This window comes from Pseudoalteromonas sp. J010 (assembly GCF_003934235.1).
Classification (GTDB): domain Bacteria; phylum Pseudomonadota; class Gammaproteobacteria; order Enterobacterales; family Alteromonadaceae; genus Pseudoalteromonas; species Pseudoalteromonas peptidolytica.
In genome coordinates this window covers 1-57,671 of the sequence record NZ_RDBW01000030.1, presented here as the reverse complement: position 1 = coordinate 57,671, position 57,671 = coordinate 1, and the positions used below count along the sequence as shown (strand labels likewise).

The window sequence follows — 57,671 nt, the reverse complement described above, 5'->3', positions numbered from 1 at the left end:
GCACTACAAACACGCGGGTGATAACACATAAATTGCACTCGACAGGCTATTGTTGAGTGCTGTTTTCAAAGCATTGGGTTCCTTATGTCTTTAATCAATTTTAGTGCCGTTGATCTTGGCCAACTACCGGCATCTGATTTACTTGCGCCGGTCCAATTTGACACTTTATACAATGAGCTCAAGCAAGCACTAGCGGCGGCTTGCCCTGATCTTGGCGAGCCCTTGCCAAGCGACCCATTAGCGAAGTTGATGGAGGTGTTTGCTTATCGAGAGTTGCTCTTACGTCAGCAAATTAATGAGGGCGCGCAGCAAGTGTTGTTGGCAAAAGCAACGAGCAGTGAACTTGATTATCTAGGCAATCGCTTTTTAGTCACTCGCGAAGTCGATGAAAGTGATGCTCGTTTTCGTCAGCGGATCCGGCTGGCACTTGAAGGATTTAGCACCGCAGGGCCAATTGGCGCATATTGTTTTCATGCGTTTAAAGCACTGCCTCAAGTAAAAGATGTTTTTGTGGAGTCCCCCGAATTTGCGCTGCTGCAAGTCGAACCGCCATTATCAGAGCTCGTTCCAGCGCAAACGAAATTGCTGCACTGTACCCATGCCGCTCGACTTCAAGATGCAGCGCCAGGGGATGTGGCGATAACGGTGCTCACAGATAGCGGTAATGGCATACCCAGCCAAGACGAAATAACAGCGATAACAGACTATTTATTCCAAGAAGAAATTAGGCCATTGACCGATAGACCAAGGATACTCGCCGCTGAGGTAAAGGAATTTACGCTTCATGCCAAATTGTATTTATATCCCGGCCCTGATGAGCAAAAAGTCAAAACGTTGGTCGAGCAGAGCGTGAAGCAGTGGTTGCAGGCGCATCATAAGCTTAATCACGATATTCGTATGTCTGGACTGTATGGCGCATTACATCAAACGGGCGTGCAACGTGTTGAGCTGGTCTCGCCAACCGAAGATATTATCAATGCGCCTTGGCAGGCAGCGTATTGTACGAAAGTGGAGGTAGAAATTGCAGGACGAGATATTTAATACCTTACTACCACATACGAGCACACCACTTGAGCACGGGCTGGCAAAAGCGTTACGCAAAGTCTCTAAAATTCCAGTACCGCTCGGTAGTTTATGGGATCCTTGGCGGTGTCCTGAGCACTTTTTACCTTGGCTTGCCGATGCGCTCAGTGTGGATTTTTGGGACAGTACTTGGCCTGCTGAAGTCAAACGTAAAATCATCGCCAATAGCGTACCAGATCACCGTATCAAAGGGACGGTCAGTGCAATCAAAAGCGCACTTTCCACGTTAGCGGCAAAAGTTGAGCTAAAAGAGTGGTGGCAACAAGACAATCCCAGTGACTTTGCGCCGCATTCGGCGCAGATAATCGCATTGGCAGCGCAAAACTTAGACCCAGCAGGCAATACACTGCTCACACCAAAATTACAGGCGCAGCTATGGCAAGCGGTGGTGATGACCAAACCATGTCGCAGCCAAATCAGCCTGAGCGTCGGGGTACAGCAAAGTGCCAGCTTGCTCGTTACTTCAGCAAGTCAATCGCTAAGCCTACAACGTAGCTGGATGCCCCAACATGCAGATAATGTTGAGAATATGACTGCGCTTGTGGTTGCCACGACAGCGGCTTCACACAGTATGGTCAAAGTATCAGGTAAGGTAAGTTCAGATCTTACCTCCGTGTCGAATATTTTTATTCAAGCGGCACCTTTTGCCATCCAAATGCAGCGCCAACAATTTTATTGTTACTAAGGCCTTTGCTACTTGCGTTTTGTTTTCCTGAGTGTGTTTTGGTCGCGGTGCTCGACCTGCCGCCAAGTGATCTAAGCAAAGGTTTAGCAACAATAAACCAAGCTTGCTCAGATGAACAAAAGCAAATTTGAGAGATAAGTAAACCCTAATCTTTAAGGAATGATTTATGGAACACTTTACGCCGCTCATCACGCAGGCGGGATTAAATGCGGCCGTTAATGCCAAGGCCAATGGCTTTACCATTGATATAAGTGCCATTGCGGTGGGGACGGCTGGCTATACACCTTCACGCAGCCAAACTCAGTTGCAACAAGAAAAAAACCGCGTTGTGATTGCTGGTGGGCAGGTTGTGGGAGATGGTCAATTTCATCTTACCGGTCATTTTCAGGACGATGAAGAGTATGCGGTGCGAGAGGTCGGGTTTTACCTTGCCGATGGCACCTTGTTCGCAGTGTGGTCTCACCCCCAAAACGTACTATTTTATCAAACACCTATCGCACAAATTATTCAAGGGTTTGACTTATTGCTCAGCGCCGTGCCAGCAGAGGCGATCACGATTAACACGACCGGCGACTTAAGGCTTTTTTATGCGGCAGAATTTCTCGACATGCTAGTGGCACAAACCCAGCAAATTAATGCACATATTCAAGCCAACCACAGGCAAATTCAATTTAACGACAGATTACTACAGCTAGGAGTGTAAAATGGCCGACTATCAGCCAATGACATTAGAGCAGCGCATCGGCGCACTGCAAGCCGAAAACGGCAAACTAATAGATTCAAATAATACCTTGACCCAAACCGTGGTGGGCAAAATGGGGGAGATTAACCATGCGCTGAGTGATGCGCAGCAAGATGTTAATGAAGCGATTGCTCGCGTAGAGTCCAAAACCGATCAAGCGATCCTTAATTTTGCAGATAGCCATTCGGATATAAAAATCAGTTATTACGATCAAATCGCTCATTCAAAGGCTTCACTAGAAATAACACCGGATCCAGAAGATGAATCGCGCTCTGAGTGGATGTTAGTGCCAACGACGAGTATTGGTTACCATATTTATCCAACCGTCGGTGCACTTACTAAAATTCATCTAGCTCATGGGTACTCATATTCGCCTGGGTACAGTGAAACGCCACAGTATGAGCGGGACTGGAGCGTAACCTATATGCAATTTGTTTTTGCGAACTCAGCGGCGACGAGTGTAGAGATCAATGCGCAATTGGATGCAAATAGCGTGAGTGTTAGAACTTTTGGAGGCTGGTGGAATGGTGCATCTACAGGCTCAATTCCTGTATTAAAGCTCTCTCAACATCATCCATACTCGAGGTTATTTGTACGATTTATTAACCGAACTTTTGTCCCTGCTAATACTTCAAATCCACCACAAAACATCGTTGAATTTGGCGGTAATGCAACATTTGCCGTAGACCGTGTAATTAACTATCCAAGAATTAAGGTGTAATGATGCAAGAGCAAATTCCTTCACAACAAGACCATTTAGCGACGCTCGCATATTTAGACAAGCAAGTAAAACGGGGGCAAATTGCCAGAGAAGTCGCAGACGCAGACTCTATTGTTGGTACTACATCAGACACCAGCCACCTTTTATTGGTTGAGCTTATTACATTGATTGATGGCTTGAGTAAAGCAACCACATTGGCAGAGATGCGCGCGGTGGCATCACAAGGGCAAACGCGTCTGGGCACGTTGGCGAATAAAGTACTAAACCGTGAAATTCAATTTCCCTATCAAGGTAAAGACATTGAGCGTGTGTATCAAGAGATAGCAGCGCGCGCAACGGGCGTAACCACCATACTCACTTCTTCAGAATAAGGCTTTTTATGGCAAATCAAACCATTGATCTTACGACTTTGCCTGCGCCTAACATCCTCGAACCACTTGACTTTGAAAGCCTATTTCAAGCGCGTAAACAGCGCTTTATTGAGCTTGCTCCTGAGTATAGCGATGCGTTAACACTAGAAAGCTCGCCGCTGGCGATATGTTTGCAAGTGGAAAGCTATCGTGAGTTATTGCTAAGACAGCGTGTTAATGAGGCCGCAGCGGCAAATTTACTGGCCACCAGCAAAGGGGCAGATCTTGAGCATCTTGGGGCATTTTATGGGGTATCGCGGTTGCCTAATGAGCAAGACGAAACACTTAGAGTGCGTATTCGCAATAGCACCATCGCGTCAAGTACCGCAGGCAGCGCAGCGCATTATCGTCATCAAGCCATTGAAGCGGCACCGGGGTTAATCAAGGACGTATCGGTACAAAGCCCAGGGGATGGGCTGGTGGTTGTCACGGTACTGGCAAAGTTGGACGCTGACGCCGAGCAGGTGTTAGCGCAAGTTAAAAACCGCTTGTTTGATGACTCAGTAAAAATGTTAACCGATACCTTAGAGGTCAACTTGGCAGAGCCGGTGTTGGTTGAGGTGAACGCAGAGCTATACCTAAACACCCATGCCTCGGAGCTGATTGTCGATAAGTTAAAGCACACGCTACAAGAAAAATGGCTGCAAGCCACGACGCTTGGTTGGGACTTAACGCCAAGCTGGTTACATGCTCAGCTTCATGGCACAGGGGTGCGACATATCGAGCTATTAACACCCACACAGTTAATTGATGTGGCCGCACACCAATATGTGATCCCAAGTGCTATCTCGCTTGTGCTAAAGCGGGGGTAATATGACCTTATTACCCCCTAATCACACCGAGCTACAGCAACGTTTACAGCAAAGTGTGACGGTGAGCGACGACATTGACCCGGGTATTTCATCTCTTTCTGGGTTTAAGGCAGAGCCACACATTAATTTGTTAATGTGGCTCGTATGGGAATATGGCTTAGAAGCAATTTTGCCATACTCCCAAGACCTACGAGAAACCCTCAAGCAAGGTTTGGTATGGCAGCGCCTGCGTGGCACTCCTAAAAGCCTAGACATGGCGCTGAACTGGCTTAATTTTGAAGATGCTGAGTTAGAGCTCACGCCTCCTGGTCGTCACTTTTATCGCTATCAACTCAGCGCTGGAAAAATTCCCGGTGACAAAGCCTTTAAAGATATTCATCAGTTGCTTGGGTTATCTGCGCCCGTCAGAGCCAAGCTCTCGCGTGTCTATCATGATTATGATGTGCGAGAGCTGCGATTATCCACGGGCGCATTTGGCCAACTGTTGTCGGATGTCTCTGGAGTGGCATTTTATGATGGTGAGCAAGTCTTGTGTAAAGCCAGTTTTGGTCGGCGTCATCAGCACGGTGTCGCACCCGGGCAGATCAACGCTGCAACACAGTTGAGCCGTACCCATAGCCAGCGCAACCACTACTTTAGCGCCAAGCGTTTGAGTGCATATAAGCTTAGCGACAAAGACCCGTCACGCCTGCCTGTCAGCACGGCAAGAGTGCGGCTTTTATCATCGCATCGGGTGTGGTCAACACGCTCGTGGCAGGGTAAATGGCAACAGCGCTGGGTAAAAGCAGATAATCTCTCAGGCAGGCCACTTAGCGCCACTATCAAACACTGGCAACATCGGCAGATGATGCCGTTATCCACTTCCATCGCTACCACAGGGCGGCTCAATGTTCACTGTAGTCATTTTGAGGTAGTACTTCCCGAATAAACGGAATAAACAATGCAATCTTCACACTTTGCCCCTGTTGTATGGACTACACAGGGGCTTGCTAAGTTGACTGAAGCCATAGAGCAAGGACAGCCTTTTACACTCACACACCTGTCAGCAGGTAGTGGCGGCTACCGTCCTTCTGAGGGGCAGACGCAACTGCAACGACAACAGCAAAAAGTACCTATTTTACAAGCCGAGCAGTTAACCACCACGCAAGTCCGCTTTAGTGCCGTATTTGAAGGAGAGGCCGAATACCCAGTAAAAGAGCTGGGGGTGTGGTCTGATAACACACTTGTTGCGGTGCATAGCGCCAGTGGTGAGGTGCTCAATCACAAAAGCAAAGACGTAGCCTGGCTAGAGATTATTTCGCTTAACCTCGCAGCGCTGCCTTCACAGCAAGTTAGTTTTGCAACAGGGGTGCTCAACACCAATATTTTTATGGCAAAAGAGCTGGCGACGTCTGTTTATGCACATCTGAGGCAGGGTAAAAGCCTAATTCAACAAGCCAACCAAACTTTGCAACTGGCGATGCGCCTAAGAAAAGCAAACATAGGATAATACATGACCATAGAAGCACAACTTGCTCAGTTGCAACAGGCCGCAACGGAGCAAACCGAAGCAAGTGTTCAACTTGCCAATAATATCACCGAAGGCCTACAAGAAATCGATCAGGTTAAGCAAGATATTGCCAAGGCGTATGATACGGTAAGTCAGAACAACCAAGCGCTGAATGATTGGCAAACTCAGTCAGGAAGCGTCAACCTTAAAGACCTAAACGGCAACAGCCACACACTGCCAACCCTAAAATCACTAGTTGCTGATGCACAAAGCGTTAACCCAAATCCCCATGTCATGACCAAAGCCCAACTTGACGCACTTCGCGATATACGTAAACAACAATATGCAGGCAGTGGGTTTGTGGAGTGGGGGTTTGGACATGCTGCGAGTGTTGCAGTAAATTTTGGTATGTGGACATATCGAAACCAATTGAACTTGGGACGTTCAGGTATACAAAGCGGCTGGTTTGGTTCTGATAAATCGTCCACTCCTTTTCCGAGAGTATTGGTTGATGGTGTATTAATTGACTTGCAAACTGTAGATTATCCGGATGGGATTGTGATTTGTAAATTTCCTCCTGCTCCCGACGGCACCAAAACCTATGATTCAGCTTCTGGCACCGTCACCCAGCATAGTAATGCTGAAGCCGCATTTGCAGCAGAAACCGAGACCAATAAGGTGATCACCTCTCGTAAAGACTTAGTATTTCTGGAGGCTTGGCATGAGAAAGTCGCTGAAAAAGACGTCGTGTATCCGCTTGGCAATGTGCAATATGGCGCAAATAACTATAAGGGCATTGCCCTTCTCAATAATCTTGTAGTACAAGGGTACTCAGCCTTTGGTGAATGGGATAGCGCAACCAAAGGGTATGGCATCAAGTGGTCATCGCTAACGGAGGCGCAAAAGGCTACTTTCCTAGGCGAGCCGGAACATAATATTTATTACGATCCAGAAGCCAAAGCGTATATTCAGGTTAGGTATCGAGTTAGGGTTGTTGAGGGGCTTGGGAATGATTGGAGGGCGGTAGAAGCTAATACTGCAGGCGTCCTATGCTACGACTTACACTATCGTGTCGGCAAGCAAGGCGTTAAAGTGGAAACGAGTTCATATGTCCCTCATAATTCCTCAAATGGTTACTTTTCATCAATAAGCCCTTACTCCCTTTTAAAAAGCGACCTTGGTGTATTTCATGCCGTTGAAGGTATAAATAGCAATAAATTTGGTCACAAAGGACTGTGTTATGCCTTACCGATCGCCCTCGTACAGCGTTTAAACCAAGGGGCTTATCATCCGACTTATAACCCTATGGGGACTGGTAGGCGACGTATTAGTGGAGGATATTATTATAGGTGGTATGAACGGCATGTACAATTAACTCCAATCAATTCAATTTATGACTGCTTTAGTCGACTGGCAAATAATGGAGGTGGAAACATGGGAGAGCATGGCTTAGCTGTGATCTCCGGTGGCCTAGAATATTGTGGTCGTCCTGATCAATACAAATATCATGACGCAATCTACGCAGGCCAAGTTGAAGATTTGCGCCTAAGTGCGAAAAAGCTAGATGTTAACGCGTTACGTGAAGAAACTATGCGTAAAGCGGTTGCGGGGACATTACGCGGGAAGAGCAAAGTACCTTTTACTCACATTAAAAAGGCCGGCTCTTTTACAAAGCAAAGTGATACGGCTTATGAGACTCATAGCAGTTTTAACCCCTCACAATGGCGTTTGTCTTTTGAAGTTTCCAACTCAACGTTCGGTAATAGTGGTAGTAGTTTCAATGGTTATAAAACAGGTGCAGATAAGCCTAGCGGTGATTGGGTATACTATGTCGGCAGTAATGGTCAGTCGTTTTTGTCAGCAAGTATTGTGCACTTCTCTTATGGAGAAAATCAGCATTATTTCTTGCCTTGGATTGAGGATGATATTAACGGGAAAACACTTACTTCAGTACGAGAGTCAATTAGGCAGCAGGTTGATGAGTTTTTCCCAATAGGAACGGATATTGATGTATATGTGATTAAAGCAGATGAAATCGATGCTGAATTCGACTCACTCCCTTGGGTCGATATCATCGGCCACCCTGAAAACATCGCTGCAACCTTCCCAGACGGTGTGGTTGGACAGTGGATACCCACTATCCCAGATGGCACAAGTAAAAGTTATCAATTAAATAAAAAAGCAGTGTCAACGTCGCCAACTCTCTATGTAACTGAAGATAATGGCAGTACATGGATCAAAACGGATTCAACAATTCATCCTTATGCAAATATTCGCAATGTAGCTCCTTCTGCTGGAAAAGTTGAACTATGGTGTTACGAGGCAAAAGCCAAGTTCACAGAAGCAGCATCACTTTCAAAGCTGTTAAATATATCATCAGATGTTTGGAGTGGTAACTATTCTCAGCCATCTTTAGGTAATCGGTTAAAAGAAAGCTTGATAGATAAAAGTGGGGGAGCGGACAGGGATAACCCAAGAGGTTATTACAAACTGGAGTACAAAAATATGGATGATACTCATATCAGTACTCGAGTGGAGCACCAACCCAGACATACTCCAATTACTGATTTGTCACCGAATACCGAGGCTGTTAAAGCAATATACTCGATAGTGGAGAAAAATGGATTGATGTACTTCCAGCTTAATGGTACTGAACTTAAATACCAATATAAAGAGGTGCTACCAGTTAACTCGAGCATTTTACAGGCTTACAGTAAAGGCAAGCTATATCATTTTGTGGTTGGTGCATTCAAAGGACTGGTGGTGCAATTGCTAATGGATGTTACCTGCATAATGGAAGAAAAGTGTTACTTAAACAGCGAAGGAGAAATTGTCAGTTTTACAACAGGCAACGTAATCGGTATTGCATCAGGTGCAAAAGGCTCTTGGGGCGACGACCAAACCATCCCTATCATCAACGGGGAAAACACCAAAACCGACCTTAACGGCAACACCGTCAAAGTGTTCTGCCATCACACCCTATTCCCAATAGGTATTGCACACAATGGATAAGGAGCATGCGATGAATACTGAAATGGATAACTTCAGCACAGATGCAGTCGAGGCCTCGGCGGTGGGCTATGCAGACGTGCAAACAAAAATAATGCTGCGTCACCCTCAAGAGCAGATTGACGAAGTGCTACGACTTGCCATTGAGCAAGAAGAAGCAGCATATCGTGAGGCACATGCCGCGTGGCAGAGTGCAATGACAGAAGTGCAAGCACAAATAGCAGAGGCGCAAGCGCACAATGCTGCTAACCCAAATGAGCTAATGCCAGTGCCGCCGCTACCAGCGGAGCCGATGCTAGACTTGCAAGCGAGAAGAGCCTGCTATCGTGCTGCGCATGTGGAGGTGGATTTAGCACTAAGCACTGAAACCAAAGATGCACACATTGAGTACGACGACGACGCGCTTGTGGCTTATCACCACCCAGCCACGGTGTCGCACACCGCACAGCAACTAGCAGATACCAAGCGCGAGCGTTTTAAAAGCCAGCGCGCTGCCAAAGTGTCGTCAATTACGGTTGAAGTTGACGGCTTAACCTTTGACGGTGATGAGCAAAGCCAGCAGCGCATGGTTCGAGCCATCCTCTTGATGACAGAAAACGACACGCAGCGCTGGGTGCTTGCCAATAACGCTGTAGCTGATGTCACCAAAGCACAGCTTACGCAGGCTTGCTTACTTGCGGCCGCACAACAATCCGACCTGTGGATTGAATCTCACTAACCCTTTATACAAGCATGTATTTTCTCGCCGAGCCATATCCTTTGGCTCGGTTTCATTTCTGTAAGGAGTATTCCTTGGCCACTTTAACACAACAAGGCCGCAAGGCGCTTGCGCGGCTTTTGAGCCAGCAAGCTATTTATTTGGCATGGGGTAAAGGCGACCCAAGCTGGGACGACACCCTGTCGCCAACCCCAACCAATACCACTCAACTCACCAGTCTTATTGGTTATCGCAAGGCAAAGCAAATTCGCTATTGTGAACCTGATGAGCAAGGGGAGATCCAAGTGCCGAGCGGCAAGTTCAGCTTGACCGACACGCCCAGCCAGCATCTGTATTGCCAGTTTACCTATGACTTTGAAGATGGCTTAGGTGAGCATATTCGAGAGCTGGGCTTAATGCTGGGCACAACAGCAAAAGCCAACGTGCCCGCAGGCAAGTATTACCTCGCACCCGACGAAGTGGCGCAGCCCGGCGAGCWCATTTTATTAGAGCATCGCACGGCGTTATTTCGCGACCAAGGGGTACGCGAGACCTTTGAGTTTGTGATCAGWTTTTAAGAAGAAGGCAATGATAAAAGATTATTACCAACAATTTGATCCCGCCAAACAATATAGTCAGCTGTTGTTTCGGGCAAGCAAGGGCTTACAAAGCCGTGAGCTAAACGATTTACAGCTACAGTCTCAGCACCATGTAAAAGGCATTGCTGATGTCTTGATGAAAGATGGCGATGTAGTAAAAGGTGGTGATGTCGTCGTCGATAACACCCAGCAGCGTGCGACCATAGGGGCATCGTCGGTGTATTTACAAGGTGCGGTACATGATGTGCCAACGGCGCAGCTTGCCATTAGACTCGATAAATTAGAAGTTGTCGGGGTGTGGCTGGCAAAGTCTGTTGTTACTGAGCTTCACGACCCCGCGCTTAGAGATCCTGCCATTGGCGCCCATAACTTTGATGAGGCCGGTGCAGCACGGTTAAAAATATCGGGAGTATGGGGACTAAGTGATAGCCTTGACTACCCTGACAGTGACTTTTTCCCTGTTTATCAGATAGATCACGGCACGCTCATTGTTAAGCAGCCGCCACCGCAGCTCGACTCCATCACCAGTGCCCTTGCCCGTTACGACCGCGAGTCGAACGGTGGCAGTTATGTAGTCAGCGGTTTAAATGTCAGCTATCGTCAGACAAGTGCAACCCACCAGCATTTTAATGTGCAAGAAGGTAAAGCCCATATTAATGGCTATGAAATCGCATTTAATACCGCATTACCAGTTGCACTGGCCAATGATCCTGATGTGCGAGAGGTGATCAATGAACCGAGCCGGTTTATTGCCAATGACCAAGGGAAAATGCGTATCGACCTGGACTTTGCGCCGGTTCAGCGTATTGATCAAGTAACCGCAGAGGTGAAAAAGCGCACTGAACTTACCCGAGGACATGCACAGACTGGACAAAACACCGACCCATTTGATGATGACTCGGTGATTGAGATTATGGCGATTTCACAAAATGGTGTGGAATACCGCCAAGGTATCGACTTTATTTTCGTCCGTAATCACATTAGCTGGCGTGAAGGCGGAGATAAACCCGCCTCAGGCACAACGTACGATGTGATTTACACATACCGCCGCGCGGTGGAGGTCAATGCAGATGAAACTGGATTTTGGCTTGAACAGCATTTAAATGATGCAGAAGAAGTGCTGGAAAATGGCTTGATCGTGGTGGATTACCACTGGTATATGCCACGGATTGATTTATTGGTGTTAACACCAAGTGGCAGCGTTGAGCGGATCAAAGGCGCACCAGATAGAATTAACCCACAAGCGCCTTTGGTGCCTCATCAGCATTTGGGTCTTGCACAAGTGCGTCAGCATTGGGGTAGCGCACCACCGCAAATTCAAAATATTGCAATTGAAGCCGTACAAATGACCGATTTGGCACTGATGCAGCAGCAAATATCCGATTTGTATCAGTTATTGGCTATTGAGCGGCTTCGTAACGACACTACGGCACAAACACCTGCCAGCAAATATGGGGTGTTTGTTGATCCGTTTTTAGATGATGACATGCGTGATGTGGGGCTAAGCCAAAGTGGCTCTATAGTGGATGGTGAATTGATGTTACCGATGAGCGCTGATGTCACCCAGCTGGCGCAAACACAGACCCTGTCGTTACCATTTGATCTTGAAGATGTGTTGGTACAAGAAAGCCGTACAGGGGAGATGAAAATCAACCCTTACATGGCATTTGAGCCTATTCCTGCGGACGTCACCTTAACCCCCAGTGTTGACCACTGGACACAAACTCAAACGCAATGGACAAGTCCTATTACACGCCGCTTAACTCAAGGTGGGGGGCGCGTGCGCCGTGTTGTTGAACATACCACAACCGAGCGAGTGGGAGTGAGACGTCAGCAAGCTGAGTTTTTGCGTTCTCGTTGGGTCGATTTTGCTATCTCAGGGTTTGACTCTGGTGAGCAACTTGACTCTTTACTGTTTGATGGGATTGAAATTATTTCAGAGGTACAAGCATGATCCAAGCAAATACGCGCGGTGAGTTAACTGGTCGATTTAAAGTACCAAATAACGTGCCCGCAGGTACTAAGTTGGTGCGTTTTATTGGCAAGCAAGGCTCCGCAGGCAGCGCCAGCTATACCGGTAGCGGCATCATAGAAGTCGAAACGCTACGCCGCGTCAATAACATTATTACTCAGCGCTTTGACCCACTTGCACAAACCTTTATTTTGGAGCAGTCACGCTTTATTGCGGGGGTTGAACTGTGGTTTACCGCCAAAGGGCCAGAAGCCGTTGAAGTGCAAATTCGTGAAGTAGTACAAGGTATTCCTACCCAAACTGTGCTGGCCAGCAGCAAGATAAATAGCGATGAGATAAAGCTAAATGATCAGCCAACGCCATTTACTTTTACGCCAACTTTTTTAAATGCAGATCAAGAATATGCTTTGGTTGTGCTCACCGATGGTGCTGATCATAGTGTGGCGATTGCGGAGCTGGGCAAGCTTGACCAAGGGCATAATTGGGTTACGTCACAGCCTTATCAGGTTGGAGTGCTGTTGTCTTCAAGTAACGCAAGTACGTGGACGCCACACCAAGATAAAGATCTCACCTTTAGGTTAAAAGCCGCTAAGTTTACTGCGCCAAGCCTACGTGTGGAGTTAGGCTCTGTGGACGTTGAACAAGTAACCGATTTAATGTTGCTTGCAGTCGTGCAGCGCCCAAGTGCTGAAACTCAAGTTGCTTTTGAGCTTACCTACCCATCTGGCAATAAAGAAAAAGTGCTCAATGTACAAGAGTGGCAACCGAGCTCATTGGGCGAGACTATCACTGGCAAAGTGAAAGTCAGTGCTTTACTGACTGGTACGCAAACGCTAACCCCACTGCTATTTGCAGGAACCCAATGTGTACATGGGCAGGTTGCTGACGCTGGTGACTATATCTCTCGTGAATTACCGTGCCGACTCGGTGGCGATGTAATGGTGACATTTGAAGCCAATATTCAAAGCCACTCTGAAGTGCAGGTACTACTGCAAAAAGAAGCGCAGTGGTTAGCACTTGAGCTTGATAGTAGCAGTGTATTAACCGACGGCTGGCAGCAGTTTACATATCGCTTTAACGGTGTTGATACTGCCACAACAAGAGTCAAACTGGTTTTAAAAGGCACGCCTTCACAGCGCCCAAGGGTGCGTAATTTACGTGCATTTACCTTGTAGGAGGCGCATTGGACATTAATCAATTTACGCCTTATCAGCACTATCCACTCCCTCACCCAGAAAACTTACTTGAGCAAGATGTCCAGCGCTTGATTAACGCACTGCATGCGATTGACGGTGATATTCACCAACAACAACTTGCCAGTGCACAAGCGCAGCACGACATCAATAAACGCTTTAACAGGCTTCGACTTAATCAAGTATTGGGTGAATCTGTACTACCAATTTAAAGGACTTTAAGAGGAAATCATGGCAACAATTCAACAAGCCGTTCAAGTAATGGTCGACAAACTTGTCGCAGATATGAACGGTACAACCCCCCTAAGCGCAGAAGAGCAAACCTTAGTCAGCAATGCAATAACCCGCCTTACCGATAACGCCAAACTAGAGCAAGCCGTCGTTGCGGTTGCACAGGAGCATTTAGATGAGTCAACTCAACTTTTACAGCAAGTGGCAACCTCAGCACTGCACAATATCGACACCGCAAAAGCAGAGCTAGGCGGTGCAACTGCGGAGTTGGTAACAAGGGCAGCAAAGCTCGCTTTACTGGATCAAATAGCGCCGCTGGCACAACAAATTAGCACCGCGGTTAACCAAGCCAATACCGCAGCGCCAAAAACGCTGTTTGCATTAAACAACATTGAATTACCAAATAGCCACGCCAACTTTCGACGTTCAACAGCGGTTTTAGCCATTTATTGCAGTGATGGTAAGTCTTATCTAACCCGGCCAAGTATTACTGCAAATTCACAGATTGAAGCATGTCGTCTTGACCACATTGCAATAAACGAAACTGGAGACTCGACCTCAATATTGAAGTCGAGTTTTGTTTATAACAATGCTTTTGAGCAAAACCCAGAAACTAAGGTTTTTCAATATGGTTCTAGTGCTGCTGTGCCATTAGGGCTAAAAGCACAACCAAATGACGTCGAGTTTGAGGTGGTATACAGTACGCAAAAAACACAGGCGACAACTGTAGCAGAATATGGTGGCATATTTGTAGCTGGGCAGGGCTTTACTTCTCGTACATTGCCAAAGCAAAACCTCAACGTGCAAGATAAATATGGCATTGCTACTCGTACTAGTTATGCTCATGATGATGTTGCTGTGTTATATAACAACCAAAAACATTGCCTGGTGGTTATTGATGCAGGAACAAACTTGGTAGTGGAAAAATATCGTGATGGTAATCACATTACCAACGTTGCAATAATGAATGAGAGTCAATATCAGGACTACGTCAATAATGGCGACTTTACTACCTTAATTTTTATTGCCAATACATTGGCACAGCCCCATGGCATAAATCGCTACACTCACGTTGAGGATGCGTTGTCGAGCTATGCCCAAAATTACTTTGGTTATTTTGGCGCCATAGGTGGCGAAGTAAAAATGGCGGGTAATAAATATAATGCGCATTACTTATTTACCGCAGAGCAAAAGCTAGAGCCAGTTAATTATTGCTTTACAAGTAACAGTGAACCCTATCATACGGCCTATGGACCTTCTGAAGGCGAAGTGAATGTGGCACTGGAGCGACTTGATGGTGAATTATTAGGGTCATATTATTTTTGCTCTAGGGCAGATAACTGGGGGTATGATGGCGGCATTATCGCCACATCTATTCAAGCAATGAATCCCTATTCCAATATTGGCATCATCAATGAGCAATATCTTTATAATCGATATGGCCTTGCTAGAACATGCCGCGCAATTTAAGGAGTGAAAATGAAAACATATTATGATGAACAACAGGGCATGCGTATTAACGGTAACTTTTGGCAGGTGCACCCAGAAACAGGTAAGCCATGGGATACAGACTCAATAGCCGCCTTTATGGATAAAGTACAGGCACAAACTGACACCATTGATGGTGTTGACTCGTTAAGACAGCAGGTGATTGTGCGTATTAAGCAGCTTGCCTATAAACAATTGCAAGGGCAGCAGTGGCGAGTGGAGCGGGCTAAGGAGCGGGAGCTTCAAGCGACACTAAGTGGCAATGACGCAGAGGCGACTCAGCAACGCGACAATTTAAAAATCATTTTGGCGCAGCGAGAAGCACTGCGAGTAAAAAGCGATGAGCTAGAGGCTGAGGTACAGCGTTTGACCACTAAAGCTGAATTACTAGCGTATGTAATTGAGTTTTAAATACCAAGCAGGTCAGGATTGACCTGTTTTACTTCCTAAAAATCAGTAAGATACACCTATGCTTGAGAAAGTTAACAAGCACAGGTTTCCAATCTCCAAGGCCCACAAGCAAGTGTTTGCTGTGGGTTTTTTTATTTTTATATTTCATTTGAGGACGTTATGGCATCATCTAAGTTGATTGATTTATCTGCGCTTCCTCTGCCACAGTTGCTAGACAATCTAGAATATGAACATCTGGTGGAGCAGCTTAAAAGCACGCTCAGCGAGCAAAACCCAGATGTTAGCGCGGTACTCAAACTTGAGTCGGAGCCACTTACACAATTGCTCAATACTTTTGCCTATCACAGCATGTTATTGCAAGGGCGGATCAACGATGCGGTTAAAGGTAATTTATTGGCAACGGCGACGAGCACGGACCTTGACCATATCGCTGTACGATATGGGGTAAGTCGTTTGCCACAAGAGCCGGATGATAGATTTAGAAGTCGTATTCAACAGTCTTTTCATAGTTTAAATACCGCAGGAACCGCAGAAAGTTATCGCTATCATGCACTCTCTGCTGATAGTCGTGTCAAAGATGTGCATGTTGCGAGTCCTTCACCTTGTCATGTTGTGCTGACAATTTTAAGCCATGAATCGCCTAATGGCTTACCTTCAGATGGATTGCTAAACAAGCTTAAAGCAACGTTTGGACTGAAAGCGGATACAGTTGATACTGTATCTGATGTGCTTGCATTACAAAAAGTGCGGCCAATAGGTGACAGAGTTGAAATTATACCAGTGACATTGAAGCCCTATACTCTTCATGCTCAAGTGCAATTAGCCCCAGGACCCGGCAAAGCACAAGTTAAGGCACAAGTGCTGGCCAAGTTGAGAGATTTTTTTGCACAAACGGGTGTAATGGGCAAAGCGATAAAACGATCAGCACTGTTTGCCACTTTATATAGTAGTGGTGTGGAAGATGTTGTACTCGCTGCACCGAGTGAGAATGTCACAGTAGAAGGTCATGAGGTCCCTTGGTGTGAAAATGGCATCGCAGGTGTGATATTTGAAGGTGACGTGTGAGTGAGAGTCAACTTTTGCACCGAGGTGTTGAGCTACTTGAGCACATACAAGCCGCTCAATCCCCAATTTTTGAAGTACTGAATGACGCGGCAAGCTGCCTCGAGGCATTATGGCAACCTGATACTTGTCCAATTGAATTATTACCTTGGTTGTCGTGGAGTCAAAGTGTTACGCAGTGGAATGAACAGTGGCCAGAGCCTATAAAACGCCAGATCATTGCGCAAAGCTATGAGCAACACAAACACCTTGGGACGCGTTTTGCCATTATTAACGCATTAGCGCCTTTTGGCTATGACACTCGTATCACAGAGTGGTTTGAACAAGTACCGAAAGGTCCAGCAGGAACTATCGCGATAGATGTTGCGGTATCTGATAGAGGGCTTGATGAGTCGTTATATCAGCAGATTTTTCAAACTATTTCCGCGAATAAGCGCCATAGTATTCAGTTTGATTTATCGCTCAGTTTATTATCCACAGCAAAAATTCAGCTAGCGTCAGCCACGCTATTTGGTTCTTCTGTCACGGTGTACCCTTATTATGCCAGCGAAATTGTAAGCGATGCCCAAGTACGTCTTGTCGCAGCCAGTCAGTCTTGCAGTTATACCCATATTTACCCTCGGAGTAGTTATGCCCCAACCACAATACTGGACCATGCTGACACCAGCGGGTCGCGCTAAAATAGCCAATGCCATTGGCACAGGCGTTAAAATCAACTTAGTCAAATTTGCTGTGGGCGATGGCAATATTTTACCTGATTCAGAACATCTCACGAGTGAGCGATTTAGAGGACTGATCAATAGCTCCAAAACGTTAGATAACAATCCCGCGATGCTTGAGATTGTCGGTATTGTGCCTGCTACAGAGGGTGGGTTTTATGTTCGTGAAGCGGCTTTTTACACCGAAGACGACCAGGCATTTGCCATTGTTAAATACCCTGAAACATATAAGCCAAATATTGAAGATAATGCCAGTGCCGAGCTTGGCATAAAAGCGGTAATTGATGTGGTGCAGTCAGAGATGGTGAATTTAAAAGTTGATCCCTCTATGGTGTATGCCACACAAAACTATGTAAATAGTGAAATTAATAAATTTGTAGGCTTGCTATCGCTTGATGGTGGCGCGTTTTCCGATTCATACCCTAACGTTCCCTCGTTAGACGGAGGCAGTATTTAATGTCGAACAAAATTCAATTTAGGCGCGGGCCTGCGGCAAACCGCACCAATGTTACGCCGAGTAATGGTGAACCAATATGGTTGACCGACAGCAAAAAGTTATTTATTGGTGATGGCACCACCCCAGGCGGCGTAGATATTTTTACCACTCTTGGCAGTGCCATTCATCGTGATGCAGGTAGTGGTGCCAACCATGTTCTGTTGCTAGACAGTGCCGGTAAAATTCCTGAAAATGTGCTTCCGAGTCTTGCCATTGGTGAGCCATTTGAGGTCGCTAGCCAATCTGCTATGTTGGCGCTGCATGCGCAGCCCGGCGACTTGGCAATTCGTACTGATGAGAACAAGTCTTATATTCTCAAGTCGACACCTGCAAATGTCTTGGCAAATTGGGTGCTGCTACGCACACCAACAGATAATGTATTGTCTGTAAATGGTAAAACAGGCGCTGTAACGGTTAACAAAGCAGATGTTGGCCTAAACCAAGTTGATAATTTATCGAAATCGCAGCTGTTTACCTCGCCGATGTTCACCGGTACGCCAAAATCCCCCACACGAGCACGCTCAGATAATAGCACCAATATTGCCACCACCGCGTGGGTGCGAGACTGGGTTAATTCATTAGGTCTTGCGGTTGAAGGCGGTGATATTGACGGGGGAGTATTTTAATGGGGCGACGGATCCAATTTAGAAGAGGCCCAGAAGCAACACGATTACAGACTGTACTTGGTAACGGCGAACCGGGGTTTTCAACAGATATAAAGCAGCTTTATGTCGGTGATGGCGAAACACTGGGCGGTGTACCAGTGTTGATGTCTAAGTTTATTAAGATAGCCGCCCCAAGTGTTGCCGCTTGTGGTGCTCGTCATTTATTTCAAGCGGTAACTACACTGCAATTACCGGATGAAGCATCAAATGGTACAACCTTAAGCGTCATGTTAAGTCCCCATGCCGGGGCGACTCAAGAGTTACCGGCTCGGGTGTTGGCACCTGTGTCTAAAACGATTTCAGACGATGAAGGAAATGCAGATACTGAATATCACATGACAATATCAGGGATTGAAAGAACATTTCTTTTTATTGATGGAGGATGGCAGATATGGCGTTAACTGATTGGGGTAATACTTTTGGTTTGGATAAGCGCTATGCTGGCATGACTCCTGAAGTAAATGATGCAGAATTTACCACCATAGCGAAAGTAATTGGTAGTAATTTAGCATCTAAGTGCTCAATTAGTTTAAGGGGAACAACCAGCAATACTGTTGTTAACTTTTCAGCGAAGATATTAGTTAATCATTCAGGGGATATTGTTGTTGAGTCTTTGAGCGGGGATTACACACAGCTTGAACTAAAAATACTTAGCAATGCAAATGAAAATTATCTAATCCAAGTTAGGATTATTGGCGGTGCCCCTTTATCATTGAGTTGTTATATTCTATCTCACACCAACGATAACGTGAGTATAGGTAACTACAGCACCGCAAACTATCCCATTGCACATATCCATAAAAGCAAAAAAAGCAGCAAAGCATTAAGCTCCATAAACGAAACCAATATGTTTGTGGCGGGCAATGACGTACTCCATTCAGGTAACGTTGATGAATACCTAGTCGGAGAAAGGAAAAAGCCGCTGGTAAGTGGTGTTATACCCGCGCACAGCAATGTGCACCTAAAAACGAGCGATATATTTACCTTACCACCTGTTGCAGAAACACCAGAAGATGCTGTGATTGTTGTTTCTAAGCGTCTGTCTGCAACTCCGTTACTCAAAACAAATAGCCAAGAGAAAATAATCATGACCCGAAGAGGGCGAACAATAGAAAAAAATGAAGTGCTGTTTGATACAAACTGCACACTAACGTTTATTTTGAATGACGAGGATAACTGGGAGATGCAAATATGAATAGCGCCAAGGTCAGCCAGTTAATGGGTGTGCATCCTTTAGACGCCATATCAGCTGTTGATGGACAAATTCTTGAACCAAATAATAAATATATGTTTGGGTATGACATTACCAGCGTTCGATTACCTCCGTCAGACACGTTAGAGGTTGGCGACTGGATTGAGTTTATTCCACCAATTGGGCAGTCAGTGAGTGTCATTATACAAATCATCGATAACTCACGTCTGTTTTCAGTTATTAATAACAAGGCGTTTGATAAAAACACCTCTTTAATTGTCAGAGGTGGTGCTCTGAATTATTACAATTATGATGTGGATGCAGTGCATCGATACAGGTTCAATGGCAGAGATTGGCAACCCGAACAGGTGTGGACACAATCTCAAAGCGCCATGGCAGAAACATCGGGTGTCAAAGTTATTACGGAGTCCCAAATATTTACAGTACCTATAGGTGTACAGCAAATCACTGTTGATATTGTTGCACCAGGAGGTGGCGCTGGCGGTGGTGCGACGGCTCAAGTTCAAGGGTACTCTAATATTGTTAGCGGCGGCTCTGGTGCAGGCGGAGGTGCCGCTGTTTTAGGCGCACGAATAAACGTTACCTCAGGACAACGAATTAATATCATTATTGGTAGTGCAGGTATTGGTGGTTACACCTACTTACATCGCGATGCTCAAAACACAAATGGTTCTGATGGAACATCAGGGGGGAACACTATTTTTGGTGATTGGATTGAAGTTGAGGGAGGAAAAAACGGTAAAGGCGGTACGTACTTGCTAAACGCAACGTCTACATCATCAATCTCTTCAATAATGGGCGGCCTAGGTGGACGGGTGTTAAAAAACACAACCGATGGAAGAGAAATTGATGGCGGTAAAGGTGGTAACTCTGGAGTAGCCAAGCTCAACAACAGCACTAACGGTGAGCATGGAGAGTCTATTCTCGATAAAATCGGAGGTATAGTACATGAGATTGGCACCAATTCAGATTCCAGTGGCGGCGGAGCTGGAGGGGCATCAGCGCTTGGGGATGGCGGTAATATACATGTGAGTGGATCGAACTTCGGGGGGGGCGGAGGCTCTAGTAGCGGATACGTTTATACACGGAGTGGAAGTTCGCCGCATCGAGCCGGAAATGGTGGGCGTTCAATGGTTAAAATTGCGTGGAGTATTTAATGAGAGCCGCATTAGTAGAAGATGGAATAATAACCAATTTAATTGAAGTATCACAGCTAAGCGACATTGCTGGGGCGCAGTTCATTAGCCCCAAAAGCACGCTTCAAATTGGGGACGAGTACCAATCAGAATTAGCATGTTGTGGTGATGAGCCGCCAGTAATAATACCCAATATTCAGCTCAGTGGCATTAGCGTCAACAGCGCCAACGCGAGACTACTAGGTAAAATATGGTGGGTGCCAAAAGCTGAGGCATTTACCATTACTGCAACCGCAAACGGTTTACCAAATGGTGGGGTGATGGTCGTGGTTGAGCGGGTACTCAATGGGTATCAGCCAATTGACGATACTCGATTTGTTGCCACTATTGAAAATGACCAAGTGACTATTCAGGGCAAATTCGAGCAGTCGGGCAATTACATTATTACAGCTAAACGATTAAATGAAGGACTAGAACGAATAGGTGCGCCGTTTAGACTCGAATTCGAAACGATGGAGTTTGATGCTTATATTCTTGCCGTATAATGTGTAGCTAACCGGTCATAATTGACCTGTTTTACTCCCTAAAAATCAGTAAGATACACCTATGCTTGAGAAAGTTAACAAGCACAGGTTTCCAATCTCCAAGGCCCACAAGCAAGTGTTTGCTGTGGGTTTTTTTATAAAAGGAGTTGACCATGGCATTTGAGCAATTGGACTTATCGCAGTTGCCTGTCCCAAAAGTAATCAAGGAATTAGACTTTGAGCAGCGCTTAAGAGCGYTAAAGCAAGCGTTAGTCGCGCAAGATGAGGCATTGCACCCTGTGCTTGCACTTGAGAGTGAACCACTCACTAAATTGCTTGAACTTATGGCGTATCGTGAGCTAGAGCAGCAGAGCATGCTAAACGACGCGGTTAACGCCAATTTACTTGCCAGTGCGTCAGGGAGTGATTTAGATGCAATCGCTGCAAGGTTTAATGTTGCAAGGCTTGGGAATGAGGATGATGAGCGTTTAAGAGCGAGAACGCAATTAGCGTTTGATGGACTCAATACCGCAGGGAGCGCGGCCTCTTATCGCTTCCATGCTTTGTCAGTGAGTAATGAAATTTGCGATGTGCAAGTTCATAGTCCGCGGCCATGTGAAATAGAGCTAACCGCCTTGAGCCGCGTTGGAAAAGGTACATTAAGCGTGGAGCTGCTAAGTAAATTACACGTCGCCTTTACCCCTGAATCGTCAACTCAGCCTCAAGTTTCTAAAGTGAGACCGCTTGGAGATAGAGTCACTATCAAGCAGCCACAGATATTGACATTTAACATTGCAGCGGAACTTGAAATTTTACCGGGTCCATCGTCTGAGGTGATTGTAGACAGTGCCTCAGCCGCGCTCGAAGCTTACTTAACTGAAAGACGACAGCTTGGTCGGCAGATCACGCGAGCGGGCATTAGCAATGCTTTGTTTTTATCCGGTGTTGAAAACATCAAGCTGGAATCGCCAAGTGAAGACATTATACCTCTAGATAATGAGGTGGCGTATTGTGATCAAATGGATTTGCGGGTAAAGGTGAGGGGGCAGGATGACTAAGCTTTTACCTCATAATGCGTCAACGCTTGAGCAGTGGTTAGCTGCGCTGCAAGCCAAGCCTCGAACTATCCGAGCAGGCTTATTAGCGGCCTTAAAAATTGATCAGCGCAGCGATGATGAGCTAGTGGAAATTGCGCGTTATCTCTCGCTGAGTGAGGTCAGTTGCCTTGATGTACGCAGCGCACTTAAACGCTTATCAAGTAATAAGCTGCTGCCAATTATTTATTCTCAAGTGTTTTTCCCAAGAGATGCACTTGAGCGCCTAGCCACAAGTATTGGATTAATTGGGCTCTCCCTAAAGGGTGATGAAGCACGAACTCAATTGCGTGATGCTTGTGTATTGAACGATACACGACTGCTGTTGACGAGTCTTTGGCAACCCGCACTTTGCCCTGAGGCTTTATTGCCATTTGTGGCGTGGAACTACTCTGTGGATGAGTGGGATGAAAGCTGGCCTTTGCAGGTGAAACGCCAAGTGGTGGCTGACGCATTTACAGTACATCAGTATAAAGGCACACCGTTTGCGCTGCAAAAGGCGCTAGACAGTTTAAACATTGAAACTGAAATCAAAGAGTGGTGGGAAACCCACCGTACACCGGGAACGGTACAGATCTGGGCACTCATTAATCAAAATTTGGACGACCGACAACAGGGACTGTTGACCCCCCAAATGCTTAAACGCATTCGCCGTGTGGTAAATGCAGTCAAGCGCGGCGCTATCCATGTTGATTTACAGCTGGGTATTTCGCTTAAAGAGCAAATAGGAATTTCCGCACTTGGTAATACGCCATTGGGACTGAGCAGTACCAAGGTATTGGGCTTGGGAGTTAAGCCCGCTCAAGGTGTAGCGGGATTGACGGTATGTGGTCATTGTAATCAGTATGGTTATCAAGCATTACAGGTTGCTGGTGGTGGTATTTTACCTGATGAAAGCAAGGCAAGAGTAGCGGTTGCGGCTGGCGCTTTACAGTTGAATGCGTATGAACATGATTGCCGGGGAAAAGGAATAAAGCCTGATCAAATGGCGCAAGGAGTCGCGCTGGGCAGTGCTATGCAGCGACTTCATTATCAACATTATCAATTACAAGGAGCGACATAATGTCAGCACTAACGCTTCAATTTACCCACGCTGGACTGGATGCGCTCTTAAGTGCCCAGGCGCGTGGTTTTAAAGGGCAAATTAGTCACATGGCATTTGGGGATGCGGCGTACACGCCATCGCAAAATCAAACCGAGCTGCGCAGCCTAAAAGAGCGCGTTGCGATTGCCGACAGCGATTATCAAGATGGTGAAAGCACAAGCCTTAAAATTGCAGGCAAATTCGACGCCCCACTGGAATATGCCATTAGAGAAATAGGTGTGTATTTAGATAGCGGTGAAGTGGATGCAAGTGGTGAACCTGAGCTTATTTTGCTTGGGGTTTACTCAAAAGCCAACACCACCCTAGGCTATCGAACACCTGACGTTAAAGTGTTGCAGTGGCTGACACTCAGCCTTGCTCAGTTACCCAGTGAAAGTATCGAAGTTAAATTGGGTGTCGATAACTTAAACCTTATCGTCGACAAAGAGCTGGCTGAGATGACGCTCACCCAGCTCGATACCATGCACCGGCAAATTAAGCAGGAACTACGTTTGCAGCAACAAGCTTGTGAGCTGAGTGAGCTTAGGCAATTACTCTCAAGTGAAATTACACGTTTAGATACAACACACACGACGCGACTAGACGATAGGGTTGAAGCTATTCATGGTGTCTTTAACGGTGAGCTCGCCAATGTAACTCGGGTGCAACTAGATACGATGAACCGCCAAACCAATCAAGAAATCAGATTAACCACTCTTGAGCATCAATAAGGAAACACTATGTCAAATGACAATTTAACCATAACGGAGCGCCTGAGTCAGGTTGCCACACGTGCCAATGCACTGTGTCAAACTGTTGAAGATCAGGTTGGGATTATTCAAAGTACGCTAGAGAATAAAGCTGAGGAGGTAGATCAGCATATTGACTCTTCTACTGCTGAACTCACTGCAGCTACAAATGGAATGAAAGCGCAGGTAAATAGTTTTATTGATAGTCAATTTAGAGCTGAGCTACCTTTCTTCCGCATTACTAAGAATCAAGAGCTGAAAATTAATGGCTCTTTAACTCCTGGAACTAAGGGGATCCCAGATGGTTACAGTTGTAGGAATAGTAATCATTACGAATGTGAAATTGTAGCCTATTCAGAGCATGGGAAGATCAAAGAAGATAAACACCCGGAGATCAGAGCAATGTATGATCAAATTCAAGGTGGTACTCCAAAATATAATCAGCCTGATTTTGCAATCGTACGTGTAAAAGCATTAGAAGTGGATGATTATCCAGCATTTGAAAATGCGTACTCCATTTATCAAGGTGCTTTACCTTACAACAACCCATTGACCTTTGGTGGTTGGATAAAAGCTGAATCAGGAAAGGTTCGATTTACTTACCCGTCCGATGACTTCTTAGTTCCAACAGATGACAAATGGCATGAAATGACTCGACAATCAAATATGCCTAGTAGCGGTGGTGTGAATTACACATTTGGTCCTCACATTTATCTAGAAAAAGGAGCTAGCTGCCTAATTGCTTTACCTTCGGTAGTTGCAGGTAAGGTTCCAGCAAATCGATGGGGATATTTTGAAAAACCAGTATTTGAGAGGCAACTATAATGTTAGAACAAATCGTAATGAGAAAAGATGAGCTAGGTGGAGAGCGCAGCCAATTCGACATTGATTGTGAATTAAGAGCGTACCTTAAAAAAACGGATTGGTATGTGATAAGGGAGCTAGAAACGGGAGTGACCATTCCTACTGATGTGAAAGAACTACGCAAGCTCGCCCGAGAGGCAATAACCACTCCATTTAATTAACCTTCTTTCGGGCGTTTCGTCCATCTTCGGCTGTTCATCTAGCCAATTTATAATTTGAGAGCACAACTATGCATCGACAAACCTTGATAGCTAAGGTGTTGACGTGTCTGAGTGATGGCTTGTCTGAGCTTGCAACAGTAAACTTACTAAAAGCAAGCCAGCCGCAGCCTGACTTAACAGAGCGTGCACAGCTTACCCTTATCCCAATCGCTGAACGACAAGCCAGTGAATTGCAAGCAAAAGGCGCCGATAAAGGCGTCACCTATGGGCCTGCGTCCAATAAAAACCTGAGCCCAAATGCACTCGACAGAAGGGTGTTGACCTTGCAGCTCGAACTGGCGCTAGAAGAGGCTGATCCTATCGCCCTTGTCACGCGATTAGATAATGTGGTCAGTGCCACTGAAGCTGCAATTATAAAGGACGAAGCGCCCACCCCTTGGCAACATTGTATTTTTGAAAACGTCAGTATTGATTACAGTGACCAAGTCAGTTCTATGCTCGCCAAGGCGACGTTGGTTTGGCAATTTTATTATCAAGTTCACTATCCTGAAGAGCCGGGAGTGGAAATCACAGAGGTTTACCTTGGCCCTCGCGGTGGTGAACATCGTTTGATCGCCAAAGTACCAGCAACTGAGGTGGCAACATGATTGTAAATCAACACTTTTCTGACCTAGCAATGTCTGATCTACAGCAACGAGTCAACAAATTAATTAGCTTAGGTACGGTACATGAGGTCGATTATGAAACGGCGACTGCAAAAGTCAAAATGGGTGATTGGATCACCGCTAAGCTACCTTGGTTAACAGCACAGGCTGCTCAAGACATGACATGGCAAGCGCCAGAGGTTGGGGAGCAAGTGGTGGTGCTAGCACCATACGGAGATACTGCACAGGGGGTGATCCTTGGTAGTTTATATTCCAATGCTGCGCCTCATCATCACCAAAAGCATGTACTGGATGGCGGGGAAGCGTATGGGGCAATAGCGGATAAAGAAGCGGTTAGTCGTACTAAATATAAAGATGGTGCGATGGTGGAATATGATCGTGAGCAGCATATTTATCACTTATACGTGCCCAATACTAGCGGCAATGATGTGGCGCAAATTAAGGTGCACTCAGCACGCAATGTACATATTGAATGTGGCAAAGATGCCACTGTTATTGTTGGAAATGACGCCAATATACAAGTTGCAAATAACTTAACCGCCAATGTTGGTAATAACGCGGTAGTAAATGCAGACAACAATATTAATGTGGCCGCAGCCAATGCGCTATCGCTTGAGGGAAGCACCATTAGCATGCGTTCAACCTCGGGCAATATTGAGGTTGCAGCCAGCGCCACGTTAAAACTTAACGGCGCCAATATTAGTGCGCAGGAGTAAGGAGTTATGCCAGTCATCGCAGTGGATGGCGACATCACGAATGTTCACGCGCAATTTGTACCGGGGACGGCCAGTGCGACGCAGTCGAGTTTTACTGCAGCGGGCAAACCGATATTACGTGTTGGCGATCCAATTAGCACCCATGTTTTTGCACCAGACCCACGAGTAAAACATGCAGGTGCGACTATCAGCGCTGGTGCTGGCAGCTTTACTATTGCGGGTAAAGCCGTCGCCAGAATAGGCGATGCCACCAGTTGTGGCGGCAAGCTTGCAACGGCTGGTGTGGCGTCATTTACCGTAGGAGGGTAACTCAACATGATAGGAATGAACGCCAAAACTGGTAAAGCACTCGGTGGCGTTGAGCATCTAAAACAAAGTATCAGGGATATCGTCACCACACCGCTTGGTAGTCGTGTGATGCGACGCGACTACGGCTGCGGTTTGTACGAACTTGTCGATAGACCTTTTTCGCACACTTTGGTGGGAGACATTACCATGACCATAGCCGAAGCACTTGAAAAGTGGGAGCCACGTTTTCAACTTGATGGTGTTGCGGTACATCCAGCAGGAGAGGGCAAACTGTCCATCGAAATTAAAGGACTGTACTTAATCAACGGGGAGCCTGTCACCATTGAGGGTATCCAAATCTAAGTTATTTTTTATCCACCTTATCCGTTAGGGATAAGGTCAACAAACTCTAATTTATATGAAGTTATTAGGGCCATACAAGGCAGCTTGTATGGCCTTTTTTATTCTCTAACTGACATGTCTTTAAAGGAGATAACTATGTCAAAATTTCTACACGGTGTAGAAGTCATTGAGGCGCAATCCGGCACGCGTCCAATCAAAACAGTAAAAAGCTCAGTAATTGGTGTAATTGGTACAGCGCCAAGTGCAGATCCTGATAAGTTTCCGCTTAATACTCCAGTGTTGGTTGCTGGCAAACGTGCTGAAGCAGCACCGCTTGGTAACGAAGGAACACTACCTGCGGCAATGGACGGTATTTTTGACCAAGCTGGTGCAGTCGTGGTTGTAGTGCGTGTTGATGGTGCTGATGAAGCGGCAATCATGTCAAACATGGTTGGCGGTGTGGCAGCAGACGGATCTTATGAGGGTGTGCAAGCTTTCTTAGGTGCGGAGTCAGTACTTGGCGTAACACCACGTATTCTTGTAGCGCCAGGTTATGCACATCAGCGCCCTGAAGGTAATCGCAACCCGGTTGTTACAGAGCTTGTAAATGTGGCTGAGCGCCTTCGTGCGGTGATTATCGCAGATGGCCCAAACACCAATGATGAAGATGCAAAAGCATATCGTGCAGATTTTGGTTCGCGCCGTGTTTATGTTGTTGACCCTCATGTCAAAGTATTCCGCGATGGTAAAGCAGAAGTTGAACCAGCCAGTGCTCGTGTAGCGGGCATGATTGCCAAATCGGACAACGACCGAGGTTTTTGGTGGAGCCCAAGTAACACCAATATGAACGGTATTGTGGCAACTGCACGTCCTATCGACTTCCAGCTGGGCGATGCCAACGCACGTGCGAATATGCTAAACGAAAAAGAAGTGTCGACCATTATTCGTCAAAACGGCTTTAAGCTTTGGGGTAACCGTACTTGTTCTGACGACCCGAAATGGGCATTCCTATCAGTGGTACGTACCGCAGATATGATCAACGACTCACTACTGCGTGCGCACATGTGGGCGGTTGACCGCAATATCACCAAAACTTACATCGAAGATGTTACCCAAAGTGTTCAGTCGTACCTGGATAGCCTAAAAGCACAAGGTGCAATTTTGGGCGGTCAAATTTGGGCTGACGAAGAGCTAAACACTCCAGCAAATATTCAAGCAGGTAAAGTGTACTTTAGCTTTGATTTCACGCCGCCAACACCGGCTGAGCACATCACCTTCAAGAGCATTCTAACTAACAACTACCTAGAGGAAATCGTATAATGGCAATCTCTCCAAAAATTCTTAAAAAATTCAAGCTGTTTGTAGACGGTAAAGGCTATCTAGGTATCGCTGATGAAATTCAGCTACCAAAAGTCACGGTAAAAACTCGCGAAGTGACATCAGGTTTCCAAGCGCCAGTTGAGTTAGATGTAGGCCAACTTGAAAAGCTAGAAGGCACTATTACGCTACTTGAATATAACGCAGACATGATGAAGCTACTTGGCGATTGGAGTGGTGCAACAACACCTCTGACTGCTCGTGGCGCAATCCAAGCACAAGGCGAAGCGCCTGTTCCTGTAGTGGTAACGCTTGAAGGCTTCTTCAAAGAAGTGGATATGGGCAGCTGGAAAGATGGTGAAGAAGCCAAGCTAACTCTGCAATATGCAATTCAGAAGTACAAACTACAAATCGGTCAAGATGTGATTTATGAAATTGACCTATACAACGACGTTCGTACCGTTAACGGTAAGGATCAAATGGCAGCACTTCGCGCAGCAATCGGAGCTTAATCCATGAAAGAAATCATTACCTTAGCATTCCCAATTACGGTCGATGGGCATGAATATGCAGAATTGACAATGAGACGACCAAAAGTACGCGATCGGTTAATGGTTGATAAAGCGGATATTAGCGAGTCTGAAAGCGAAATTCGTTATTTCTCGCACTTGTGCGAAGTTTCTCCWGACATTATCGAAGAGCTTGATTGGAGTGATTTTGTTAAGTTGCGAGAAACGCTACAAGCTTTTCTCGTGTCCCGCCAAAGCGCTTAAAAGCGATGGTCATTGCCCTTGCCAAGTACACCGGCTGGGGCTTGGCCGAGCTGAACGCGCTGACAGAAGATGAACTCATTGAATGGTTCGAAGCAGCGCTTGATCATAAACAAGCGACAGAAGCGGGCTAAACCGATGACCGCAATCGCCCCTTAACCCTTTAAGGGGCGTATTTCCATATTTTTAGACGCTTTAGCTTAGGCTACTTACTCAGCAGCCTAAGCTAAAGCGTTTCACTTTTCTTTATTTTCCTCAGGTAACGCCATGACAAAAAAAGGTAAACAGGCTCGTTCGCGCGAGGCGAACAAAGTCAAAAATAAGTTGCCACAGGTAACTTCTCTTGCAAACCAAGTGGCACAGTTAGGCAGCATAGTTGCCAAACTAAATGCAAATTCAGCCACAGCAACCAGTGAACAAGTTCAACAGTTAATCACGATTATGACCCAGCTAAATGCCAGTGCGGTGTTGCATCCTGAAGCGTCATTTTCCCTCCCTGAATTTCAAATACCTACAAGCCAAACCGGCGCAAGCGCAGGCGAAAGCTCCAAACTGGTAGAGCAAGTCGACCAAGTGATGCTGGCACTGCCTGATTCACTTAAGCATGCAATAGATGGTTTGTCTGACAAAGTGGCAGGGCTTGATTTTAGCCGTGCGGCGCAAACCGTAGATGTTGAGCTAGAGGCGTTGGCGCAGCAGGTGCCATCGATTTTTAATGGTATTTCTGTCGCCTCTGCTGTGGATGTAGTAGAGCAAGCTTCAAAGCAAGTCCACGGAGCCGCCGAGCCACAGCAGCAATTTTGTGTGGATGTTGAGTCATTAAGTCAAGCTTTGCCGGCATTGATGACAAATTTAGATGTTTCCGCATTGCCAACTCAGCTGCTTGAAACCGGCAAGACCTTGAGTGATATACAGTTCACTGAGGTGCTTAAAGGCGACCTTAGCTCACTAACAGCTGCGGCACCAACCCTATTAACTCAGTTTGGTTTCGATGAGGCTGCAAATGTAGTGACCCAGTTTGCCCCGGCGATGGAGCAGCTTGATCTCAAGGGTATCGTACAAGGTGACTTACAAAGTTTACAACAAGCATTACCTAGTTTACTTGATGCGGTTGATTTAGGTGCGCTAAACCAGACATTAGCTCAACAAATCCCAGCCTTGTCACAGCTAGATTTAGCGGGGCTTGCCCAAGGTGAGTTGGGATCGCTTGTTACCACTTTACCTAATTTGCTGGATGCAGCTGGAATGGAAGGTGCTGCGGATACGCTGTCAGCGGCATTACCTGCACTACAACAGCTGGATTTGGGGGCGATAGCAGAGGGTGATGTACAATCATTACTGCAAAATGGCCCCGCATTGCTAGACGCATTTGATATGCAAGGTGCCTCACAAGCGCTTGGTGCGGCACTGCCAATCGCTGAAAAACTCGACTTCAAAGGGTTAATGAGTGGCGAGCTTGGCAGTTTGGTTGATGCTGCACCAGAAGTTCTTCGGGCGTTTGAGCTTGGAGATGCCGCAGATAAGTTACAAGCCGCAGTACCTAGTTTAAAACAGCTGAACTTAAAGCAGATAGCCAGCGGCGATGTGTCGAGTTTGATGGCTGCGGGTCCATCATTGCTCAAAGCGTTTGAGCTAGATGGCGCCGCAGGTGTACTGGAAAACGCATTACCAGCATTAGAAAAGCTTGATGTGGATGCGATTTTAGGTGGCGATATTCAGTCCTTAGTGAGTGCTGGGCCTCAGTTACTAAACGCATTTGGTTTGCAAGATGCCGCGAGTGTGTTGGAGCAGCACGCAGATTTGCTCTCCAATATTGATATAAAAGGGGTACTCAAAGGAGATTTATCTTCATTAACTAAAAGCCTACCAGATTTATTTGGTGAGTTTGGTTTTGAAGGAATGGCAGATGACTTGTCGGAGTCGTTCTCTGAACTTGAAGCCGATATAAAAGATAACCAGCCTAAAGCAAAAAAAGGTCGCAAAAAACGCGGTAAAAAGCGCAAAAACAAAACCAACCTTTCAGGTAGCACTGCTAAATCACCGCAGCAGGCAAGCAAGCGTAAAGGTAATAAGCCTTTTCTTCGTTTGCTTGACGGGGGCAAAGCACCAAGTGCAACAGCACAGCTAAATGCTGACGCGGAGCAACCAAAAAAAGCAAAAGGAAAAGCAAAAAAAATCAAAACTATGGCAGCTGCAAATGATCCCAGTGTACAAAAGTTGGGGCGTTTTTCAGCAGTCAAAAGCGGTAAACTTGGCAGCGTATTTAAAGGCTCCAAGCGACTGCTAGGGCGCGTGGCAGCTCCTTTGAGTGTGGCTTTAGGCGCATTTGATGCGATGACGGTGCTCACCGATCCTGCCCTTAGCGCAAAAGAAAAAACCACCCAAGTGAGTGCTGCTGCAGGTGGTGCTGGTGGCGCACTAGCTGGCGCGGCTGCTGGTGCGGCGCTTGGCTCGGTAGTACCAGTGGTTGGCACTGCTATTGGCGGGTTAGTGGGAGGTGCACTTGGAGCAATGGGTGGCGAGTCAATCGGTGGGTGGCTTGGAGATAAACTGGGTAGTTTATTTTCAAGTGAGACACAACCTGGCGAAACGACATCTACATCGGTTGGTAGCGAGCACAGTCGCCCACAAGCTGTGGCTCAGCCAGCCATACCTAATGCAGGCTCGGCCGCTAGCGAGGCGCTCGATTTTGTTAAGAACAATGTTATTAACGAGCTGAACTTAGCAACGGGTACCGCTGCGGCATTGACGTCCCAGCATGGAATCGCCAACACTAAAGTGCACGGGGTGAGTAAAGCCGGCGACATGGTAGGCAGAGCGCTTAACGCACATACCGTGTGGGAGACGATGAATAATGACACCCTTTCACTACAGCAAAAGTCAGGCGTAATTGGTAGCACCTTAGGTGGTATGTTTTCAGCTGATGCCGTAACTGGGGCGATGTCAAAAAGTAAAAACCCGTATGTGAAAATGGCAGCACCTATGGCGGGGTATCTTACCAATAACTTAGTTGGATCTGCGATTAAAGGGTGGTTTACAGATGAAAAGCCTAAAACGGTTGCTCCCGAGGCGATACTCGATCCAAACAGCTTAGGTACGCAGCCCACCAGCGGTGACAGTGCGGCCAACAGTACCTTACAACCAACCAGACATGGCGGCTCTGTTACTGTGAATGCAAACATCACCGTGAATGCAAAAGAAGCTCAGCAGGCGCAAGAAATCGCACAACAGGTGAAACGCATCTTAGAGCAACAGCAACAACAAGCTGAGCAGGCGCTCAGTGCGCGCTATTACAACCATGTAGCATAAACAAAAAGAGGGCTAAATGAGCAAGGTAAACCATGCTAAGCATATGATGCAGCTAGGAAAGTATAAATTTTCAGTGAGTACGGCGGCATTTGATAAGCTCCAATATGAGTCTACATATCGTTGGGAAACTCATGATTCGCAAACTGACAAAGATTCGCCTCCAATGCAGTTCATCGGCGTTGGTGAGCAAGGACTCACGATAGAAGGCGTAATATTTCCACAAATTGTAGACAACGGCCTAAAGCAATTAGACATGATGCGAGACGAGGCGGCCAAAGGGGAGCCAATGACCCTTGGATATGTAGAAGAAAGTGGTAAGTCTAGTCCCAGTGTTGGTCGAGTTATGGGTAAGTGGGTGATCACGCGGATAGCGGAAACTCGTACTCTGTTTTTTAACGATGGGATCCCGCGAGAAATACAATTTACGATGGAGCTTAGCCGCTATTAGCGGCAATTTGCCCTAAGGAGTGAACATGAACAAAGGTGTGACCTATATTACTCGAGATGGAGATTGTCTCGATTTAATCTGCTTTAAACACTACGGGCGCAGCAGCGGTATGGTGGAAAAAGTGTTAGAAGCAAATCATGGACTGGCTGAGCTTGGCCCGCTCTATCCTGAGCAGGTCAGTATTTTTTTACCCGAGATTGCAAAACCTGCGGCATCTAAAGTGATTAATATCTGGGACTAATATGAACCTACAGCCACATTATTCAATTAAAGCCAATGGGAATGAAGTCGCAAGCACACTCAAAAACCGCTTAGTTGAAGTAAGCGTCACGACTCGAACAGGGCTGGCAAGTGATACCTGCTACGTACGTTTTGACAACTTAGCTGAAGCTCCCATTGCGCTCCCGTCCCCGAGCGACAAGTTAGAAATTGCGATGGGGTATAAAGAGGGGACGAAAGATCAAAGTGCACCGTCGACTAAGTTAGGAATTTTTGAAGTGGGAGCTTATGAGCTGACCGGGCCAAACCGCTCGTTAACCCTTTTCGGCAATAAAGTGCTGTGGGATAAAGATTTTAAGGCGCTTAAGGTACGCTCTTGGCCTGAAAATGGTAAAGATGAACCGGTATTACTGGATAAACTCATTAAAGAGATAGCTGCAGAATATGGTCTTCAAGCAAAGATTGGAGATACTTTTCAAGGACTAGAAATCCCTCACATTGAGCAAAGTGAGAGTGACATGCAGCTGCTGAGTAAACTGGCAGTACAGTTTGATGCCATTATGAAAATTGCAGACGACAAGCTCATTTTTATGGCAAAAGGTACTGGGAAGTCGCTCTCAGGTAAAGCCCTACCCAGTGCAACTATTGGTAAAAAGCAGCTCACCACTTGGAAGCTCAACGCGAATCACCATAAGTTGATAAAGTCGGTTGATGCTTACTTTTATGACCAAGCATTAGCACAGAAAAAGCAAGTGAGTGCGGGCAGCGGCACACCAAAAACAGCGCTGACTTACGTGTACCACACACAAGCACAGGCGCAAGCGGCGGCGGATGCGATGCTCAGCAGGCTCGCCCGAGCGCACCGTGTGGTCGCGCTTAGCGTTGTTGGTGATCCTGCTTTGGTTGCTGGAGGTGTGATCACCATTAAGGAAGTTGATGACAGCCTTGATGGTGATTGGTTTATTAGTGAGGTTAAACACGTTATCAATCATTCAGGTTTTGCCAGTCACTTGACTTGTGAAGCCCTTATACCAATTTGAGCAAGTACGAAGACAAATAAATATTAAAAAGGCATGCCACGTGGTTTGAATCTTGGGTGGTATGTCTCCTTTCTCCCTATGTCCCGAATAGGGTGTTTTTATATCAGGCGAAGTAGTTATACCGTGTTGAGTGTTTTTTTAGCAAATCGGTAGCAATTGTCCGATGTCCGTAAAGTGCAAGATATAATCCTTTCTCCATGTGGGCCATCCTTATTTTGAGGCTCTGGCCTCTTTCCTCTTATGAAATAAGCTGTAATTCGCTGTAATGGTATCTGGTATCAATTACTTCTACACTCAGTAATGCTTTTTGATTTAACAACTGCAAAAAAGGATTACAACATGTCACACCACTGCAATCAAAATCCCATTGTGTCGGCAGCTATCTATCCGCCTATTGGCGTGATGCGTGTCGGAAACAGTCCTGATGAGTTTTTCATTGGCCCTGAAGTTGATACTTTAATCCCGCGAGATACTCAATATTATCGCGACCGCACCGGTGCATTAAAACGTCAAGCGGCACGTTTTCGTATTTATGGTTTGGATGCAGAGGGAAATGTCGTCAAAGAGTTAGTCTATGATGAGCAAACATCAATCACTTGGCGTGCACGCCTTGCAAATCAAAAAGCCTCTTGGTACGAATTTCAGTTAGCATTAGACATTCCTGAAGCAGCAGAAGCAGATCCTAGTTTACTGCGCAATTTAAACGTGGAAGACCGTAACGCGTTGCTGATCGACGGCGGTGAATGTCAGATAAGTGGTACTAGTTCTGGTTGTGGCTGTAGTCGTTTTGAAGGCCGTTTTCAGGGTAAAAAAGTATATCTTGGCGAAATGCGCACGGATGAACAGGGCAGGTTGATAATGCTCGGTGGTCATGGTGTTTCTGAAAACCCACAAGGTCACGAAGCGGTTACTTTTGGTAATAACGAAGGTTGGTACGACGATACCTCAGACGGCCCGGTTATGGCATCTGTTGAATATCAAGGCAAGTGTTTAACAGTAAAACCTGCATGGGTAATTTGTGCGCCACCGGATTATGCTCCGATGCAAAAGTCACCTCGTACGATGTGGGACTTAATGCGTCAAGTGGCTGTTGATGCCGATATGTTGCCTGCGCCTTCAGGAAAACCCTCTTTCAGCAAAGATATTCTGCCAATTTTTCAACGTATGACAAACCTACAGTGGGTTAATGCCGGTTTTGCCGCTGGGTTTGGTTGGCATAGCCCATTTGATTTTACGTCAAAGGAATGGATAAGCCGACTGAATGATAACTCTGACACGTGGAGAGAAGCGAGACGCAACTTATTTAACAATTTCAGGCAAGTCGAAAAAGTTGAAAAAATAACACCTGAGGGTAAAAAGAATGTGTGGGATCCACAATTTGCAGCCTCCGCGCCACAGCTGTGGCCGTGGTTATATGGCGATGCAATGAGTGTTGATGCCGATGATTCTCCAAGACAGTTTGTAACGTTGACAGATATTCAGTTGCACATGCTACAGCAGTGGTCGAACGGCGACTTTGAGTCTGATTATGATCCCAAGTACCAGCCTCCCGTGTATCTTGATGATGTTCCGGTGGCGCAACAGCCTGATATGTTAACCAAAGCCGCGATGGAGTTTTGCCTCGCAGATGCTTTTCATCCAGGGTGTGAAATGACATGGCCGATGCGTACAGCAGGATTGTATAGTGAAGCATTTCGCCTTAACCATGCACAAAACACCGCGCCGACTCATGGCACAAATTATGGTGTAGAAATGACACCTGCAATAGCACTACATTCGAGCGGCCCGATATTAACAGGACAAGTTGCAGGAGGGATAACACGGTGGATGGCCATACCTTGGCAAACGGATACAGCTAGCTGTCGAGATGGTTACAATGCTGCATATGACCCATATTTGCCGACCTTTTGGCCAGCGCGTGTACCAAATAATGTATTAACCGAGCAAAACTACCATACCGTGATTGATGAGTGTTTGTCACCAGAAGTACGTCAGGCTGCTTTTAATGACCGAGCGCTTTGGTTAGATGACTTACCTATCCCGCCGGATACAAAACCAAAAGAATTGTATCAGGCTCAGATAAACAGCATGGTCTCGAATTTTGCAGACTTAACAGTCGTATTGCCGAAAAGCGAGCCAGGTGTAACAGGTTTTCCAACGACCATGCAAGTTGGGATCGCGCCGCACACGTCAGCTCCGCAAACAGAGAAGTTGATGACCAGTGGGCATGGCAAACAGGGTGTACGTCCAGACTTATCACAAACTGACAAAGCCCATCGTCGTAGTCGCAAGCGCTAGTTGAATATGACGAAAAGGAAGTCAGACATTGTTATTGTGGGAGCCGGTATTGCTGGGTGTATTCTAGCATTAGCACTGCACCCACACTACCATGTTGTCGTAATTGATAAGCAGGCACAGGCACAAGAAAAGGTAGGTGAGTGCCTACCTCCAGCTGCGTCTAGGGTGCTCAGAAAATTGCATTTATCGCACTTGCTACAAAGCCCTGAACATACAACTAGTCATGGCATGGTTTCTTTTTGGGGCAGCGACTATCCAACGATAGTGGATAACGTCAAAAATCCAGATGGTCTTGGCTGGCATATTCATCGGCAACACTTTGAACAGCAACTCAGAGATGAGTTGGCACGCCGTGGTATTTCGTTGTTATCTTCGGCTAAAGTAGCAGGGATAACCAAAGCGGATATGGACTGGCAGGTACAGGTTACCAGTCAAAAAAGTCAGAGTGAATTGACGACCCAGCTTTTGATTGATGCAACCGGACGAAGTTGCCATATTGCTAGGCAGCTGGGTGCCAAATTAGTGTTAAGCGACAAGCAAATGGCGCTTTGGCTGACGGCACCAGTGGCTACCTCAAAACAGCTTGCGGTGATCAGTGATGAAACACACGGCTGGTGGTATAGTGCACCAAGTGCCGCGTATCTATCACAAAATACGGGCATGCAGACACGAGTCTTTTCGTGGCAAGCACCTGCCGAAATCATAAAACGCAGCGGTATAGCTGATGTAGATGGATTTTTGGCAAGAGCACGTCAGGTGAAAGGGTTTAGTACTTTGGTTGATTTAGTTAATCGTCAAGGTGCTAGGCTGCATCCTATGGTGAATGCTAACTCTGCACGATTGGAGCGTTGTGCCGCTGACGGTTGGTTTGCAGTAGGTGATGCTGGTATGAGCTTTGACCCGCTATCGTCGCAGGGAATGCTGCATGCTATGAATAGCAGTATGCAGTTAGCAGAAATTCTCGTCGCTCACGGACTGAGATCAACACGTGCTACTGAGCTTTATCAGTCACAAATGGATAGAGTATGGGCCAGATACCTAGAACATCGACAATATTTTTACCACGGTACAACACTAGCTTGATTGCTGAACCCACGCAATAGAAATAAAAGGCTTTGCCCTAGTCGTCGGTCGTTATCTTGCTGTTAGCGTCAGATTTACTCCTTCAAATTGAGCAAGTATTAAATCAAATTGGTATCAAATTAATGTAGTAAGTTGGGCGTCAATAAATTAGCACAGTTGTGGATTTGAGCTAATGTTAAATGAGGTTCGGTTAATCGGCTTTGGTCTTTGGGTGTACTATGCCTATCCAGCAAGAAAATGTCGAAGAGACACTCTTTTTTAGTCAGCTTTTGAAGCAAACGTCCGCAATTGAATTACTTAAACAAGTATTGATGCACTCCCATCATGCGGTAGTTATCACTGATGCTGATCGCAATAACGGCTATCGCATTGTTTATGCAAATAAAAAGTTTTGTACTCACACAGGGTACGAATTAGCTGAGCTGGTTGGTAACTCGCCTGCTATTTTGCAAGGCCCGAAGAGTAATAAGCGTGTTATTGCCAAGCTCAGTGCGGCATTAGAGCGTGATGGCTTTTTCTATGGTTCTTCTATTAATTATCGTAAAGATGGCAGCATGTATCCTGTAGAGTGGAACATATCTGCGGTGTGCAATGAACAAGGTGTTGCGACTCATTACATATCAATGCAAAAAGACCTAACCAACCTGCGACGACTCGCGGAGCAAATTCAAGAATCAACCACAGTATTTAAGCGTTTTTACTTTAATGCGACCCACAATCAAGCATTTGTAGGGCCAGAAGCTCGCCGCTTTCGCAGCAAAGGTAAATCAACACCAGATGCTATAGAGTTATTCGATGAAACACTAACTGAGCTTAAAAAAAATGAAAAGCTTCTCAATGGTAACCTGCGCTCTGAAGCGGCCGAGGAACTATTTGAAGATGCGTTTTTTGACATGGGGCCAGATGATCTAGGTGCTTTTTCTAGCAAGCAGCAAAAGGGCCCTGAGTCAGCGGAAGGCTTTTGGCTAGAATGCCCAATTGAAGAAGATGACGTTGCTTGTTTACTCGAAGCTGTGGATGAGGTGGACGCGGAAGTTGGTTTGATACAGGCGAATGGTTATTCGCAGCAACGTATTGAGCTGATCATCAAACTGTATAAGGAGCTGGCTAACAGTTTATACTTTTGTGTTGAGTTTAATGATGGAGCATTAATTATCGATGAGGTTGCAGTATGTTTGACGCAACACTTGAGTGACAGCGATATTCCAATTGAAATGTTAGTGATGTTCAATAAAGATTTGTTTGTGTGGATAAAAGAAGTCTTTGACGCCAAGCAGTGCGATAATATTTATAACGGTGAAACCAATACGATTGCTGCGGGTCGGCAATTGATTGCGATGTTAAATTAATTTTAGCGTGCGTGAGCGACTAGCGCTTATACTGCTTGTTGGCAGGACACTTGCAGCTTTTTACTTATCCAACGTGAACCTTTAAGTGACATAAATGCCACATGTAAACTCCAGCATGGCGTTTGTATTGCCTTACTCATGATAAGCATTGAAGTGAGCTTGGCCTCCTAAAATCAAAGTATTCCTAACCTGTTTTATCAGTAATGTACTATAAATACATGGCACTGTTTTACGTCATTGCAGTTAAACGAATTGGTGGTGCATCAACATAAAAACTGTGCATAATAATACCAAATTTAACGTAATACCAATTTTCTTAATTAAGTGGTCTATTTTGAGGCGAGAAAATCTTGTCGATAACCCCGCTAACGCGTCCTGCTATCGCCAAGGTACCTACATCCGTGTAGGCAAGGCAAAAATTTTGCTATTTAGTTGTTCTAAATAAGAAATTTTTAACGCTGTTAGCGTCAGATTTACTCCTTCAAATTGAGTAAGTATTAAGTCAAATTGGTATAACTAATGAGGTTCAAGGATGGCTATTTGTCGTATAAAGCACGTAATTTTTGATGTGGGTAATGTTTTTGTTAGGTGGTCGCCTGAGGAGATTGTACGCCTTACTTTTGGCAATGAATGTGATGTGGTGGGGTTGTCTAAACAGTTGTTCCATAGTGAGACTTGGTTTGCGATTAACCGAGGGGAGCTGAGCGAAGCACAGACGAAGCAAGCCTTTATACAACACTGCAATTTAACGTCAGAGCAAGCGGAGGAGTTGTTCTTTTATATCAAAGAATCATTGATCCCGCTGTATGGCACGCTTTCATTGATGCAGCGCCTTAAAGCGGCTGGCTATAGTGCTTATGCCCTAACCGACAACGTACATGAAATTGTAAGCCACTTAAAAGCACGTCATACTTTTTGGCAATACTTTGACGGTGAAATTATTTCTGCTGAACTTGGCTGCATGAAGCCTGGCAAAGCTATTTTTACTCATTTACTGGAGCGCTATCAACTCGCTGCGGGTGATTGTGTTTTCCTCGATGATGTCCTGGCGAACGTTGAAGGTGCAAAGCAGGTTGGTTTACACGGCATTCAATTTTTTAATGCAGCGCAAGCTGAGCGCCAGCTGCGTGAGTTGGGGCTAACATTTTAACCAGCGTTGACCTTTAAAGTAAGCCCCAGCGCGAGCGAAATAACCTGAGGTTTGGATGCGAAATAAATTAATTTATTATCCGAAACTCAGGTTAGTCACACATATATTGGCGATTAGTGAAAGCGCAATTGCGACCACCGTAACAAGATACAGCACCCGTGTGACAATTCTGACGATTAGTCGGTACACAGTCTAAATCGCTCAAACGGTTAGCTCCGCCACCAATTTGCGCAGTTGCTTGCGGTGCGATAGCTTGAGTATTGTTCAAGTTTTTAAGTGGTCTTTTATTCAGCTTAATTTTCATAGTTATCTCCTTTGAGTTGTAAAAGAGTATTAACAGCGAAGTGAACCACAGTTATAGCAAGAGYCAAATGCTTTGCTGTTACATAAATCGGTTATTTCCCTGTCACAACCCGCGGTAATATAACCACCTGCGATATTTGGAGTTTGGGCTTTTTCCAAAGCTGTTGTGCGGTTGAGCTGTTTTATATTTCTTTTTGCTAGTGTTAATTTCATCTTATTGTCCTTATCGTGAAAGCTGACATGGTCGTATAAAAAACAAACTGCAATATTGAATGTACCTAATGTAAAATTTTTGTCAAATATGTTTTTGATGTGTTTCCTTTTTAGTTTCTCTAACGCTGTTTAGCTTAAACTCTTGCTGATAAGCCTTTCTCTAACTACAAATTTAACAACTAGGGTATAGGTGAATTTACATTGTCAGTAGCCCAACGCATTGAGATTGTTTGGTCTTTTTATTCATGCAACACTGCATCATGAGAATAATTAAAAACGGAATGAAGATGCGTAAATTAACAGCACTGGTGTGGTCTTGCTCTGTTTCCTTGTGCGTAGGTGCTGCGCTTGGAAACATGGCGAATGCTGATGAGTCACCCATATTTAGCTCCAAAGCTACGGCGCAACCAATCTGGGCTGAGCATGGTATGGTGTCGAGTCAAGAAGCACTTGCCAGTCAGATAGGTGTAGAGATCCTTAAGCAAGGTGGTAATGCCGTTGATGCAGCAGTTGCGGTTGGGTTTAGTCTGGCGGTAACTTTACCAAGGGCTGGAAACATTGGTGGTGGTGGCTTTATGTTGGTGCATTTAGCAAAAGAAAATAAAACCATCGCTATTGATTATCGCGAAATGGCGCCAAGTAGCGCCCATAATGGCATTTTTCTTGATGAAAACGGCGAAGTAGACCCTAAACTTAGCCTTCAACATGGCCTTGCTGTGGGTGTCCCAGGCACTGTTATGGGGATGGAGTTAGCACTAAAAAAGTATGGCACCATGACCCTTAGCCAAGTTATTCAACCGGCGATAAAGCTGGCGCGTGATGGCATTAAAGTGACCTCTGATCTAGCCAACTCTTTGTCTCATACTTACATTAAGCAGCGAATGCTAGATGTACCCGCGTCTAAGGCAATATTTTATAAAGAAGATGGCAGTAGCTACAAACCAAATGAATGGTTGGTACAAACTGATCTTGCTCACTCTTTAACGCTAATCGCAGAAAAGGGCAGTGCGGGTTTTTACCAAGGCGAGACGGCTAAGAAAATCGTTGCGGCAGTAGAGGCGGCTGGTGGTATTATGACACTTGACGATCTAAAAGCATATAAAGCGCTGGAGCGTCAGCCGCTAACAGGGTCATATCGAGGTTACGAAATCATCTCGATGCCGCCGCCTTCATCAGGTGGAGTTCACATCATAGAGATGTTAAATATGTTGGAGCAATACCCAATTGGTGAGCTGGGTCATAACAGCGCCGCAACTATTCATTTGATGGCTGAAGTTATGAAGCGTGCCTACGCTGATCGCAGTGAGTACTTGGGCGACCCTGATTTTTATGACGTACCAGTTGAGGCGTTAGTTGATAAGCAGTTTGCAAAGCAACGCAGTAAAAAGATACATCCAGATAAGGCAACGCCAAGTAGTGAAATTAAGCCCGGTAAATTGCTACCGTTCGAAAGTAACCAAACCACGCACTATTCCGTCGTTGATAAATGGGGGAATGCAGTTAGTAACACTTATACTTTAAACTTTAGCTACGGTTCGGGTATTGTAGCGGCAGGGACGGGGATTTTACTCAACAACGAAATGGACGACTTCTCGGCCAAACCCGGTAATCCTAATGGCTTTGGGTTAGTCGGTGGTGAAGCCAACGCTGTTGAAGGTAAGAAACGTCCGCTAAGTTCGATGACCCCGACCATCGTGATGAAAGAGGGTAAACCTTTTTTAGTAACAGGTAGTCCGGGTGGCTCACGAATTATCACCACCATGTTACAGGTCATTATGAATGTTATCGATCATGGCTTGAATATCGCTGAAGCGACCGTGGCTCCGCGTATTCATCATCAATGGCTACCAGATGAAATTCGGATAGAGCGTAGTTTAAATGGTGACACCCGACGCCTACTCGAAAGTAAAGGACACAGGCTTTCAGAAAAAAACGCCATGGGATCGACCCAGTCAATCATGCTTACCGATAAAGGGCTATTTGGTTCCTCAGATCCAAGACGAGCTGACAGTGCTGCGGTAGGGTATTAACTCACTTCTCACCTCAGTCTAGAGTAAATGGAATAGGGGCGTAGCAGCCCCTAGTTTAGCAAATGCCACAAGGCTATAAGTTGAAAGCAAAACTTGCCAATCTATTGCTTATCCAAACCTTAGGTTAGTTAAGAAATATTCGTTTTTATTTTGCTAAGCACACCGCTTTTTTGTCTGAAATTTCACTATCACAAGTTAAAAAGGCAGCACCATTTTCATCCAAAAACTGTCCTTGCCACTTTCCTCCTTTACCAAGTTCAATTGATAAAAAGCCAAATTTGCCTTGTGTATTCACCACCGCATTTTCACCATCCAAGTTGTAATCATATTCATTAAAGGCATTGGTGTTACTTAAACTAACACCACTGTTACCTACGACAATTTGCGGCGGCCTAGCGGTGCTTGTTGCAAAAGTTGAAGACTGATAAATGTGCATATGTCCTGCGAGCGATAATTTTACATGATCGGGCAGTTGGCCAGATTTGGTGCGTTTCAATGCAGTTTGTAGCATTACGTTTAGGGTATCTTTGGTTGTTGGGTTTTCAACGCCCCAAATGGGTCTGTGGCTCATGATCCACATGGGCTTGGTTTTTAGTAATTCACTTCTGACATTTAGTCTTTGATATTGTTGCTGGTAAACTTTAGTTAGCCCATTATCGGCACTGGCATCACACGCATTCGCGCTATCCATTACCCAAATACTGAGCGGCTTTAAATTGATGGTATAGGAGTTTTGCACAATGATATGTGCGCTTGCAGATTTTGGTGGTTGAGTATAATCACCTTGTGCTGGGCATTGTTGTTGCTCTACAGCATCAGGGAGGGCTGCCCCTGGGCCAAAAAAGTAAAACCAACCAACGCCAGCACGACTACACAACTCGTGATTTCCCCGTGCAAAAATCCATGGTGCCGTAGCTGAAAGTTGACGCGTTGCAAAAAAGAAGTCGGCTTGCCAATTACTCCATGTGTCTGGCCTGGGGCTATTTAGCGCGTTTTGGCTGTAGTAAGTGTCATTTAAGCCACAGCTTGCACCACCGTAGCCGCCGTCACCTGCGTCATAGGCGTAGGTATCCCCAGAGATTGCGCCGCCAGTACCGCGATAATTGAGATCTCCCATGTGAAGCAGTAGCTGTGGTCGTTGTTGTGCTCCTTGCGCCGTAAGGCTTTTAAACGGCTCAGCAGCGTTGTTGTTTTTACACACTGACGATTTACAGCCGGTGTCGCCGAAAACCGCGATTTTCTTAGGGTCAAAGGTGACTGGTGCTAACGAAAATGCGCTATTGGTGACTGTATAGGCAGTGTTTGATCTTAGCTTTGCTTCACATACGGTAACAGGAAAGTGCGTCGGGTTTGGGCGTTTTGCTCTTAATGTCATTGGTGTGACAGCTTTATTTGAGATAAGAGAGGGACATTGGCTGGCGTCGGTTAGTACACCATCGACAATCACTCGAGCATAAATATTGGGGGTTTCAGTAGTTGAGGGCGCAAACATAGTGTAAGCGCCGAGCACTTTGGTATTTACTTGTTGTACAGCAAGTGTACTACTGCAAGCTATTAAATTGAGCGCAGCAATGGCAATGATAACGCGCATGACTTCATTCCTTTTTTAATGTAGTAGAAGGAAGTTTAATTGATTGTTAATAGTTTGCGAGCCTTCAATGCAAATATCTGTGATCACACCGATACTCTATCCCCTTAGTAGCAAAAACACCCCAACTAACGCAATCAACCCACCACATAGCATTGATTTAGTGATAGTTTCTCTGCGTAAAAGCCCAATCGTCATCACCATAAGCGGTGCCGTTGCAAAGATGGTTTGCGCGATGGCTGGGTCGGTGTGATTAACGGATATCAACTGTAGCCATAGGCCGATAAAAGTACCAAAAAACACCGCAACAAACAGCCAGTTTTTGCCTTGAATTTGTTTCAGTGTAAGTGCCTTAAGTAGGCTTTGTGAACGCAAATAGGTGACAATAAAGGCCACAAATAAGGTACCTGAGGCGAGACGGATAAGTGCTGCCCACAAGCTGCTGATGCTTTCGTTAGTTAATGCGCCTTTGGAAAGTACCATACCCGCAGCTTGGCAAACAGCCGCTGTAAGTGCGAAGCAAACGCCAAGTATATAGTGCTTGTTGTCTACAACTGGCTGGCTACGACTTGGTTTGATTGCGAGCATTACGCCTACGGTCGTGATAGCAATGCCAAGCCAAGCTGATGCACTAAGATAAACACCAAGAATAATAATATTTAAGATCCCAGCAATGGCAGGTGCTAGGCTTTCAATCACCAAAGTGCGTGCAGGGCCAATATTTCTAAGTGCAGCAAAGTAGGCGCTGTCACCAATCGCTATACCCAGTATGCCACTGGCAATCAGCCAGCCCCAACTAGAGAGTAAGGTGGGGTACATGGTATCAGCGGTGACGAGTAAACATAATACCATCAGAGCAGAAGCAATAACGCCTTTGCTGACGTTTAGCTCAAACGGACTGAGGTGATGGCTAAATCGCTTGTATAAAATTGTTGAACCAGCCCATACTCCTGCTGCTGCAATTGCTGCCGCTTCCCCAATGCCAATCATATATACCACGCTGCTTGTGCTTATTAATTTGGTGGCAAGTATACATACATTGAACAAAAAATGGGGAGGGAGCGAGATCAAATCGTTATTACGGGGTTTTGGACGTCCATACATCTAGAGGTTGAAATTTTCCTGTTTTTGTCCATAATAATGCCATTCGATTAGTCTGGAGCAGCGCATGCCAATCACCGTCACCGACGAACTCCCAGCCATTGCCCAACTGCGTCATGAAAATGTTTTTGTGATGCCACAAAGCCGTGCATCAACGCAAGAGATCCGCCCTATGCGACTTGCCATATTAAACTTGATGCCAAATAAAGTGGAAACTGAGGTGCAATTTATTAGGCTATTGGCCAATACGCCTTTGCAAGTGAATGTCGACTTACTACGGCTAGACACTCATCGCAGTTCTGAAAATTCAGAGCAACACCTAGACATGTTTTACCGTTATTTTTCAGATGTAAAAGAGCAAAACTATGATGCCTTGATCGTCACCGGCGCACCACTGGCGCATCTTGAGTATGACGATGTGGTGTATTGGCAAGAGTTACAGGCGTTTTTTGATTGGGCAGAGCACCATGTTACTTCAACGCTCTTTTCTTGCTGGGCAGCGCATGCCGGTTTGTATCATCACTATGGTTTAAAGCGGGTGCTCAAAGAGGACAAACTGTGTGGGGTGTTTAAGCACCACTGTTATTTTGACCATGGGGCGCTGACTCGCGGCTTTGACGATGAATTTTTAGTGCCTCATTCTCGATATGGCCATATTGATGTCGACAAAATTAATACATGTAAAGACCTTGTAATTTTAGCTGGCTCAGAAAAAGTGGGTGCTTACTTAATAAAAAACCATTCTGGCAGCCAAGTCTATATCACAGGTCACCCAGAGTATGATGCTGACACGTTACAAAAAGAATATTTACGTGACTGTGAGAAAATGGCTAATGCACCGCAGCCTGAAAACTATTTTCCTGAGAATGACACCACAAAGCGCCCCTCCAAAACATGGCAAAGTCACGCGTTTTTGTTATTCTCAAATTGGTTAAACTACTATGTTTACCAAACCACACCTTATGATATTAACTTAGTTAGCCAAGATGTAAGGACTAACAATTATGCCGAATAATGTAGCCGTAAACGGTGAGCAAATTGCAGTGCAGCTTAAGCAAGCAATGCAGCAACGTATTCTGATCTTAGACGGTGCGATGGGTACAATGATCCAAAAGCACAAATTAGAAGAAGAGGACTATCGTGGTGAACGTTTTAAAGATTGGCATGTCCTTATCAAAGGTAACAACGATCTGCTAAGCTTGACGCAGCCGGAGATTATTAAGCAGATCCATCGTGATTATCTCGCTGCTGGCGCGGATATCATTGAAACCAATACTTTTAATGCCACCACTATCTCAATGGAAGATTATGATATGGCAAGCCTGAGTCGAGAGATTAATCTCGAATCGGCGAAGCTTGCACGTGCGGTGTGCGATGAATTTACCGCCCAAGACCCCAGCAAGCCTCGCTATGTGGCAGGTGTACTTGGTCCAACATCAAAAACCTGCTCCATTTCTCCTGATGTAAACGACCCTGGTTTTCGCAATATCACTTTCGACAAGTTGGTTGCAGCCTATGTCGAGTCAACGCTTGCCCTTATTGAAGGCGGTGCGCACCTTATTTTGATTGAGACTATTTTTGATACCCTGAATGCCAAAGCCGCGTCTTATGGTGTGGAGGAAGCCTTTGAGCAAGCTGGGGTGAGATTACCTGTGATGATCTCTGGTACTATAACCGACGCATCAGGGCGTACGCTGTCAGGGCAAACTACAGAGGCGTTTTATAACTCCATTCGCCATATTAAACCCATTTCCATTGGTCTGAATTGTGCGCTAGGTCCAGATTTATTAAGACAATATGTAGAAGAGCTATCACGGGTATGTGAAACGTTTACCTCTGTGCATCCAAACGCTGGGCTTCCCAACGAGTTTGGTGAATATGACTTAGAAGCCGATGACATGGCAAAAGAAATTATCGACTGGGGTAAAGAAGGATTTATCAACATAGTTGGTGGTTGCTGCGGCACCACACCTGAGCATATTCGCGCCTTCGCGAGAGGCCTTGAGCAAACCCAGCCGCGTAGCTTGCCTAACATCGAAGTGCGGATGCGTTTGGCTGGTCTTGAAGCCTGTAACTTAAATTAGGAATTCACCATGACACAAACAGCAGTATTTACTAACGTCGGTGAGCGTACCAATGTAACGGGTTCAGCAAGGTTTAAGCGCCTTATTCTAGAAGAAGATTACGAAACTGCATTAGATGTTGCCAGAGAGCAAGTTGAAAATGGTGCTCAGGTAATTGATATCAACATGGATGAAGCCATGTTGGACTCAAAAGCTGCGATGGTAAAGTTTCTCAATCTGATAGCGTCAGAGCCGGATATTTCAAAAGTTCCCATCATGGTTGACTCGTCTAAATGGGAAGTCATTGAAGCGGGCCTGAAATGTATTCAAGGTAAAGCCATCGTAAACTCAATCTCCTTAAAGGAGGGTGAGGCGCCATTTATTCACCAAGCTAAAATTATCAAACGTTTTGGTGCAGCCGTGGTAGTTATGGCGTTTGATGAAGTTGGTCAAGCGGAGAGCGCAGATAGAAAGTTTGAGATCTGTCAGCGCTCTTACAAAATCTTGGTTGATGAGCTTGGGTTTCCGCCAGAAGACATCATTTTTGACCCAAATATATTTGCGGTCGCCACGGGGATTGAAGAGCACGATAATTACGCCGTTGAATTTATCGAGGGCACGCGCAGAATCAAGCAAAACTTACCGCACTGTAAAGTGTCTGGGGGCGTATCGAACGTATCCTTCTCATTCCGTGGTAACAATCCAGTGCGTGAAGCTATCCACTCAGTATTTTTGTACCATGCGATTAAAGCGGGTATGGATATGGGGATTGTTAACGCCGGTCAGCTTGCAGTGTATGACGATATTCCAAAAGAGCTCCGTGATGCCGTTGAAGATGTGATCCTCAATACCGATGCTGGTGCTGGCGAGCGATTGGTTGAGATAGCGCCTAAATACTCAGGTATGGCGCAAGCAGACAAAAAAGAAGATCTAGAGTGGCGCTCTTGGCCAGTTGAAAAACGCTTGGAACACGCCCTCGTTAAAGGGATCACAGAGTTTATTGACGAAGACACAGAAGCCTGTCGTCAGCTGTTTGATAAGCCAATTCAAGTGATTGAAGGGCCACTGATGGATGGCATGAACGTGGTTGGCGACTTGTTTGGCGCGGGCAAAATGTTTTTGCCACAAGTGGTGAAATCTGCTCGAGTGATGAAGCGCGCGGTGGCCTACCTTGATCCTTACATTGAGGCAGAAAAAGAAGAAGGCACTAGCAACGGTAAAGTGATCATGGCCACGGTGAAGGGCGACGTACACGACATCGGCAAAAACATCGTGGGCGTGGTACTGCAATGTAATAACTACGAAGTTGTGGACTTAGGGGTGATGGTACCAGCAGAAAAAATCCTGCAAACGGCCATTGATGAAAATGCTGATGTCATTGGCTTGTCTGGCCTTATTACGCCTTCCCTTGATGAAATGGTGCATGTCGCTAAAGAAATGACACGCCGTGGCTTTGATATTCCATTGCTTATTGGTGGGGCTACCACATCGAAAGCCCATACCGCAGTTAAAATTGAACCTCAGTACGACAAAGGTGTGATTTACGTCAATAACGCCAGTCGCGCGGTTGGTGTGGTATCTAGCCTGCTAAGTAAAATACAAAAGCCCGAATTTTTGGCAAAAACCGCGGATGAATACGTCAAAGTGCGAGAACAACAAGCGCGTAAAAAGCCACGCTCAAAACCGGTTACCTTAGCGCGAGCTCGGGATAATGCTGCAAAACTTGATTGGCAAAACTATACGCCACCGGTACCAAGTAAGTTGGGGATCACTGAGTTTAAAGATGTGAGCATCAAAACTCTGCGCGATTACATCGACTGGACGCCATTTTTTATGACTTGGTCATTGGCTGGTAAATATCCACGTATTCTGCAAGACGAAGTGGTTGGTGAAGAGGCGCAAAAACTGTTTCATGATGCCAATGCTATGTTAGATCAACTAGAGCGAGATGGTAGTTTGCAGCCACTTGGTGTGATTGGTTTGTTCCCGGCTAACCGCGTGGGTGACGATATTGAGATTTACAAAGATGAGTCACGAAGTGAAGTCTTAGTTACGTCATGTCAGCTGCGCCAGCAAACCGAGAAAGCCGATTTTCCTAACTATTGTTTGTCGGATTATATTGCACCTAAAGGCACACCTGATTATTTCGGCGCATTTGCCGTCACTGGCGGCCTTGAAGAAGACGACTTGGCCGAGGCATTTGATGCTAAGCAAGATGACTACAACAAGATTATGGTTAAGGCAGTTGCAGATCGCTTAGCCGAGGCATTTGCCGAATATCTGCATGAGCAAGTGCGTAAAGTGCATTGGGGATTTGCTGCGGATGAAGCACTGAGTAATGAAGAGCTGATTCGTGAAAACTATCAAGGGATCCGCCCTGCGCCTGGTTATCCAGCGTGCCCTGAGCACACCGAGAAACAAAAAATTTGGCAACTGTTAGATGTCGAAAACCGTATCGGTATGAAGCTGACTAGTTCATACGCCATGTGGCCGGGAGCTGCGGTGTCGGGTTGGTACTTCTCGCATCCAGATTCTAAGTACTTTGCCGTTGCGACTATTCAAAAAGATCAAGTTGAAGATTATGCGACGCGCCAAGGGATGTCATTAGCGGAAGCTGAGCGCTGGCTCAGCCCAAACCTCGGCTACGAAACGACATAAACTGGATGATGATACAGCCCTATTTCTATAGGGCTTTTTATTGCGCTAAACAACACATCCTATGACTGATACCAATTAGCCTTAATACTTGTTCAATTTGAAGGCAGAAATCTAACTGCGTTAAAAATTTATTATTTAGAATAACTAAATAGCAAGGTTTATGCCTTGCCTACAGATGTAGTTACCTCGGCGTGATCAGGACGCGAAAGCGATGTGACAGACAAGATTTTCTTGCCTCAAAATAAACCACTTAAATAAAATAATTAATATAGTTCCAAATTCAAACCTTGAGCTAGATAAATTAAGCATCCAAATTCATTAGATAATGTTGTTTTGTGGTTAACAATGGAGGCTAAACTAACGTATACTAGATTGAATAACTGTTAATAATAAGGTTTTCGTCAACAATGAAAATGAAGTGGGTATGTTGGCTTTTGTTTATTTCGCCCATTAGCTGGGGAAGCAACCAGCTTGTTGTAGACATCATTAGCAGTGAAAATTTCAGTCAACGCTACGAAGACTTTCTTGCGGGTCGTCATGTGTTAGATGTTGACACCTTTCATCCCACAACCAAGGGATCTCATATCGAAATCATCGAAATGGTGTTACTGCAACAAGCGCTGTTTCTCGGTGGTGAAACCCGCCAAGTTGTATTCAACCCAAAACCATCTGTCAATATTTTAGAATTTTCCGATCTGATAGCAGGAGAGAGCTTAATTCTGGCCCGCAGTGTTTGGCATGAAAGTATCGTAGATTATCGAGGCGCATTATTTATTTCTGAGCCTATTGTTGAGGTTGGTGAATATGAGGCGGGTTTGTATGTTACAAAGCGCAATGTCGCGTTGCAACAGACTCCGCTGTCCCAATTGAGGCAGCTTGATGTGGTTTCTAACCCGAGATGGGCAGTTGATTGGCGAGCCCTGATGAATACAGATTTACACATGGTGAGTTTTATAGGTCCATGGGAAACTATGTTAGAGATGGTGGAAAGCAATGTGGTTGATACCATGTTGATCAACTTCAGTGTGAGCGATTCTTTGGTGTTAACCTTTGAGGGGAAAGAATATGTTCCTATAGAAGACATTAAAGTTGTATTACCCGATTCTCGCCATTTCGTTGTTAGTAAAAATCACCCTGAAGGTGAGCAAATATTTGCAGCGCTAAATCGTGGTTTAAACGTATTAAAGCAAAGGGGGATCATAAAGCGAGCACTTACTGAGTCTGGCTTTATTAATAAAAGGGTTGCGAATTGGCAGGTGGCTAATGCAAAAATGTTAGTTGAGGTAGATTGATGCAATTTTTGCTTATGGTGTTTGGTGTCGTTTTTGCACTTTTGCCGTCCTTTGGTACGTTGGCTTATGAATCTAAAGCACACATGCAGCAGATGTACGATGCTTTGCTACTTTCAGTGGAAGAAGACTATGATTTGTCGCTATTGCCCAGTATTCGTGCCCTCAAAGAGCAAGCACGAGGGCAGGGTGATAAAGAATTGCAAATTAAAACCCTATTGCTTGAGGGGAGTGTAGTGCAACACTTTGGTGAGTTTGAAGCTGGGCTGGATCTGCATCAACAAGCTTTGCAACTCGCTGGATCTGAAGCTAACACTATGCTTAAGGCCACGACTTATCTTGCCATTGCACATCTAGATATCGACCTTGAAAGTTTTGATCTTGCACAGCGGTATTTAGACAAAGCGTTACAATTGATAGAAACAATTGACGATAACGCGCAGATACATGCTGAGATTATGCTCTGGCAAGCACGCCTATATATGGATAAAGGCGCATATCGATTGGCACTTAAAACCGCAGCCACGCCGTTAGCTTCCTCTGTTCGTCAAGAAACTATCGCACAGTTAAGCTTAACGCGTTCATGGGCGTATTTGCAGCTCGGTAAGTACCCACAAGCAAGAGCAATTATCCAAAAGTTGGATGAGCAAAACTACCTGATGAAGAATCAGCGGATGCGCATTATGGCTGCGGTGCAGCGAGCGCGGATCGCGTTACAAGCCGGTGAATATCAAGATGCGATAACACTTGCTCAACAGGGATTAGAAATCACATTAGGTACGCGATTTTTGCTGTTTCAGTCTCAGCTTCAATGGATATTAGCGGCAGCGTATGCCCAGCAAGGTAACTATCAACAAGCGCATCGATACCTAAAGCGATATACTGTGACTGAAAAGTCGTTAAATTTGCAAAAGCGTAATAGCAAACTTTTGAAACTCGAAGCGCAGTATTCGCTTGCGCAGCAACAACAAGCGCTTGATGCACTTGAGCGTGATAATGCTCAGCAGGCAAAGCTTATTATTGCTCACCAACAGCAGATTGAGAATGCGAGGCTCAATCAGCAGCGTTGGCTGTTAATTGCATTACTTACCTTTACGCTTATCACCGTGATTTATTGGCGCTGGCAAAATAGGCAGTACACCAAACGACTTGAAAGCCAAGTCACAGCACGAACAGAAGAGCTTGCTGAGCGCAACAAACGCCTGCAAACCTTGAGCTTTACAGACAGCCTGACAGGACTTAATAATCGCCATCATTTTTTTAGTGTTATTGACAGTAAAATTGAAGCATGCCGTCAAGCTTGGCACGGTGCGCAGCCAAAAGGCAATGCAGATCTTATTTTTGTGATTGTAGATATTGATCACTTTAAGGGGATCAATGACACTTTTGGTCATGCCGCTGGTGATATAGTTTTACAAGATTTTTCTGAAATTTTAAAGCAGTGTACCCGTGAGTCAGACACGATAGTTCGCTGGGGTGGAGAAGAGTTTTTGCTGGTGATGCCTGATTTAGACTATGTGGCAGCACAGGAAGTGATGGAGTGGATCAGGCGGCAAGTGGAAATTTACCCTTTTATCGTCAATGACCAAGTTATCAATTGTACTTGCTCAATCGGCTTCGCTCCTTATCCTTTTTACCCTAGTGAGCCTGAAAAGCTTGGCTGGGAGCACGTACTAGAATTGGCTGATGGTGGGCTATATCTTGCAAAAGCATCGCGCAGAAACGCGTGGGTCGGTGTTTTAGCAGGAGAGGGTGAGGTGCTTAGCGGCAGCAGTCCACTTGCACATAACCTACAGACGTATTTACAAACAGGGAGACTGAGCACGCTCTCAAATCTTGCTGATCTTATCTATTCTCGAAAAGCGGGGTAACAAGCTGTGCAGGCAATAGCATACATTATGGCGCCATTTAAGTGTATTATGTAGGGTAAAACAACCTAAAAAGTACGACCCGTTTTGTTACCCATAGAAGCTGTTATTCCCGATATTATTTCAACACTTGCCTCAGATAGTCGTTTGGTATTACAAGCGGAGCCGGGTGCAGGTAAATCTACCTTAGTACCGCTGCGATTATTACAGGCAGGCTTATTCGGTGATAAAAAAATTATCATGCTAGAGCCACGTCGAGTTGCGGCTAAATCTATTGCGCATTATTTAGCAAAGCAGCTAGGAGAAACCGTTGGTGAGCGGGTGGGTTACCAAATTCGCAACGAAAAACGTCTGTCGGCTAAAACACGGTTAGAGATAGTCACTGAAGGGGTATTAACACGCCGTTTGCAAGCGGATCCTGAGCTGGTGGATGTTGGCTTGATTATTTTTGATGAATTTCATGAGCGCTCTATTCATGCTGACTTAGCGTTGATGCTGGCATATGAAGTACAACAAGCTTACAGAGATGACCTAAAGCTGCTAGTCATGTCGGCAACCATAGATACCGCACTGTTATCTCGCTATCTCGATGATGCCCCGATACTGACGTGTTCAGGAAAAACTTACCCCGTTGACGTCGCCTATTTTGGTAAACCGTCGCAGTATTTGTCTGATCATGTTCTGCGTGCATTGCAACAGGTACTTAGGGTGCAAGAGAGTGGCGATATTTTGGTATTTCTCCCAGGTCAAGGAGAGATAGTACGCTGTATAGAAGCCTGCAAAGCCACACTTGGAGAGGACATTATATGCTTGCCGCTATACGGTGGTTTACCATTGGCAGAGCAAGAAAAAGTATTGAGCAAACAAAGTGCCGCGGTGAGACGCGTAATTTTTGCCACAAATATTGCTGAAACCAGTCTGACCATAGAAGGGATCACGGGTGTGATTGACTCAGGACTTGAAAAGCGTCTGACTTATGATGTGAAAAGTGGCCTCTCTCGGTTGGATACGGTAATGATATCTAAAGCTTCTGCCACTCAGAGGGCAGGGCGAGCAGGACGTTTACAGCCAGGGTACTGTTTACGTTTATGGCAAGAAAGTGCGCACAACACCTTGAGTGACTTTCAGCCAGAAGAGATAACGACCACCGATCTTTGCTCGCTAGCGTTGGAGTTAAGTGCTTGGGGTATAACGCAATACCAAGATGCTAATTGGCTAAGTGCACCGCCAGAACGACACTTTACGGTTGCCCGTCAACTTAATAACGCGCTAAACCTCGTTGATGAACAAAATAAAATTTTAACCGCTGGGCAAATGGCATTGGCGCTGGGGGTTGCGCCAAGGTTAGCAAGCATGCTATTGCAAAGTAGCACATTACAAGAACAGCAAATTGCTTGCTTGTTAGCGGCGATGTTAAGTGAACGAGATATTCAAATACAAGCCGAAAACAGTGATATTACTCGGCGATTGTTGGCATTAGTTGAGTATAGTAAAGACAAAAAGGCCGCCACTAGTGCTTACCGCCTACATCGTGCGACCACTGAAGTTGTACTTACTTTAGCCAAGTCTTTTGCTAAAAAGCTGGGCATTGTGTTAAACATCGAACGCCTCTCACTTACTGATATACATAACCATACTGCTAGTTTGCTGCTGCATGCCTTTGTTGATCGCGCTGCGCAAAAGCGTGCTCACGGTGACAATCGTTATTTACTTGCCAATGGTAGAGGCGTAACGCTACGCGAAGCAGATACGCTGCAAGGTGAGGAATATTTAGTGGTATGTGATGTGGATGGGAAAAACAAAGATGGCCTAGTATATCTGGCTTGTGCGGTGAGCCAGAGCCTACTCCTTGAACAGTTAGCCTCGCAGTTAAGCGAGGAAACCCATTATCAGCTAGACAATAAAAAAGAAGCGATACTTGGGCGTCGCCGTCTATGTTACCAGGCACTTATCTTAAAAGAACAAAACCTAAGTCAGATCCCTGCTTGTGAATTTGAGTCATGTGTGAAGGATATTTTAACTTCACAAGGACTTGGGCTATTAAACTGGTCCGCAAAAAGCCAAGCTTGGCTTGCACGAGCGAAATGGCTTGGCGAACACGTGGATGAATTTCCGTGTATCTCAGAAGCCCATTTAATCGCGCAGTTAGATACGTGGTTGCTGCCTTATCTCAGCGGTGTGAGTACTATTAAGCAATTAAAACAATTGGACATCTTTAATTTGCTACAGGCAACACTGACGTGGGATCAACAGCAACAATTAGCGTCACAGGCTCCCGAATTTTATATTACACCCAGTGAAAAACGTGTCTTGATCCGCTACGACGAGCATCAAGGTCCGACGGTGTCCGTGGTACTGCAAGAAATGTTTGGACAGCTAGAGTCACCCATGTTGGCTGGTGGTAAGGTTGCGGTACGCTTCGAATTATTGTCGCCAGCCAAAAGGCCTATTCAAACTACCAGTGACTTAGGAAATTTTTGGCGCACCTCTTACTTTGATGTAGCTAAAGAGATGCGTGGCCGATACCCCAAGCACCGTTGGCCAGATAAGCCGCTAGAAGAAAAGCCCGGTCGCTCGATAAAACCTAAATCTCATTAATTGACGAAAGGCGAGTGGTAGGAAARACTCCATCTTGTTCTTGTCTGCACAAATTAATGCTGTAAAGAGGCTTATATCTAGCTTTTATGCAGAAGTATTAGACATGATTGAAAATGGCCTGCTTTGTATTTAGGTCTATCGGAAAACTTCGCTCGCAACAAACGCGGTTACTCGTTAAGCTTGATGTAATACCAATTTGACTTAATACTTGCTCAATTTGAAGGAGTCAATCTGACGCTAACAGTGTTAAAAATTTCTCATTTAGAACAACTAAATAGCAAAATTTTTGCCTAGTTATCGACAAGATTTTCTCGCCTCAAAATAGACCACTTAATTAAGAGAATTGGTATAAAACGCGTGGCTATAGTTGAAGGGGAGAAATAGATGCAAATAAAAAGCAGGCAGCTAGTTATTYTTTTATTGTTAATAATGCTGGTGTTGGCCAGTTGGCTGCCGCCATTTAACGCTGCGATGATGGCGTTTATTGACGAAGCGTTACTTCAGTCTTCATTGGTCTATGCTTCTGCCCGTACCGTGAATGGTGCGATTTCTTTGCTGCAATCGGCAGAACTCGGCATAGGCGTAGCGAGTATTCAGCCTGCTCAGTTGCTCGACCCTATTAATGACTTAGCAGAATACATATCTAATGTAATGCAGCTGGCGATAGGTTCACTGTTTATTCAACGAATTCTATACGCTATTTCAACCCATGTTATGTTTAGTATCGCGTTTACGGTAACCGTGGTTGGTTACATAATGTGCTCGTACATGGGGCTTTGGCAACATGTGCGAACTAAAATATTAGCGACTATGATATTGATCCGGTTTTTAGTACCTTTCGTTATTTTATCGACAGGCGTCACCAGTCAGTTGTTGTTAGATAATGAAATAGATAAACAAAACCAAGTTGTCTCTAGCAGTGTTGATGTATTTCAATCACAGGCGACGCAGACCAGCAGCCAAAGTGCTAAGTTAAAGTCCAAAGTCACTGAGCAGAAACAAACACATCGTGGGCATATTGAACAACTAACCAATCAACAAATTCAGCTGCACGGTGAAGCGACTGAGCTCAATGCACAACTTCAAGCACTATCAAAAGACATTGAAGCAGCGCAAGCTAATCGCAGTTTGTCACAGTGGTTAACATTTACTAAAAGTGAAGAAGCTAAACCACTTATAGAGAAGCAGCAACAACTAGACAGTAAAAAGGCAAAGCTAGATAACCAAATCGCACTCATTAATAGAGAGAAAGACCAACATCAACAAGCTATTAATGAATTAAATGAGCAGCTTCAAGGTGATACAGAAGGCACACTCAGTCGAGCAATTAAAGCGGTATCTGGTGGAATTACTGATATGCTTAATGCCGCAGAGTCTTTATTTATTGATTTTTTGAATGTGGTTTCGCTACTAATATTAAAATTAGTACTCATGCCACTGTTATTTTTCTATTTAGCGAGTAAAGCCTTTAAGGGAATTTGGCGATATCATCGCACTGCTTGATGAGCATAATACCAATTTGACTTAATACTTGCTCAATTTGAAGGAGTAAATCTGACGCTAACAGCGTTAAAAATTTCTCATTTAGAACAACTAAATAGCAAAATTTTTGCCTCGTTATCGACAAGATTTTCTCGCCTCAAAATAGACCACTTAA

At 45.4% G+C, this 57,671-nt stretch carries 58 protein-coding genes (1 of these 58 running past the window's edge); 54 read left to right on the top strand and 4 right to left on the bottom strand.

Annotated elements, in window-relative coordinates; genetic code table 11:
* From EAG18_RS16135 to EAG18_RS15910, 46 genes are all read left to right on the top strand, one after another.
* Window positions 1–21 carry the end of a hypothetical protein gene (locus tag EAG18_RS16135; protein WP_125253400.1) on the top strand. The gene continues 444 nt to the left of window position 1, outside the view, so the window shows 21 of its 465 coding nt (coding positions 445–465); its start codon lies beyond the left edge, outside the window; it ends in the stop codon at window positions 19–21.
* A gap of 63 nt (window positions 22–84) precedes the next feature.
* Window positions 85–1,041, top strand: coding sequence for a baseplate J/gp47 family protein (locus tag EAG18_RS16130; protein WP_125253399.1), 957 nt, complete (start codon window positions 85–87; stop codon window positions 1,039–1,041).
* The gene (locus tag EAG18_RS16125) at window positions 1,022–1,768 is read left to right on the top strand and encodes a phage tail protein I (RefSeq protein ID WP_125253398.1); all 747 of its coding nucleotides are present in this window, start codon (window positions 1,022–1,024) and stop codon (window positions 1,766–1,768) included. The genes EAG18_RS16130 and EAG18_RS16125 overlap by 20 nt, the downstream gene beginning before the upstream one ends.
* Window positions 1,769–1,934: 166 nt before the next feature.
* Complete coding sequence (locus EAG18_RS16115; RefSeq protein WP_125253397.1) at window positions 1,935–2,471, top strand: phage tail protein; 537 nt, start codon at window positions 1,935–1,937, stop codon at window positions 2,469–2,471.
* 1 nt (window position 2,472) lies between these two features.
* Window positions 2,473–3,231, top strand: coding sequence for a hypothetical protein (locus EAG18_RS16110; RefSeq protein ID WP_125253396.1), 759 nt, complete (start codon window positions 2,473–2,475; stop codon window positions 3,229–3,231).
* 2 nt (window positions 3,232–3,233) lie between these two features.
* Entirely contained in the window at window positions 3,234–3,602 is a 369-nt protein-coding gene (locus EAG18_RS16105; protein ID WP_125253395.1) for a hypothetical protein, read from the top strand.
* 8 nt (window positions 3,603–3,610) lie between these two features.
* A complete protein-coding gene (locus EAG18_RS16100) occupies window positions 3,611–4,453 on the top strand; it encodes a baseplate J/gp47 family protein (protein WP_125253394.1) in 843 nt (280 codons plus the stop codon).
* A 1-nt stretch (window position 4,454) separates the two neighbouring features.
* On the top strand, window positions 4,455–5,381 hold the full coding sequence (locus EAG18_RS16095) for a phage tail protein (protein WP_125253393.1): 927 nt from the start codon (window positions 4,455–4,457) through the stop codon (window positions 5,379–5,381).
* A gap of 12 nt (window positions 5,382–5,393) precedes the next feature.
* Window positions 5,394–5,942, top strand: coding sequence for a phage tail protein (locus tag EAG18_RS16090; RefSeq protein WP_125253392.1), 549 nt, complete (start codon window positions 5,394–5,396; stop codon window positions 5,940–5,942).
* A 3-nt stretch (window positions 5,943–5,945) separates the two neighbouring features.
* The gene (locus EAG18_RS16085) at window positions 5,946–8,954 is read left to right on the top strand and encodes a hypothetical protein (protein WP_125253391.1); all 3,009 of its coding nucleotides are present in this window, start codon (window positions 5,946–5,948) and stop codon (window positions 8,952–8,954) included.
* A gap of 10 nt (window positions 8,955–8,964) precedes the next feature.
* The gene (locus tag EAG18_RS16080; RefSeq protein WP_275557317.1) at window positions 8,965–9,669 is read left to right on the top strand and encodes a hypothetical protein; all 705 of its coding nucleotides are present in this window, start codon (window positions 8,965–8,967) and stop codon (window positions 9,667–9,669) included.
* Window positions 9,670–9,743: 74 nt separating this feature from the next.
* The gene (locus tag EAG18_RS16075) at window positions 9,744–10,226 is read left to right on the top strand and encodes a hypothetical protein (protein WP_125253389.1); all 483 of its coding nucleotides are present in this window, start codon (window positions 9,744–9,746) and stop codon (window positions 10,224–10,226) included.
* A gap of 10 nt (window positions 10,227–10,236) precedes the next feature.
* Window positions 10,237–12,201 carry a DUF4815 domain-containing protein gene (locus tag EAG18_RS16070; protein WP_125253388.1) on the top strand — a complete coding sequence of 655 codons (1,965 nt, stop codon included), beginning with the start codon at window positions 10,237–10,239 and terminating at the stop codon, window positions 12,199–12,201.
* Window positions 12,198–13,394: a hypothetical protein gene (locus tag EAG18_RS16065; RefSeq protein WP_125253387.1), complete on the top strand. Its 1,197-nt coding sequence runs from the start codon at window positions 12,198–12,200 to the stop codon at window positions 13,392–13,394. Before EAG18_RS16070 ends, EAG18_RS16065 begins: the two co-directional genes overlap by 4 nt.
* Window positions 13,395–13,402: 8 nt before the next feature.
* On the top strand, window positions 13,403–13,624 hold the full coding sequence (locus EAG18_RS16060; RefSeq protein ID WP_125253386.1) for a hypothetical protein: 222 nt from the start codon (window positions 13,403–13,405) through the stop codon (window positions 13,622–13,624).
* A 19-nt stretch (window positions 13,625–13,643) separates the two neighbouring features.
* Complete coding sequence (locus tag EAG18_RS16055) at window positions 13,644–15,113, top strand: hypothetical protein (RefSeq protein WP_125253385.1); 1,470 nt, start codon at window positions 13,644–13,646, stop codon at window positions 15,111–15,113.
* A gap of 9 nt (window positions 15,114–15,122) precedes the next feature.
* Window positions 15,123–15,542: a hypothetical protein gene (locus tag EAG18_RS16050; protein ID WP_125253384.1), complete on the top strand. Its 420-nt coding sequence runs from the start codon at window positions 15,123–15,125 to the stop codon at window positions 15,540–15,542.
* A 159-nt stretch (window positions 15,543–15,701) separates the two neighbouring features.
* Window positions 15,702–16,607, top strand: a complete 906-nt coding sequence (locus tag EAG18_RS16045; protein WP_125253383.1) for a baseplate J/gp47 family protein — start codon at window positions 15,702–15,704, stop codon at window positions 16,605–16,607.
* Window positions 16,604–17,284, top strand: coding sequence for a phage tail protein I (locus EAG18_RS16040; protein WP_125253382.1), 681 nt, complete (start codon window positions 16,604–16,606; stop codon window positions 17,282–17,284). Before EAG18_RS16045 ends, EAG18_RS16040 begins: the two co-directional genes overlap by 4 nt.
* Entirely contained in the window at window positions 17,235–17,780 is a 546-nt protein-coding gene (locus tag EAG18_RS16035; protein ID WP_185745608.1) for a phage tail protein, read from the top strand. The genes EAG18_RS16040 and EAG18_RS16035 overlap by 50 nt, the downstream gene beginning before the upstream one ends.
* Window positions 17,780–18,445: a hypothetical protein gene (locus EAG18_RS16030; RefSeq protein WP_125253380.1), complete on the top strand. Its 666-nt coding sequence runs from the start codon at window positions 17,780–17,782 to the stop codon at window positions 18,443–18,445. The genes EAG18_RS16035 and EAG18_RS16030 overlap by 1 nt, the downstream gene beginning before the upstream one ends.
* Window positions 18,445–18,885, top strand: coding sequence for a hypothetical protein (locus EAG18_RS16025; RefSeq protein WP_125253379.1), 441 nt, complete (start codon window positions 18,445–18,447; stop codon window positions 18,883–18,885). The genes EAG18_RS16030 and EAG18_RS16025 overlap by 1 nt, the downstream gene beginning before the upstream one ends.
* Window positions 18,876–19,679, top strand: a complete 804-nt coding sequence (locus tag EAG18_RS22410; protein ID WP_275557316.1) for a hypothetical protein — start codon at window positions 18,876–18,878, stop codon at window positions 19,677–19,679. The genes EAG18_RS16025 and EAG18_RS22410 overlap by 10 nt, the downstream gene beginning before the upstream one ends.
* Entirely contained in the window at window positions 19,676–20,854 is a 1,179-nt protein-coding gene (locus tag EAG18_RS16015) for a hypothetical protein (RefSeq protein ID WP_125253378.1), read from the top strand. The genes EAG18_RS22410 and EAG18_RS16015 overlap by 4 nt, the downstream gene beginning before the upstream one ends.
* Window positions 20,854–21,378: a DUF4369 domain-containing protein gene (locus EAG18_RS16010; RefSeq protein ID WP_125253377.1), complete on the top strand. Its 525-nt coding sequence runs from the start codon at window positions 20,854–20,856 to the stop codon at window positions 21,376–21,378. The genes EAG18_RS16015 and EAG18_RS16010 overlap by 1 nt, the downstream gene beginning before the upstream one ends.
* Before the next feature lie 152 nt (window positions 21,379–21,530).
* A complete protein-coding gene (locus EAG18_RS16005) occupies window positions 21,531–22,415 on the top strand; it encodes a baseplate J/gp47 family protein (RefSeq protein ID WP_125253376.1) in 885 nt (294 codons plus the stop codon).
* The gene (locus tag EAG18_RS16000; RefSeq protein ID WP_125253375.1) at window positions 22,408–23,514 is read left to right on the top strand and encodes a phage tail protein I; all 1,107 of its coding nucleotides are present in this window, start codon (window positions 22,408–22,410) and stop codon (window positions 23,512–23,514) included. Before EAG18_RS16005 ends, EAG18_RS16000 begins: the two co-directional genes overlap by 8 nt.
* Window positions 23,514–24,266 (top strand): phage tail protein, encoded by a 753-nt coding sequence (locus EAG18_RS15995; RefSeq protein ID WP_125253374.1) that lies wholly within the window; start codon window positions 23,514–23,516, stop codon window positions 24,264–24,266. Before EAG18_RS16000 ends, EAG18_RS15995 begins: the two co-directional genes overlap by 1 nt.
* A gap of 9 nt (window positions 24,267–24,275) precedes the next feature.
* A complete protein-coding gene (locus EAG18_RS15990; protein WP_125253373.1) occupies window positions 24,276–25,109 on the top strand; it encodes a hypothetical protein in 834 nt (277 codons plus the stop codon).
* Window positions 25,109–25,309 carry a hypothetical protein gene (locus EAG18_RS15985; RefSeq protein WP_125253372.1) on the top strand — a complete coding sequence of 67 codons (201 nt, stop codon included), beginning with the start codon at window positions 25,109–25,111 and terminating at the stop codon, window positions 25,307–25,309. Before EAG18_RS15990 ends, EAG18_RS15985 begins: the two co-directional genes overlap by 1 nt.
* Window positions 25,310–25,377: 68 nt before the next feature.
* Window positions 25,378–25,956: a hypothetical protein gene (locus EAG18_RS15980; RefSeq protein WP_125253371.1), complete on the top strand. Its 579-nt coding sequence runs from the start codon at window positions 25,378–25,380 to the stop codon at window positions 25,954–25,956.
* Window positions 25,953–26,690 carry a phage baseplate assembly protein V gene (locus EAG18_RS15975; protein WP_125253370.1) on the top strand — a complete coding sequence of 246 codons (738 nt, stop codon included), beginning with the start codon at window positions 25,953–25,955 and terminating at the stop codon, window positions 26,688–26,690. Before EAG18_RS15980 ends, EAG18_RS15975 begins: the two co-directional genes overlap by 4 nt.
* A gap of 6 nt (window positions 26,691–26,696) precedes the next feature.
* Window positions 26,697–26,999 (top strand): PAAR domain-containing protein, encoded by a 303-nt coding sequence (locus EAG18_RS15970; protein ID WP_125253369.1) that lies wholly within the window; start codon window positions 26,697–26,699, stop codon window positions 26,997–26,999.
* Window positions 27,000–27,005: 6 nt separating this feature from the next.
* On the top strand, window positions 27,006–27,341 hold the full coding sequence (locus tag EAG18_RS15965) for a GPW/gp25 family protein (protein ID WP_125253368.1): 336 nt from the start codon (window positions 27,006–27,008) through the stop codon (window positions 27,339–27,341).
* Between the two features lie 135 nt (window positions 27,342–27,476).
* Window positions 27,477–28,640: a phage tail sheath subtilisin-like domain-containing protein gene (locus EAG18_RS15960; protein WP_125253367.1), complete on the top strand. Its 1,164-nt coding sequence runs from the start codon at window positions 27,477–27,479 to the stop codon at window positions 28,638–28,640.
* A complete protein-coding gene (locus tag EAG18_RS15955; protein WP_010378397.1) occupies window positions 28,640–29,149 on the top strand; it encodes a phage major tail tube protein in 510 nt (169 codons plus the stop codon). Before EAG18_RS15960 ends, EAG18_RS15955 begins: the two co-directional genes overlap by 1 nt.
* Window positions 29,150–29,152: 3 nt before the next feature.
* On the top strand, window positions 29,153–29,410 hold the full coding sequence (locus tag EAG18_RS15950; protein ID WP_125253366.1) for a phage tail assembly protein: 258 nt from the start codon (window positions 29,153–29,155) through the stop codon (window positions 29,408–29,410).
* Between the two features lie 5 nt (window positions 29,411–29,415).
* On the top strand, window positions 29,416–29,541 hold the full coding sequence (locus EAG18_RS22405) for a hypothetical protein (protein WP_263972633.1): 126 nt from the start codon (window positions 29,416–29,418) through the stop codon (window positions 29,539–29,541).
* Window positions 29,542–29,674: 133 nt separating this feature from the next.
* A complete protein-coding gene (locus EAG18_RS15945; RefSeq protein ID WP_125253365.1) occupies window positions 29,675–32,716 on the top strand; it encodes a phage tail protein in 3,042 nt (1,013 codons plus the stop codon).
* A gap of 16 nt (window positions 32,717–32,732) precedes the next feature.
* Window positions 32,733–33,164, top strand: a complete 432-nt coding sequence (locus EAG18_RS15940; protein ID WP_125253364.1) for a phage tail protein — start codon at window positions 32,733–32,735, stop codon at window positions 33,162–33,164.
* A 25-nt stretch (window positions 33,165–33,189) separates the two neighbouring features.
* Window positions 33,190–33,405: a tail protein X gene (locus tag EAG18_RS15935; protein ID WP_125253363.1), complete on the top strand. Its 216-nt coding sequence runs from the start codon at window positions 33,190–33,192 to the stop codon at window positions 33,403–33,405.
* 1 nt (window position 33,406) lies between these two features.
* On the top strand, window positions 33,407–34,423 hold the full coding sequence (locus EAG18_RS15930) for a contractile injection system protein, VgrG/Pvc8 family (protein WP_125253362.1): 1,017 nt from the start codon (window positions 33,407–33,409) through the stop codon (window positions 34,421–34,423).
* A gap of 339 nt (window positions 34,424–34,762) precedes the next feature.
* Window positions 34,763–36,721 (top strand): LodA/GoxA family CTQ-dependent oxidase, encoded by a 1,959-nt coding sequence (locus tag EAG18_RS15925; protein WP_125253361.1) that lies wholly within the window; start codon window positions 34,763–34,765, stop codon window positions 36,719–36,721.
* A gap of 6 nt (window positions 36,722–36,727) precedes the next feature.
* A complete protein-coding gene (locus EAG18_RS15920) occupies window positions 36,728–37,804 on the top strand; it encodes an NAD(P)/FAD-dependent oxidoreductase (protein WP_125253360.1) in 1,077 nt (358 codons plus the stop codon).
* Between the two features lie 218 nt (window positions 37,805–38,022).
* Complete coding sequence (locus EAG18_RS15915; protein WP_125253359.1) at window positions 38,023–39,153, top strand: PAS domain-containing protein; 1,131 nt, start codon at window positions 38,023–38,025, stop codon at window positions 39,151–39,153.
* Window positions 39,154–39,685: 532 nt separating this feature from the next.
* Window positions 39,686–40,303, top strand: a complete 618-nt coding sequence (locus EAG18_RS15910) for an HAD family phosphatase (RefSeq protein ID WP_125253358.1) — start codon at window positions 39,686–39,688, stop codon at window positions 40,301–40,303.
* Window positions 40,304–40,394: 91 nt separating this feature from the next.
* On the opposite strand, the gene EAG18_RS15905 is transcribed toward EAG18_RS15910, so the two are convergent.
* Entirely contained in the window at window positions 40,395–40,607 is a 213-nt protein-coding gene (locus tag EAG18_RS15905; RefSeq protein ID WP_125253357.1) for a hypothetical protein, read from the bottom strand.
* A 29-nt stretch (window positions 40,608–40,636) separates the two neighbouring features.
* Window positions 40,637–40,819: a hypothetical protein gene (locus EAG18_RS15900; RefSeq protein WP_125253356.1), complete on the bottom strand. Its 183-nt coding sequence runs from the start codon at window positions 40,817–40,819 to the stop codon at window positions 40,637–40,639.
* A gap of 287 nt (window positions 40,820–41,106) precedes the next feature.
* Here EAG18_RS15900 and ggt point away from each other — a divergent pair, with 287 nt between their 5' ends.
* A complete protein-coding gene (gene ggt, locus EAG18_RS15895; RefSeq protein ID WP_125253355.1) occupies window positions 41,107–42,849 on the top strand; it encodes a gamma-glutamyltransferase in 1,743 nt (580 codons plus the stop codon).
* 145 nt (window positions 42,850–42,994) lie between these two features.
* Here ggt and EAG18_RS15890 read toward each other — a convergent pair whose 3' ends face one another.
* A complete protein-coding gene (locus tag EAG18_RS15890; protein ID WP_125253354.1) occupies window positions 42,995–44,440 on the bottom strand; it encodes a metallophosphoesterase in 1,446 nt (481 codons plus the stop codon).
* 96 nt (window positions 44,441–44,536) lie between these two features.
* On the bottom strand, window positions 44,537–45,427 hold the full coding sequence (locus EAG18_RS15885; protein ID WP_125253353.1) for a DMT family transporter: 891 nt from the start codon (window positions 45,425–45,427) through the stop codon (window positions 44,537–44,539).
* A gap of 178 nt (window positions 45,428–45,605) precedes the next feature.
* Here EAG18_RS15885 and metA point away from each other — a divergent pair, with 178 nt between their 5' ends.
* The 7 genes from metA to EAG18_RS15850 all read left to right on the top strand — a co-directional run bounded on the left by metA (window position 45,606) and on the right by EAG18_RS15850 (window position 57,517).
* A complete protein-coding gene (gene metA / locus EAG18_RS15880) occupies window positions 45,606–46,553 on the top strand; it encodes a homoserine O-succinyltransferase (RefSeq protein ID WP_125253352.1) in 948 nt (315 codons plus the stop codon).
* Complete coding sequence (locus tag EAG18_RS22400; protein ID WP_125253351.1) at window positions 46,543–47,622, top strand: homocysteine S-methyltransferase family protein; 1,080 nt, start codon at window positions 46,543–46,545, stop codon at window positions 47,620–47,622. Before metA ends, EAG18_RS22400 begins: the two co-directional genes overlap by 11 nt.
* A 9-nt stretch (window positions 47,623–47,631) precedes the next feature.
* Window positions 47,632–50,259, top strand: coding sequence for a methionine synthase (gene metH / locus EAG18_RS15870; RefSeq protein WP_125253350.1), 2,628 nt, complete (start codon window positions 47,632–47,634; stop codon window positions 50,257–50,259).
* Window positions 50,260–50,666: 407 nt separating this feature from the next.
* Window positions 50,667–51,551, top strand: coding sequence for a hypothetical protein (locus tag EAG18_RS15865; protein WP_125253349.1), 885 nt, complete (start codon window positions 50,667–50,669; stop codon window positions 51,549–51,551).
* A complete protein-coding gene (locus tag EAG18_RS15860) occupies window positions 51,551–53,419 on the top strand; it encodes a GGDEF domain-containing protein (RefSeq protein ID WP_125253348.1) in 1,869 nt (622 codons plus the stop codon). The genes EAG18_RS15865 and EAG18_RS15860 overlap by 1 nt, the downstream gene beginning before the upstream one ends.
* A gap of 84 nt (window positions 53,420–53,503) precedes the next feature.
* Window positions 53,504–56,014, top strand: a complete 2,511-nt coding sequence (gene hrpB / locus EAG18_RS15855) for an ATP-dependent helicase HrpB (RefSeq protein WP_125253347.1) — start codon at window positions 53,504–53,506, stop codon at window positions 56,012–56,014.
* Between the two features lie 384 nt (window positions 56,015–56,398).
* Window positions 56,399–57,517 carry a hypothetical protein gene (locus EAG18_RS15850; RefSeq protein ID WP_125253346.1) on the top strand — a complete coding sequence of 373 codons (1,119 nt, stop codon included), beginning with the start codon at window positions 56,399–56,401 and terminating at the stop codon, window positions 57,515–57,517.
* The last annotated feature ends 154 nt before the right edge of the window (window positions 57,518–57,671 follow it).

Coding starts and splice junctions, on each gene's coding strand:
- EAG18_RS16000 (WP_125253375.1), top strand. CDS start 22,408: ATGACTAAGCTTTTACCTCATAATGCGTCAACGCTTGAGCAGTGGTTA.
- EAG18_RS15920 (WP_125253360.1), top strand. CDS start 36,728: ATGACGAAAAGGAAGTCAGACATTGTTATTGTGGGAGCCGGTATTGCT.
- metA (WP_125253352.1), top strand. CDS start 45,606: ATGCCAATCACCGTCACCGACGAACTCCCAGCCATTGCCCAACTGCGT.
- EAG18_RS15945 (WP_125253365.1), top strand. CDS start 29,675: ATGACAAAAAAAGGTAAACAGGCTCGTTCGCGCGAGGCGAACAAAGTC.
- EAG18_RS15965 (WP_125253368.1), top strand. CDS start 27,006: ATGATAGGAATGAACGCCAAAACTGGTAAAGCACTCGGTGGCGTTGAG.
- EAG18_RS15905 (WP_125253357.1), bottom strand. CDS start 40,607: ATGAAAATTAAGCTGAATAAAAGACCACTTAAAAACTTGAACAATACT.
- EAG18_RS16015 (WP_125253378.1), top strand. CDS start 19,676: ATGAATAGCGCCAAGGTCAGCCAGTTAATGGGTGTGCATCCTTTAGAC.
- ggt (WP_125253355.1), top strand. CDS start 41,107: ATGCGTAAATTAACAGCACTGGTGTGGTCTTGCTCTGTTTCCTTGTGC.
- EAG18_RS15985 (WP_125253372.1), top strand. CDS start 25,109: ATGTTAGAACAAATCGTAATGAGAAAAGATGAGCTAGGTGGAGAGCGC.
- EAG18_RS16035 (WP_185745608.1), top strand. CDS start 17,235: ATGCCCCAACCACAATACTGGACCATGCTGACACCAGCGGGTCGCGCT.
- EAG18_RS15930 (WP_125253362.1), top strand. CDS start 33,407: ATGAACCTACAGCCACATTATTCAATTAAAGCCAATGGGAATGAAGTC.
- EAG18_RS15885 (WP_125253353.1), bottom strand. CDS start 45,427: ATGATTGGCATTGGGGAAGCGGCAGCAATTGCAGCAGCAGGAGTATGG.
- EAG18_RS16090 (WP_125253392.1), top strand. CDS start 5,394: ATGCAATCTTCACACTTTGCCCCTGTTGTATGGACTACACAGGGGCTT.
- EAG18_RS15865 (WP_125253349.1), top strand. CDS start 50,667: ATGAAAATGAAGTGGGTATGTTGGCTTTTGTTTATTTCGCCCATTAGC.
- EAG18_RS16050 (WP_125253384.1), top strand. CDS start 15,123: ATGAAAACATATTATGATGAACAACAGGGCATGCGTATTAACGGTAAC.
- EAG18_RS22400 (WP_125253351.1), top strand. CDS start 46,543: ATGCCGAATAATGTAGCCGTAAACGGTGAGCAAATTGCAGTGCAGCTT.
- EAG18_RS15955 (WP_010378397.1), top strand. CDS start 28,640: ATGGCAATCTCTCCAAAAATTCTTAAAAAATTCAAGCTGTTTGTAGAC.
- EAG18_RS16055 (WP_125253385.1), top strand. CDS start 13,644: ATGGCAACAATTCAACAAGCCGTTCAAGTAATGGTCGACAAACTTGTC.
- EAG18_RS22405 (WP_263972633.1), top strand. CDS start 29,416: ATGGTCATTGCCCTTGCCAAGTACACCGGCTGGGGCTTGGCCGAGCTG.
- EAG18_RS16010 (WP_125253377.1), top strand. CDS start 20,854: ATGAGAGCCGCATTAGTAGAAGATGGAATAATAACCAATTTAATTGAA.
- EAG18_RS16115 (WP_125253397.1), top strand. CDS start 1,935: ATGGAACACTTTACGCCGCTCATCACGCAGGCGGGATTAAATGCGGCC.
- EAG18_RS16025 (WP_125253379.1), top strand. CDS start 18,445: ATGGGGCGACGGATCCAATTTAGAAGAGGCCCAGAAGCAACACGATTA.
- EAG18_RS16070 (WP_125253388.1), top strand. CDS start 10,237: ATGATAAAAGATTATTACCAACAATTTGATCCCGCCAAACAATATAGT.
- EAG18_RS16030 (WP_125253380.1), top strand. CDS start 17,780: ATGTCGAACAAAATTCAATTTAGGCGCGGGCCTGCGGCAAACCGCACC.
- EAG18_RS16065 (WP_125253387.1), top strand. CDS start 12,198: ATGATCCAAGCAAATACGCGCGGTGAGTTAACTGGTCGATTTAAAGTA.
- EAG18_RS16105 (WP_125253395.1), top strand. CDS start 3,234: ATGCAAGAGCAAATTCCTTCACAACAAGACCATTTAGCGACGCTCGCA.
- EAG18_RS16045 (WP_125253383.1), top strand. CDS start 15,702: ATGGCATCATCTAAGTTGATTGATTTATCTGCGCTTCCTCTGCCACAG.
- EAG18_RS15925 (WP_125253361.1), top strand. CDS start 34,763: ATGTCACACCACTGCAATCAAAATCCCATTGTGTCGGCAGCTATCTAT.
- EAG18_RS16085 (WP_125253391.1), top strand. CDS start 5,946: ATGACCATAGAAGCACAACTTGCTCAGTTGCAACAGGCCGCAACGGAG.
- EAG18_RS15890 (WP_125253354.1), bottom strand. CDS start 44,440: ATGCGCGTTATCATTGCCATTGCTGCGCTCAATTTAATAGCTTGCAGT.
- EAG18_RS15995 (WP_125253374.1), top strand. CDS start 23,514: ATGTCAGCACTAACGCTTCAATTTACCCACGCTGGACTGGATGCGCTC.
- EAG18_RS15940 (WP_125253364.1), top strand. CDS start 32,733: ATGAGCAAGGTAAACCATGCTAAGCATATGATGCAGCTAGGAAAGTAT.
- EAG18_RS16110 (WP_125253396.1), top strand. CDS start 2,473: ATGGCCGACTATCAGCCAATGACATTAGAGCAGCGCATCGGCGCACTG.
- EAG18_RS16130 (WP_125253399.1), top strand. CDS start 85: ATGTCTTTAATCAATTTTAGTGCCGTTGATCTTGGCCAACTACCGGCA.
- EAG18_RS15935 (WP_125253363.1), top strand. CDS start 33,190: ATGAACAAAGGTGTGACCTATATTACTCGAGATGGAGATTGTCTCGAT.
- EAG18_RS22410 (WP_275557316.1), top strand. CDS start 18,876: ATGGCGTTAACTGATTGGGGTAATACTTTTGGTTTGGATAAGCGCTAT.
- EAG18_RS15980 (WP_125253371.1), top strand. CDS start 25,378: ATGCATCGACAAACCTTGATAGCTAAGGTGTTGACGTGTCTGAGTGAT.
- EAG18_RS15860 (WP_125253348.1), top strand. CDS start 51,551: ATGCAATTTTTGCTTATGGTGTTTGGTGTCGTTTTTGCACTTTTGCCG.
- EAG18_RS15990 (WP_125253373.1), top strand. CDS start 24,276: ATGTCAAATGACAATTTAACCATAACGGAGCGCCTGAGTCAGGTTGCC.
- EAG18_RS16095 (WP_125253393.1), top strand. CDS start 4,455: ATGACCTTATTACCCCCTAATCACACCGAGCTACAGCAACGTTTACAG.
- EAG18_RS15970 (WP_125253369.1), top strand. CDS start 26,697: ATGCCAGTCATCGCAGTGGATGGCGACATCACGAATGTTCACGCGCAA.
- EAG18_RS16100 (WP_125253394.1), top strand. CDS start 3,611: ATGGCAAATCAAACCATTGATCTTACGACTTTGCCTGCGCCTAACATC.
- EAG18_RS15910 (WP_125253358.1), top strand. CDS start 39,686: ATGGCTATTTGTCGTATAAAGCACGTAATTTTTGATGTGGGTAATGTT.
- EAG18_RS15960 (WP_125253367.1), top strand. CDS start 27,477: ATGTCAAAATTTCTACACGGTGTAGAAGTCATTGAGGCGCAATCCGGC.
- EAG18_RS15915 (WP_125253359.1), top strand. CDS start 38,023: ATGCCTATCCAGCAAGAAAATGTCGAAGAGACACTCTTTTTTAGTCAG.
- metH (WP_125253350.1), top strand. CDS start 47,632: ATGACACAAACAGCAGTATTTACTAACGTCGGTGAGCGTACCAATGTA.
- EAG18_RS16080 (WP_275557317.1), top strand. CDS start 8,965: ATGAATACTGAAATGGATAACTTCAGCACAGATGCAGTCGAGGCCTCG.
- EAG18_RS15975 (WP_125253370.1), top strand. CDS start 25,953: ATGATTGTAAATCAACACTTTTCTGACCTAGCAATGTCTGATCTACAG.